The sequence below is a fragment of the Streptomyces sp. ISL-94 genome (assembly GCF_018614075.1).
In the GTDB taxonomy this organism is placed as follows: domain Bacteria; phylum Actinomycetota; class Actinomycetes; order Streptomycetales; family Streptomycetaceae; genus Streptomyces.
Map to the genome: position 1 here is coordinate 1 of NZ_JAGGOZ010000099.1, position 56659 is coordinate 56659.

Below are 56659 nucleotides of genomic sequence, written 5' to 3' on the forward strand. Positions count from 1 at the left end.
CCACGAAAAAGGTAACGGGGCAGGGCAGCGGCCGGAGGCAGGTCGAGCCACTTGTCCATGTGTGGGTGGAAGGTGCCATACAGGTCGACGTTGGACCAGAACAGCGCGGTCAGGCCGCGCCGGCCCTCGCCTGAAGGCCTCAATGCCCGTGCCGGTTCGGCCAGCACCTGCAGCCCGACAAACCGCACATCGGCCGGGTCCCCGCACACCGGCCCCGTCGACCACCGGCGGATCCGCGCCTCGTGCCTCAGGAAGCTGATACACAGCTCGAAAGCCCTGCCAGAGGCATTCGGCAGGGCTTCCGAGCTGCTCGGTCAGGTGCGGGGCAGGTTAATCGGGCTGTGCGATGTCATTGAACACGTCGATCAGGTCTTCGATTTCCTGTCCACGCGCGGTCACTTCCCAGTCGCCGGTAAACCCGACGTTCATGAGTTCGTCGGACAGGAACTCCAGCATCATGTCCGCCTCCGATTCACTCGGAATCGTAGGGGATACAGCGAGCTCGGTCATGTCCGGCCGCTCTTCCGTAATCTCCAGCAGAGTCCGGTACAGCTTTACGCCTCCCCGAAACCAGGCGGGCGTCGTGTGACTCGTTTCGCTCATTCTTCCTGCCGCTGTCTACCGAAATGAAAAGTTGGCCCCTGTGAGACTACTACAGGGGCCAACGCGGTCTAGTGCATATCCTTCGGCCTCATCGACCGCTTCCCCAGGTTCACACCACGGGACTTGCCGAACACCGTGATGACCTGTGATGCGGCGTTGAGTACCACCGTAGCCTTCTTGTTTCCTTTTCCTTCAAAGCGCCACTGGAGACCTCGCGAGTCAACCCTGTGCGTCACCTTCTTCGGGTCCGCCACTGCGTCCTTCATCTTGGCGATGTCGACTCCTCGCCCATCGTTTCGGCCAATGGCCTGATGGAGTCCATGCTTCACATACCCCTCAATCTTGGTCGGCTGGTCCGGATGGACGGTGCAACCGGCGGCACCGGTGCATCCAGATTCCGGCACCTTTTCCCGAGAGGGAGCTTCAACATTCTTTCTCTCCGTCGATCCCTTCTTCGGTCCGGCGGACTGCTTCTGAACCGGATCTTTCTTCGCCGCGGCATTCTGTTTCGGTGCAGCCTTCTCCGGGGGCTTCTTGGCGGCTTGCTTCTTCGCCGCCTGCTGCGCCGCCTGCTTGGCCGCCTGCTTCTTGGCCGCTTCCTGAGCCACCTTCTTTGCGGCTTCGGCAGCAGCCTTCTTCGCAGCCTCTTCCGCAGCCTTCTTGGCCGCTTCCTGAGCCGCCTTCTTGGCTGCCTCCTGAGCTGCCTTCTTGGCGGCTTCTATCGCCAGGCGCTTGGCCAATTCGGCAGCCGCCCTCCTGGCCGCCTCGATCGCGGCACGGCGGGCGATCTCCTTGGCGATTTGCTGCGCTGCTATACGGAGGGCGATTGCGGCGAGGATGGGGATGATCTTGCCGTCGGGGTCCGAGATGGACACCGGGTTGTTGTTGGCGTACGCGTAACCGTTCATCTGCTGCGGGTCGTTGACGTCGATCAGGGGGTCGACCGACAGGAACCGGCCGGTGGCCGGCTCGTAGGAGCGCACGCCCAGCTGGGTCAGGCCCGTGGAGGCGTCCATGGTGCCCCCGACGAAGCCCTTCTGGTTGGGCCAGGACTGGGGCGCCGCGCCCCGGGTCTCGCCGTAGGGGGTCATGTCCCGCCGGGTGGCGGTCATGGTTCCTGCGGCGTCCACCGAGAGGGTCGCGGTGTTGTGGTGGTCCGCGGACTGGTAGGAGAGGTCGCCGTCCGACGAGCGGACGGCAACCGTCTTGTCGCCGAAGGTGTAGCCGCGGGTGGCCTTGGTCTTGCCGTCCGTGCCCAGGGACACCTCGGTGCCGCCCAAGTAGAGCGTGGTGCCCGAAGGGTCCTTGCGTAGCAGGCGGTTGCCCTCGGCGTCGTAGACGTACTCGGTGACCTTGGTGCCTTCAGTGACCTTGGTGAGCTGTCCTTCGGTGTCCCATTCGAGCTTCTGCTCGGAGTTTCCGATCTTGCGGACGGTGGTGTTGCCGGTGGCGTCGTACGTGTAGGAGTCCTTGCGGGTCCCGGTCGGTTCGACGCTGTCGACGCCGCTCAGTGTGTGCGGCTGGCTGCCCTTGGCGGCCGGGTAGGTGTAGGTGCGTCGGGTTGCACCGCTTCCGACGTCGTGCTTGGTCTCGCTGGTGCGGTTGCCCGTGGGGTCGAAGGTGTAGGAGTGCCAGTAGGGAGTGACTCCGCCGACGGTGGCCGCGGAAGGGCCGCTCGTGCAGCTGTCCTTGGCCGTCCAGCCTTCGGTCATACGGCGCAGGTGGTCGTAGCGGAAGCACTGGGTGTCGCGGGTCGTCTTCTCCCGCAGTTCGCTGAGGGAGGTGATGTTGCCTGCGGGGTCGTAGGTGTAGTCGACCTCGGACAGCGAGTACGGTGCGACCTCACGGTCCGCGAAGGACTTGGTGACCCGGCGGGTCGAGTCGTCCATGTAGTTGGTGTGGATCATGCGCTTGCCCTTGGCGCCCTGCATGTACTGCATGAGCTCGCCGAAGGGCGTGTACCGGGTGCTGCTGACGTACTCGGCCGAGCCCTTGAGGGTGCTGGGCATGCCCGTCGCGTTGTAGGTGAGGTCCAGCTTCTCCGCGGGGAGACCGCCGGCGGCGGGAAGGTGCACCGCGCTCGGGTCACCGGTGCTGTTGTAGTCGATCTTCGACTCGTAGCTTCCGGAGAGCGCGCCCTGACCCTCGGGGATGGTGATCTTGGATCCTGTCGCGGCCCCTGAACTGTCGTAGCCGAGAACGGACGTGGTGTACGGCGTTCCGCCCGCGTAGCTGGTCGAGGAGGTCAGTTGACCCTTGGACAGGGTGTCGTAGGTCCACTCGGCACGCTTGGGTCCGGTCGGCCCCGCTTCGCGCTGCTCGGTCGGCCGGCCGAGCTTGTCGTAGGAGACGTGGATGCTCCTGCCCCGGGCGTCGGTGGTGGAGACGGGCTGGTCGCCGTTGTCGAAGGTGTAGGTGGTGACACCGCGGTCGGGATCGTGCTCCTTGGTCTTGCGGCCGCGCAGGTCGTACTCGTACTGCCAGGTGTTGCCGACCGGGTCGACGACCTGGGTCAGTTCACCACCGGGACCGTAGCCGTAGCGGGTGCTGTCGAATTCGGCGCCGACCTGCCGTCCCTTGTACTGCCGCAGTTCCACCGGGTTGCCCCGGACATCAGTGATGGTCGTGGTGACCGTGGCGCCTTCGGGCGGGACCACGTGCTGCCGGTCACCCTCGTAGGTGGTGGTGGTGCGCCATTTCTCGGTGCCGAGGCTGTAGAACAGATCGGCGGTCTTGCGCCCGGCACCGTCGTAGAGGTAGCCGTTCTGGCGGATGATCTGGTTGTCCGGGACGGAGACCAGGGCGGTGCCGGGGTTGCTCTTCTCCAGGTAGGGACCGGATTCCTTGACTTCCAGACCACGGGAGTCGTACACCGTGTCGGTGACGACCCTGCCCGCGCGCGACTCGTCGTTCTGGTTGAGGTCGGAGCGGGTGGCCTGGGTCTGGCGCGGTCGCAGCAGACCGTCGTACAGCTCGTGGCTGACGGTGTACGTGTCGTCCGCGAGGCGGGTGCGCGTGGTGACGGCGGAAGGGCCGTCCTTGCGGATCAGGTAGGAGACCTCGATGTCGGGCTTCTGCTCTCGGGTCCGCCCGGCCGACCAGCCCTTGGTCAGGCGGCCGAGGGCGTCGTACTCGGACTCGTCCCGCCGCCCGTCGCCGTCGATCGCGGTCAGGGTCAGACCGCGGGTCGGGTCGAGGATCTCCGTCTCGGTGTGACCGAGCGGGTTGGTGGTTACCACCTGGTGCGGCATTTCACCGGTGGCCGGCGTGTACGCGGTCCTGGAGGTGTTGCCCTGGGCGTCGGTGGTCTCGACGGAGCGGCCGTACTGGTCGAACTTTTCCGTACCGGCGGTCACGTAGCGCGGCTGGCCGTTGACGTATTCGGCCAGCTCTTCGGCGCTGGTGGCATCGCCCTTGGTCGGGGTCTCACCGAAACCCTTGCCGTCGTACAGGGTGCGGTCGTCGGAGACGACGTGTGCGGGCCGCTGGACCGTGGCACCGCACGCGACGGACACCGTCTCCTGGCGGGAGACGAGGTCCAGCAGGTGCAGCTGGGTGTTGCGGGCGTATTCGGTGCTGGTGCAGCGGTCGTCGTCGCTCCTGGACGTGTCGCCCAGATCGTTGACCGTGGTGATCAGCCCGTGACCGTCGTACGTCTTCTCCACCGCGGTGCGCCGGAAGCCGCTCGCGACGGCGGTACGGGTGTGCTCTGCGCCGTTGTTGAACCTCTGCGCGGTGAGCGGCGTCGTCCCCGTACGGTTGCGGGTCGCGGTCGGGCCGCTGATCCACGGCTCGTACGCGGTCGCGGCGATGAGCGCGCCGTCGTCGCCGTTGTAGGTGAGGGTCTCGCGGGTGACACCGGCCTGGGAGAGGTGGTCGGTGATCTGGTTGCCCTCGGAGTCGGCGACCTTGACGCTGCGCGTGCCGCCGGAGGCGGTGCGGTCGCCGTCCATGCCCCGGAAGTAGACGTTCTCCGAGCGGGTGCGCTGGTCGGCGCCGTCGCCAGTACGGGTGATGACCTTGCCGTAGCCGCGCCACTGGTTCCAGGTGCGCTCGGTGTCCCGGAGGAACTCGGAGGTGTCGTACGCCCAGGCGGGGGCTCCGGAGTACTCGTACCGGGTGACGGTCGAGGTGGATCCGCCGACGAGGTCGTTCTCGACGATCTGGGTGGCGACGTACTTGTGGAAGTAGTCCTTGTAGGGCTTGGGGCGCCCGTCGGGGCCGATGGGCTGGCCGGGTGCGGACCAGTTGACCGGGTAGCAGCGCAGGGTGTTGTCGGCGTCCGACGCGGGCAGGGTGCCGTCGCGGTTGCACTCGGGAGCGGAGTAGGTGACGCCGATCAGGCCGCCGGATTCGGTGTGGATGGCGTTGATCCGGTAGCGGATGAAGGGCGGCAGGCCCTCCAGGCCGTCGACGCGGTTGGCCAGCTGCTGGCCGGAGAAGGTGATCTCCGGGGTGCTGAAGTCACCGTTGGTCTTGCCGGTGTGCTTCAGCGACGCCAGCCACAGGCCGTTGCTCGTGCCGTCGCCGGTCTGGGGGAAGGAGTGGGTCAGGTCCCAGCGGTCGACGTCCTTGTAGGCGCCCCGGGTCAGTACCTGGGTGGTGATGGCGGAGAACCGCTTGCGTGTCCAGAAGGTCGGGGAGTGCTGGTTCTTGCACTCCGTGCCTGGGGCGCAGAACTGGTCGACGGGAACGTCGGGCCAGTTCTTGGCGTTGTCCTTGTTGAAATTGGCGTCCGAGCAGTCCACACCGGGCAGGCAGCGTTCAGCGGTGTCGATCAGGACCTTGGCCGGGGCCTTGGTTCCGTATTCGGCGCCGGTCCGCAGGCCGTACTCGACGCGGCTGAGGTGCCCGCCGCGGGTGTACTCGACGCCCTGGAGTTTCTTGTCCGCTCCGTAGCGGTTGGTCTCCTTGGCGTAGTAGTAGACCATGGCGTTCCCGCTCACGTCGGAGACGTGGTCGAGGTTGTACCGCCAGGCGCGCTGCTTGCCGCCGTCCTTGCCGTACAGCGGGACGGTGAAGGCGGAGTTGGTCTCCTGGTCGCCGGTCTTCCAGTTGCCCGGCCGGTTGAGACCGAAGGTGAAGACCGTGCCGGAGACGGTGGTCAGGCGGAAGTAGCCGCCCTCGGCGTCGCCGTTGCTGGCACCGGTGAGGTACTCGATCTTGGAGCCGTCGTCCTTGACCCCCTTCCAGGTGCCGGTGGAGTCATCCTTGACCAGCTCGGTGCCCGAACCGTTGAGGGAGAGCATGGCGTTCTCGGAGGCGAAGCACAGGTCGCCCTTGCCGTCCTTGAAGCTCACTCCCGAGCCGGGGACGTCCGAGCAGGGCTGGAAGCGGCGCTCGATGAAACCGCCGGACGTGAGCTCGAACCCGTCGCCCGCTTGCGAGGGCTGGGTGTTGCTGGCGGCCATGCGGCCGTCCACGCTCTGGGCGGAGTAGTTCAGCCCGAGTTCCGGAGAGAGGTCACCGGGGGCCTCGGGGGTGGACATGGGATAGGTCCAGTTGAAGTCACCGGAGGCCCCACCGGCCTGCCAACTCGACGTAGGGGCGAGAGGCGTCGCCTTGAAGTCTCCGCCGGTGCCCGAGTCGCCGCCCTCGGCGGCCAGGACCATCGGAGCCGCGGCGGCGGCGCTCCTCGCGGAAAGCTGCTGCTGCGACCCGGTGCCGGTGCCGGCCAGGGCGATACGGGCGGTCAACGTCTTGTTCTTGACGTCATTTCCGCTGTCGACTGGAGTCCCGGTCTGACACTCGGCCTTCTCCGGCGCGGTTAGCACACATGCCGGATACTGCACCACGCGCATGCGGCCCGCGAAATTCGCGCCGAACGCTCCGGCGAACGCGGAATAATCGACGGCGAATTCGACCGTGCCGGGCGAAGGTGCACCCGTGCCCGGTTCCACGGCCATCAGCACACCGTTGATGCCGGCTTTCTCGGCGTGGGCCTGGTCCTTGACGGAGACCTTCACATTGGCCGGGGCCGCGGGTGCGGCCGCCGCTCCCGCCCGAGTGAACGGGACTGCCGTGGAACGTATTCCGACGGGAAGGCCGCCGACGTCGCTGCGGCCGGGAGTAGAGGCCTGCGCGCGCGCAGCCACGGTGGCACCGGGCTCCAGGAGCGCTTCGCCGCCCTTGGGCCAGGTGACCTTGGGCGCCTTCTTCTGGGCGTTCTGCGCCGCCTCGTTCTTCGGCGGGGACTTCACCGGGACCCCGGCGCCGGCGAGTACCGGCTCCGTCTGGGTGCCGCGCACCTTGAACTTCTCAGTGGCGGCCGCCGCGGTGCTCACGCCGGCCGAGAGCAGCAGGGCGGAACTGACCGTGATGGCAATGGCCTGTACGGAACGGCGAATGGATTTAGGCCAGTTCCACATGTTGTCGGAGCTCCAATGGGGCTTGGATCTCCGGGGTATCTGTGACGGACTCACGCAATTCCTCTATGCAGAATGAGGTGCGCTGACGATCAGCGCACCTATCACGCACACAGTAAACGATCAGTCTCACCGTGGTTATGGATTCAGCCACGGTGGAAGTCCCGTGGGTCACTCGAGGGGATGGGTGCTCGCACCCAGAAGTGGACGAACTAATTCCAACCGATTCGAGCGTGAGGGCAAGTCAAGGTCGAGCATAAGTATGATCTAGTTCAGTAAGGTTCCGGGTGTGTGTGATCTTCGGCTCGCCTCCGGTCGCCCACCCGCTCGGACGCGGAGCCACCGAACTTCCCCCGTGTACCGCCCGCCCATGAGGCGGTCGCCAATCCGATCGCCGTCACCCTTGGATGGTTTTGCCATGCACTCAGCCCCTCCGTCGAGGAGCCCACGACGACCACAGCTCTGGCCCAACGCCCTGGCCGTGCTCGCGCTCACCGGTCTGTGCGTCAGCCTGACGCCCGCCCAAGCGTCCCCCTCCCCCACAGCAATGCCGCCCGTGAACGCGAAGGGTGTGACGCCGGAGCAGAAGGCGCAGGACAGCGCACGTTCAAGCAGGCAGCCGGTGGAGGTCTTGGAGAAGCGGACGGAGGACACCCGCACCCTCGCGAACCCCTCGGGCACCTTCACCCTGGAACGCCACACCAGCCCCAAGTGGGTCAAAAAGGGAGGGAAGTGGGCCGACCTCGACGCCTCCCTCCAGGTCTCGGCCGAGGGAATTCTGACGCCGAAGGCCTCGCTCCTTCCCCTCTCGCTGTCCGGCGGCGGCACGGGACCACTGGTCAGCCTGGCCGACGGGGACAAAGAGATATCCCTGACCTGGCCCCAGGCTCTGCCGAAGCCGCACATCAGCGGAGACACCGCGACCTACCCCGAAGTGCTCCCGGGAGTGGACCTGAAGGTCCGCGCCGGCATCGAGGGCTTCTCCCAGGTCCTTGAGGTCAAGTCAGCCGAGGCGGCAGCGAATCCGAAGCTCGCCGAGATCGGCTTCGGCCTGGGGACCAAGAACCTGGTCGTGGCCGCCGACGAACACGGGAATCTGACCGCCAAGGACGCGGCCGGGCAGATCGTTTTCGGTGGGCCGACCCCGACCATGTGGGAATCGACGCCGACGGCCGGGCAGCAGAAGGTCGCCTCACTAGCTCGGAGCGCCCCCGCGGCGCTGGACGGCAGCGCCCTTGTGGCACAGGACGGCAGCGCCTCCACGGCGTGGGAGCCGGGCCTGAATGCGAAGCAGGCTGCGATGGCCACCAAGGTGGACGGCTCCACATTGAAGGTGGTCCCGGACCAGAAGATCCTCAGGGGCAAGGACACCGTCTTCCCGGTCTTCATCGACCCGTGGATGAGCGGTGGCCGGGTCGCCTGGACCCGGGTGTACAAGAAGTACCAGGACACCGTGTACTGGAACAAGAACGAACTGGCCAGTGTCGGCTACGAGAACGAGACCAACGGGCTCTCCCGGTCCCTCTACCGGATGGATACGGCCGGGTTCGCCGGCAAGAACGTCATCCGGGGCACCTTCTCCACCCAGCTCCAATGGTCCTGGTCCTGTCAGGCCCGGCCGGTACAGCTCTGGTTCACCGGAGCGATCAACTCGGACACCACGTGGCGGAACCAGCCGGCCTGGACCCAGCACCTGGCCACCGTCAACACGGCCAAGGGGTGGGGCCCCAACTGCCCGGCGGGCGGCGTGGAGTTCGACGTCACAAACAAGATGAAGGAAGTTGCCGCGGCCGGCTGGTCCGACGTCACGCTGGGCCTGAAGGCGGAGAACGAGTCCGACACCTACGCCTGGAAGAAGTTCCTCAACAGCGCCACCCTCTCCATCGAGTACAACCAGACGCCGAACACCCCCGGCGAGCTGCAGATGACTCCGCAGCCCACCGCCCACGGCTACATCGGCAAGACCAATGCGGCCGACGGTGTGCACCTGCGCGCGCGGATCTCGGACCCCGACAGTGGCAACGTGACCGCTCGGTTCCGCGTCCACTACGTCGATCGGGGCGGCTGGTTCAACGAAGCCGCCGTCATCGTTCCTAGCGGTGGTCTCGCCGACTTCCGCGTCCCCGACGCCTGGCTGCCCTGGGACGAGTCGTACGCCTGGGAAGTCCAGGCCGACGACGGCACGAGCGCGTCCCGCTGGGAAGGCGGCGGCCGGTTCACCATGAAGCGCACCGCACCGCCCGCCCCGAAGATCGACATCGATCCCGAGAAGGGCATCGCCACCTTCACCGCGGAAGGCGCCGAGGGCGGGGAGCACGTCCAGACCTACCGGTTCGGCATCAACACGGATCAGCCCACGCGACGAGTCGAGGCCTGGCACGGGAAGGCCTCAGTGCTGCTGCCCAAGATGGGTGACGGCCGCTACGAGATCAAGGCATACGCCACGGACAAGGCGGGCAACGACTCCGAGGCCACGCTCAACAGCGGCATCCAGTGGGACAACAACAACACGGCTACCTCGCTGGCCGATGCCACCACCATCCAGGGCGGCCACATGGTCGCCGTCGCCGGCGGGCGCGTCTGGCACGGCTTCACCGGGGGCAGCGTCCAGGACACCACCCCTGAGACCGGCGATCTCCCGAACGTCGAACAGGTGGCCACCATCGGCGCCGACAGCCAGCTCCACGTGCTGGCACTGGCTGACGGCAAGATCCAGCACGCCGTGCGACTCCCCGCCAGCTGGCAGTCCTGGGGTGACGCCACCGCCGCCGCCGGCGGCCTGCCCAAGGTGACGCAGATGGCCGCCGCCCAGGACGGCTGGAACATGGCCGTCGCCGCGGTCGCGGACGGCAAGGTCTACCTGACGACCCGCTACCCAGATCGCTGGGACGCCTGGCGGCTCGTCCCGGGTACCCCCGCGCAGATCGACCAGATCACTCTCGCCTCGGTGAACGGCCAGCCGCACATGGCGATCCTCTCGGAGGGCCGGGCCTACCACTCCGCCCAGATCGCTCCCGGGAACTGGCACGCCTTCGCCCAGCTGCCCATCGCCAGCCCGCTCGCCTCGATCGAGGCCTCGGCCAGCGCCGGTACCGGCGCGGAGTTCCAGCTCGCCGCGGCCTCCGAGGGGCGGGTGTACCACACCACCCGCCGGGCCGACGGCAACTGGACCGCATGGGGAGACGTGACCGCGATCGTGGGCGACCCCGGCTACACCCGCAAGCTCCTCGCCACCACGGCCGGGGACGGCTTCCGGCTGACCGCCATCGCCAACGGCACCATCAGCCAGACCACCCGCACGGCCAACGGCTCCTGGAACGGGTGGAAGGACATCTACCAGCCGTAACGACAACGCCCGGTCGGGCTTCGAGTGGAGCGGGGCCGTCTCTCCCACAGCGTGGGTTGAGACGGCCCGCTTCCACGTTCGGCCGGTGGTCACGTCCTCGCCAACAGATGTCGCCGCCGGACATCCGGGCTGCAGCGTCGCCGATGTCCCCGGCGTGATAGCGGGGCAGGCAGGGAGGGATCAAACACCGCAACCACCGGAAGCACTTGCTACGGGGCTGCGGTGATACCGAGGCAAAGACGCCCAACTCCAGGCAAGATCTGGCCTGAAGGGATCCTATTGCTTGACCAACCTCCATCATCGGCACCGTCGGCACGCCCGCAGGTCCCGCCGGTCGTACGCGTGGCGTGGGACGGCTTCGAGCGCTGGCCCCGCATCGCTCCGTCCGGATTCACCACGGCGCGGACTTCGGCACGCGCCACCACCAGACGTGGGCTTGCGTCGCTCGGCCCCGCCCGGTGCGCAGCCACGGGTCGAGCGCTCCCGTCACGTCCTGGTCGGTGGCGGCCGCGAACCGGGCGTCCAGTGCGTCCAGAACACCCGCCAACTCCGCCCGCACCGCCTCCGGGAGGGAGGCCATCACCCCCGCCAGCGAGTCCCTGCCGTCGAGGTCGTTCTCATAGGCGCTGAACGGGTAGAACTCGTCCGGGCGGGGTCCCGATTCCAGGATCCGGCCCAGTCGCTCCCACGCCTCGAACCGCCGACGTACGGAATACACCGGCTCGGTGACCGCCTCCCGCCGCTCCGGGGACAGCCGGGCCCGTTCCACCTCCAGCCGCTCCGCGTCGACGGCGGCCACCGCCGCCCCCGCGGCAGGCGACAGTCGCGCCCACAAGGCGTCCGTCTCGGGGGTCCCGCTCATCCGTGCCTCACTCATTGATCTGTTCCAAGTAGTACTGGTAGCCGCGGTCCGGTTGCATGAAGGTGCCGTTCTCCCCTTCCCGAATGAGCATCGTGCCGGTCGACTCGTCCCACCAGGCCCAGCGAGGCGTGCCCGAAGGGGTACTGCGCATCTTCACCCCCGGGCTGTTGGTCATCATGTCTTCCAGGTGTTCCGGCACGTCCAGGTCGTCCACCCCGGGAATTCCGCGCTTCTTGATGTCGCCGTGTGCGGCGATCTTGTCCGCCAGCATGGGGAGGTTCCCCCCCTGGCTCGCCGGGTCCGGCTCCCCGATCTTGCATTCCGGGGCCAGCCCGAGGTAGTCGGTCCAGGTCAGCGGGTCGAGGACGTACGTGGCGGGGTTCGGCGCCGGGCCCAGGCCCAGCGGGTCCGGGCTGAGGTAGCGGGCGGTCTCGGGGTCGTAGGTGCGGAAGTAGTTGTGGTGCAGTCCGGTTTCGGGATCGTAGTACTGGCCCGGGAAGCGGAGCGGTGTGTACGCGGTCGCGTCACGGTTCCACGCGGTGGCGCCCCAGAGCGTGGCCCGAACACGCCAGGCGATTTCCCCGTTCTCGCCGACCAGTTCCTTCGGGGTGCCGATCAGATCCGTGACGATCGCGAAGAACCGCTCGTCCACCGTCTCCTGGGTGGCGTCGGCGACGATCCGCTCCGTCTGAGCCAGCGGATGCAGCCCGTTGTGGTCCCAGGAGACGACGACCGAACGGCCGTCCCGCTCGGGTTCCCCCGAGGCCGAGGCCGCCACGGCCGTGGTCTGCTCGCACAGGGTGCTCTCGTCCCACGTGAAGAGCGTTTCCTCCGCCACCCGGCCGTCGTCGGCCAGGCGCTGCTTCGACGTCCGCCGGCCCAGCGCGTCATGGCGGTAGCGCCAGCGCGTCCCGTCCGGGGTGACCACCCCGGTGAGCCTCCCGTCCGCGTCCCACGTGTAGCGCCAGATGTCCGGCTTGCGGGAGAGTCGCACCTTCCGGCGCAGGACCACGCGACCCCGGGCGTCGTGCTCGTAGCGCACCGCGCCCGCGCGGACGATGCGCGTGCCCTGGTACGCGCGCTCGCCGCGAGCCTCGGCGCCCGGGTGGCCGTCGGGCCAGGAGGCGGCGCACTGGTTGCCCGCCTCGTCGTAGGCGTACCGCTCCGTCCAGCCCTCCGCCCGGACGGCCGTGATCCGGCCCACCGCGTCCCGCTCGAAGGTCCTGGCGCCCCCCAGGGCGTCCTCGCTCCCCGCCAACCGGCCGTCGGCGCGGTACGTGTACCCCCGCCGCTGGAGAAGGGCGCCGTCACGCCCCACCACCTGCTGGCCCGTGATCCGGCCCAGCTCGTCGAGCTGGTCGAAGACGGTGGCCGCGGAGCCGACCGTGCGGGAGACCTCGCGGCCCGCCGCATCCCGGTCGAAGGCGACGGTGCGGCCCGACGTGGTGAGCGTGCTGCGCCGGCCGGCCGCGTCGAAGGCCCAGCGGCTCTCCGCTCCGCCCGGGGTGGTGCGTACCGCGCGCCGGTCCAGCTCGTCGTAGCCGTAGGTGAGGGTGCGGTCGTCGACGGTCTCGGACAGGAGACGGCCGTGGCGGTCCCTCAGCCGGGTCAGCCGGGTTCCGTCCGGTGACGTCGCGGCGGCCAGTTCGTCGAAGACGTCGTACTCGTACTCCGTGACACCGTCCGCGCTCTGCTTGCGGACGGTCTGGCCCAGCGGGTTGTACGCGAACGTGACCGGCTCGGCCCCGTCGTCGGCCCGCGACACCAGGCGTCCCGCCGCGTCGTATCCGTACGCGACCGTCCGTCCGTCGAAGTCCGATTCCGAGCGGAGCCGGCCAGCCGGATCGTAGGCGTAGTCCCACGACAGCCCCTGCGGGCCGGTCACCCGGGTCAGCCGCAGTTCGCCGTCGTAGTCGAACGCGTACCGCAGGCCGTCCGGCCCGGTCCTCGCCGAGAGCAGGTCGAAGTCGGTGTACTCGAAGAGGGTCCTGCCGCCCAGCGCGTCCGTACGGCTGAGGCAGTTGCCCTCACCGTCGTACGTCCACGACTGCTCGCTGCCGTCGGGGGCGATCCGGCGGGCCGGCCTGCCTTCCACCGTCCAGTCCATGCGCGTGACGGCGCCCAGCGGGTCGGTGAACCGCACGACCCGGCCGAAGGCGTCCCTCTCGAAGCGACTGACGGCGCCCAGCGGGTCCGTCACCCGGGAAGCCAGGCCGGAGCCGTCGCACTCGATGCGGGTGACTGCGCCAAGGGCGTCGGTCAGCGAGAGCAGCTGCCCGCGCTCGCCGTACTCGGCCGTCTTGGTGACTCCGCTGGGCGAGGTCAACGAAGTGCGGTTGCCCCGCTCGTCATAGGTCTGACGGAAGACCCGGCCGTCGTCGCCGACCACCTTCACCGGCAGGCCGAGATCGTCGTACTCCATCCTGCCCCGGCGCCCGTCCGGCCGGACGAGTTCCGTGAGCAGGCCCCGTGCGTCGTAGGTGCGCCGGGTGGTCAGGCCGAGCGCGTCCGTCTCCGCAAGCAGCCGGCCCTGCCGGTCGTACTCGTAGCGCACGGTGGCGCCCAGTTCGTCGATCCGGGCGACCACGCGGTAGGCGTCGTCGACCAGGTAACGGCGGGTGTGGCCCGAGCCCGTGGTGGCGGCCGTCACGCGCAGCCCGGTCCCAGGGTCCGCCTCGGAGTACGCGAGAGTGAGGGCCATGTGGCCGACGGCACCCCCTTCCGCGATGCAGCGGTCCCGCTCGTCGTAGGCGTAGTGGTACCTACGGTTGTTGGTGTCGGTCCAGGAGGTGATGCGGGAGCGCTCGTCGTAGGTGAAGCGCAGTGGCCGTCCGGAGGAGTTGACGACCTCGGTCAGGTTCCCGTCGGTGTACCCGTACGCCAGCACGCGTGGGCCGCCGGTGAGGTGCAGGGCGGTGATGCGGCCCTCGGCGGTCTCAAAGCGCAGGTGGTAGCCACCGGAATGGGCCATCCCCAGCGGCGTGCCCGCGTGGTCATACTCAAAGGTGATGAGGTTGCCGTTGCGGTCTTCCAGCTGGGCGATGGGCGCGATGCCGTCGGCGTCCGGGTCGCCGTCGGGCGGGGTGAAGCGGCGTATGTGGCCGGTGGTGGGGTCGCTGAGCGTCCAGTCGCCGTCCGGGGTGCGCTCCAGCGGATGGCGGGGCGCGGAAGAGGACACCGGCAGGACGGCTATGCCGGGGGCGGGGTGCGGGTACGGGACGGAGAGGCCGTCCTCGGTGACGAGCACGACGCCTTCGGCATCGACCTCCAGGTGCTGGTCGACCGTCGATGCCCAGGTCGGACCGAACCAGCGGCCGCTCGCGTACCCCGATTCCGCGCGCCGGGTGAAGGCCAGCGGCAGGACGCCGGGCAGCACGATGTCGGTCTGCGGGAGGAACATCCGGCCCGAGGCCAGGTCGACGGGGTCGGTCCCGTCGCACCGCTTCTCGCAGTCGGGCCGTTCGCCCTTGTTCGGACCGTCCGCGTCGTTGCCGGTCCGGGCCGGGCCCTTGCGCTCCGCGGCCTTAAGGTCGTCGAGGTGTTTGGCGGCCGCGCCGGCCCTCTTCGCTGTGCCGAGGCCCTTGGAGCCGAGGAGGTCCGGGATGAATTTGCCGATGCCCTCGTTGGAGTCCTTCATGAACTCGTCGAGCATCTGCTTGCCCGCGCCCCACGGGTCGTTGGCCATGGTGAGCAGGCCCATGACCGTCGAGTTGAGGTTCGTCCGGTACTCGGCGGGATGCGAGATGTTGTAGAAGTCCAACGGGTTCAGCGCGCGGGCAAAGTTGAGGGTGCCGGCCGTGCCCTTGATCACGCCGCCCAGGAAGTGGTTGCCGGCCAGTACGAAGTACTCCTGACCATCACCGAGCTGCTCGGCGTACGAGGGCTTCTTCGGGGCCTTGTCACGGGCCGCGCAGACTGCCGTACGGGTCGTCTCCGCGACCTCGTTGCGCTGCTTGCGGGCGCTGACGAGCTTTTCCTGGGCAGCGGAGGCGAGGGGCTTCCCGGGGTCGTCGAAGTCATCGGACGGCCTCGGCGGCAGGTGGTCCTGCTTCGCCTTCACCGCGTCCTTATAGGCCTCAGCCTGCTTGTTGTGCGCGTTGCGGGCGTCGGTGGAGACCTTCTTCGCGTGCTCGTAGTCCGCCAGGGCCTCCTTCGCCTGGCCCTGCGCCCACTCCACGGTCTCGGCGAAACGGCCCATCGCGTCGGCGGCCTTGCCGAAGGCCTCGGTGGCCTCGAACCAGCGGGGCGGCTCCTTGGCCACCGCCTCCCGGAAGGCGTCCGCGGACTTGCCCTTGAGACCCTCGGGCTCCCCGATGCCCTTCAGGCCGTTGCCAACCTGCTCGAAAGAGGCCTTGAAGTCGTTCAGGTGCGAGACCTGCTCGCGGATCTTGGAGACGCTGCCGTAGACCAGCTTCTTCGGGTCGTCGCTCTGGCCGAGCTCGAGTTCCTCCACGTCCGCGCCGAGCCGGTTGGCGGCGGAGCGGCTCTTGTCGCGGATCCAATCGCCGGCATCCTCCAGGCCGACCTTGTCCACTGCGCCGGCCGTCTTATTGCCGGCCCACTCGATGGCATCGCCGACCCCCTCGACCGCGTCCTCGGCCACGTCCTCGACCGAGTCGGGTATGTAGTCGCGCCATCCCATCAGTTACCGCCCCCGTCGCCGTTCGCCTGATCCAGCAGGTCCTTCAGCGAACCGATCCTGCCGCTGGAGGTCAGCGTGTCCTTGGTCTCCGACCAGTTCTTCTTGATGTCCTCGCCGCTCTTCTCGAACGACTCCGCGCTGTAGTCCGGCTTGTAGACATCAGCCCGCCAGATGTCGTCCCAGTCCTTCTTCTCGATATCGTCCTCACTGGCATGCGGATTGCCGTACGCGGCATTGGCGACCACCTTGAACGCCCCCTGCACGTACTGGTCCTCCTCCCACACCGTGCCAGCGGCAATGCCGAGGGACTGGGCGAGGGTGCTGGCATCCTGCACGAGGCTCCGCACGCCCCACTCCCATCGCTCGCAGAAGTCCTCGAAGTCGGTGGCCAGCCCTGCATGCCCGGCCTCCATCCCCGTCATCGACAAGTCACTGAGACCAGAACCCATGGACGCGCCTGCGGCATCCCCCGACTCACGCAGCTCCGAGATCGCCGCGCGCAGCCCGTCCTGAATGTTCTTGACCGCGGCAGGCGAGACCTCCAGGTCCCCATCGCCCGCCATCAGGCCACGCCCACAGCGTCGACGGCATACGCGTCGGGGACGATCCCCGCCACCGGCGGGAAGAGCATCGAACCGTCCTCGTCGGCCACGTTCACGGCTACCCCCGCCGGACCGTCGGCCATCGGGACCACCGCATCCACAAGCCGCGCACCCAGAATCGAAAGGTAAGGCCACTCCCGGTCCGCCTCCGCACGCGCCTCCGCAAAGCGGGCCAGCGCCTCTTCATCCGTGAACGCATACAGCCAACGAATCCCGCCCCTGACTGCGGACATCAGGCCGCCATGGGAACCGTCAGAGTCACTGAGACCGTTGGCGTCGGCGGCGAACGGAACGAGCAGCACAGCCCGTCGGAACTCACCCACCAACCGAGCCGGATCACCCCCGCCATCCCGGATGGCTGCTATCTCCCCGGTCAATTCCATGATCTTCATCCCCCAAGTGCTGGTCAGCGACCCAGAGGGAACCGTACCTTGGGTGATTGCGCCGCTTTCAGGGGGATCTCTGCCGTGCGACGTGGCGCCTACGGTCCGGCGCCAGGGGTTTGAGTTCATCGGCGAGTGGAAACGCACCTCCTGTTCGCAGGCGCCGTCCTGAACATCCGACACAACCGTGTGATCAGCAGGCTGTCCCCGAAGCGTGCGAAGTCCTCTTCCCAGATCGAGGGCTGCGGCGAAGACCACGTCATGCAGCGCTGATTTCCGCAAGATCAGTTGTGAGGCGCTTGGTTCCTCCCGATGCTCTGGTGTCATGGGCTGGCTGTGGGGCCCGCGCTCCCGCAGCTCGGATTGCCACACCGTGAGCGACCGCCTCCCCACAGTCCGCTCGGCCCAGAGTGGCGAGCTGGGGGACGGAACGCCGACGCAGAGCCTCTGCTCTTTGGTCAGGCATGCACGAGGGGAGGGGGATCGTCCGGACGTCGTCGAAGACGGTGCCCAGGATGGCGGGGGCGTCTTCCAGGGTGAAGCGGGCAGTGGGGTTTGCCGGGCGAAGCCCACCCGGCGCCTACCCCACCGGCATCACCGTGCCCGACGAAGTGATGGCCGCCCTGCCCCTGACCGAGCACGAGTGGCACGGAACATGGAACTACACCCTGCACCCCCAACCGCCGACCCCGCCGCCCACTCCCCGTCACGAGGACCGCAGCCAGCCAGCCGACCGGGCCCCCGGCTGGCTGCACCATCCCGTGATCACCGGGATGCAGGCCCACGAGTTCGCCAGGCTCCTGACCGAGGCCGAGCAGTACATCCTCGACCATCCACCGATCAGCCTGCACCACAAGCGGGCCCGGCGCCGCACCCTGCGCCGAGGCCCGCCCTCACTGTCCGACCGGCTCCTGGTCACCGTGATCCGACACCGCTGGAAGATCCAGGTCAGAGCACTGACCACCCTGCTGAGCTCACCGGCAAACGCAGTCGGCGACGCGACCCACGAGATCACCCCGGTCCTGGAAGGACTTGGCCACCCCGTCAAGTCCGCCCCGTCAAGTCCGCCCCGATTACGGCAGCCACCGCCCAGGACCTCGCGAACCTCATCGGGCTGACCAGACCCAAAAACGATCAGTAATTTATCGGCAGGTCCCTGGAGGCGGATGCCGAGAGGCTTTGCAGACCACCGCACAGTGAACCGGCCTATTCGGCCGACAACCCTCAGTCAGAGCCCACAGGCAGGACGTCCGGCGAGAGCGCGCCAGCGCGGACAGAACCGCTCGTCATACGGCGACGATGGTGACGCCGGCACAACACCTCGTAGCCGACCTCCGCAGCGGGGCTACTCACATCACCGACAACGACCTGCTCACCTTCCACCACCATCTCGCCGCCCACCGTGCGGGCATTGTGCGTAGCACGCGCCCCGCACCAGCACATCGCCTCCACCTGCAGCGTCTCAAGGCGGTCCGCCAGCTCGATCAGCCGCCGCGAGCCAGGGAAGAGCTTCGTGCGGAAGTCGGTGGTGATACCGAAGGAAAAGACATCCAGGCCCAAGTCATCCACGACCCGCGCCAATTGATCGATCTGCACCGGCTCCAGGAACTGCGCCTCGTCCACGATCAAGTAGTCGACCTTGCCGCCCTGCGACAGCCGGTCGACGACATAGGCATACAGATCCATGCCCTGCACCGCCTCGACCGCGTCGGTCACCAGCCCGAGCCTTGAAGAGAGCTTCCCCTCCCCCGCACGGTCATCCCGAGTGAAGTTCAGACCCTGCAGCCCCCTCGCCGACCGGTTGTGCGCAATCTGTAGAGCCAGAGTGCTCTTTCCGCAGTCCATCGTTCCGGAGAAGAACACCAGCTCGGGCATGGGAAGTACGGACCTTTCGGGTCGTGGGCAGAAGGGGGAAGGAGCAGGGGTCGGTCAGGTGCGGATTTCGAGCAGCGGGACGAGCTGTTCGGCCGCGGTCATGGAGCCGTGCATGCCCACGAGGGCGGACTCGTTGGGCTCGTTGCGCGATGCGGTGATGGCCACATCGGCGTGGGCGGCCGCGACGACGTCGCCGATCCGGCCCAGGACGCGCTCGTCGCACTCCCCCGGCGCGCCGAACCAGCCCAGTGCCAGCGCCTCTTCGCGGCTCGCGATCCAGAACCGGTCGCCGAGGACCTCGCGCCACACCGTCAGGACGTCGGCCTCGGCGCCCGGGACGGCGTACACGTGCCGGGCCCGGCCCTCGCCGCCCAGCAGGGCCACGCCCGCGCCCAGCTCCCAGTCCTCGTCGTAGTCGATGCGGGAGTCCTCGTCGAAGGGGACGTCGACCATGCCGTGGTCCGCGGTCACGTACAGCGCGGTGCGCGGCGGGAGCTGCTCGGCGAGCCGCTGGACGAGCCGGTCCACGTACATGAGCTGGCCGCGCCAGGCGTCGGAGTCCACACCGTGGCGGTGGCCGGCCCCGTCGAGCTCGCTGTAGTACGTGTACACGAGCGAGCGGTCTCCGGCCGCGAGGCGGTCGGCCGCGAGGTCCATCCGCTCCTCGCCGGTCATCCGGCCGAGGAAGGTTCCGCCGCTCAGTGCGATCTTGGTGAGCGGGGTGGTCTGGAAGGCGGGCGAGGACACCTGCGCGGTCGCCACGCCGGCCTTGTCGGCCAGCTGGAAGACGGTCGGGTACGGCTGCCAGGGCTTCAGCGGGGTCCACGGCTGCCAGCGGAGCTGGTTCATCAGCTCGCCGGAGGCCGGGTTGCGCACGGAGTAGCCGGGCAGGCCGTGCCGGGCGGGCGGCAGGCCGGTGCCGACGGAGGCCAGCGAGGTGGCGGTGGTCGCCGGGAAGCCCGCGGTGATCGGGCGGCCGGTGCCGCCGCGCGAGCTGCCGAGGAGGGAGGTGAGGTACGGGGCCTCGTCCGGGTGGGCCTTGATCTGCTCCCAGCCCATGCCGTCGACCAGGAAGACGCAGTTCCGGTCGGCCGGGGCCAGCTCCGCGATCGAGGCCTCGAAGCCGGGTACGCCCTGGCCCGCCACGAGCGTGGGCAGCAGGTCGGCGAGCGAGCCGGCACCGTACTCGGGGACGGGCGCGGCGGCGGGATCCAGCAGCTCCGGCTCGTCCTGCCAGTCCTGCCAGTTCTGCGCCGCGGGGTACGCCATCAGCGGGCGGAGGGGGAGGACGTCGCCGCGGTGGCCTCCGAGAGTGCCTGCGCGAAGACCAGGGTCTGGCGCACCGCCTCGGGGCCGTCGCCCGCCTCGCTGACCCGCAGGCTGAGGTCGTCGGCGGTGGAATTGCCGGTGTAGCCGTGGTCGGAGTCGCAGTTCGGGTCGCCACAGGCGGCCGGCTCCAGGTCGATCCGGGAGACCGCACCCCAGCCGATGGTCAGGACGACCTCGCGGGGCAGGGTGCCGGGGGTGTAGGACTCCGGGTTGGCCACGACGCGGCTCAGCACCACGGAGGAGATGCTGGAGAGCTTGACCGACTCGGTGGAGGTGGTCGCGTACGGGGACGGGGACCCGGCGTCGGCGGCCTGCTCGTCGGTGTGGCTGACGATGAACCGGTTCCCGGTCAGGACCAGCACGGTGACGTGGCGGCGCACCTCGTTGGAGTCGAAGGTCGTCTCCTGGTGGACCAGGTACGACGAGATCGGCTCGCCGCCCACCGCGGCCTCCACGGCCTCGGCCACGAGGGCCGGGTAGTAGCCGCTGCGCTCGATCGCCGTGCGCAGCCCCTGGGTCGTCGTACCGGATTTCGCCATGAGGTCCATCCTAAGGCCCGTACGGGGCACCCCGGCCTTCGCCGTACCCGCTCAGTAATTGGGGAGGGTCCGCGGGCCGAGGTCGCCGCGGGCGGGCGGGTGCGCGACCCGGACGGTGGCGCTGAGTACGGAAAGGCCCTCGGCGGCGACCACCACCGGTTCCAGCGAGACGCCGACCACCTCGGGGTGGTCGTCCACGAGGCGGGAGACGCGCAGGAGCAGCTCCTCCAGGGCGGGGGTGTCCACGGGGTCGCTGCCGCGCCAGCCGAAGAGGAGGGGTGCGGCCCGGATGGACCGGATCAGCCCGGAGGCGTCCCGGTCGGTGGCCGGGACCAGCCGGTGGGCGGTGTCCCCGAGCAGCTCGGAGGGCACGCCCGCGAGCCCGAAGGAGAGGACGGCGCCGGCGGCCGGGTCGATCACGGAGCGGACGACCGTGTCGACCCCGCGGGGCACCATGGGCTGGATCACCGGCTGGAGCTCCGCCGGCTTCCCGAGCGCGTCGGTGAGTTCCTCGTACGAGAGCCTCAGCTCGGCCTCGTCGCGCAGGTCGAGCCGTACGCCGCCCAGGTCCGCGCGGTGGCGCAGGTGGGGGGCGGTGGTCTTGAGGGCCACGGGGTAGCCCAGGATCCCGGCGGCCCTGACCGCCGCATCGGGGCTGGGCGCGGGCAGGGTGGGCTGGACGCGGATCCCGTACCTCCCGAGCAGCTCGCGGGCGTCCCAGTCGGTCAGGGTCAGCACGGCCTCGGTGTCGATGCCGGCGAGCAGCCCGGCCAGCTGGTCGGCGGTGCCGGCCTCGTCGATGTCCTCGTACTCGGGGACCTGGCCGGCCTCGGCGTTGGCCCTCCGCCACTGCCCGTAGCGCACGGCTTCGGCGAGCGCGCGCACCGCCCGCTCCCCCGCCGGGTAGCTCGGGATCCTGGTGACGGGGCGCGGCTCCGCCCGGAGGAGCGCCTCGCTCGGCTGCGGGGCCGAAAACCCGGACAGGGCCTCCACCAGTTCACCGAGTTCCACGTGCACGACGGCCACCGGCTTGCCCGGCACCTCGGCCACGGCCTCCCGCAGGGCGTCGGCGAGGTCGTCCGCCGGAGCCTGCTCGTTCACCCACGGGATCGCGGTGACGACGACCGCGTCGTTGGCGTCGGAGGACAGCGCCGCGGCCAGCGCCGCGCGGAAGTCCGCCGGTGAGGCCGCCGTGGTCAGGTCGATCGGCGGCAGCGGCCGCAGGCCCTGGGTGAGGCAGGCGTCGTAGGTGAGGACCCCGAGCGACTCGGAGTTCCCGAGGATCGCGATCCGGGGCCCGGCGGGCAACGGCTGCGAGGCCAGCAGCAGGCCGACGTCCACCAGCTCCGTGACGGTGTCGACCCGGATCACGCCGGCCTGGCGCAGCAGGGCGGAGACGGTGGCGTCCGGCAGCCGGGTGTCCGGGACGACGTGCCCGGCCGGGGTGTGGCGGCCGCCCTTGGCGACGACCACGGGCTTGACGGCGGCCGTCCGCCGGGCGAGGCGGGTGAACTTCCGCGGGTTGCCCAGGGTTTCCAGGTACATGAGGGCGACATCCGTCGCCTCGTCGTCGTACCAGTACTGGAGGATGTCGTTTCCGGACACGTCGGCCCGGTTCCCCGCCGAGACGAAGGAGGACAGCCCCTCCCCGCGCCGCACCAGGGCGGAGAGCAGGGCGATGCCGATCGCCCCGGACTGCGTGAACAGGCCGGTCCGGCCGCGCACCGGCATCGGCGCGGGCGTCAGCGAGGCGTTGAGCTCCACCTCCGGCGCGGTGTTGATCACCCCGTAGGCGTTCGGCCCGATCAGCCGCATCCCGTACGAGCGCACCTGGCGCACCAGTTCGCGCTGGCGGGCGAGTCCCTCCGGTCCGCTCTCCCCGTATCCGGCGGACAGCACGACGAGCCCCTGCACCCCGTGCTCTCCGCAGGCGGCGACCGCCTCCGGGACGCGGTCGGCCGGGACCGCGATCACGGCGAGGTCGACGGGGGCGCCGATGGCGCCGATCGCGGGGTAGGCCCGTACGCCGTCGAGCAGATCGCGGGTGACCGCCTCGTTGACGGCGTAGAGGTGGCCGTGGAAGCCGCTGTCGCGCAGGTTGCGCAGCGCAGCCGCGCCCACGCCCGCGAGGGAGCGGCTGACGCCGATCACCGCCACCGAGCCGGGGGCCAGCAGCCGCTGCACCGAGCGGGCCTCGGCGCGCTGTTCGCGGGCGCGCTGGACGGCGAGGGACTCGGCGGTGGGTTCGAGGTCGAGGGTGAGGTGGACGGAGCCGTCCTCGAAGCTGCGCTTCTGCTCGTAGCCCGCGTCCGTGAACACCTTGATCATCTTGTTGTTGGCGGGCAGCACCTCGGCGGCGAACCGGCGGATGCCCCGCTCCCGGGCCACCGCGCCGATGTGTTCGAGGAGCGCGGAGGCCACTCCGCGGCCTTGGTGGGCGTCCTGGACGAGGAAGGCGACCTCGGCCTCGTCGGAGGGCCCGGTGGCGGGCCGGCCGTCGGCGCCGATGCGGTCGTAGCGGACGGTCCCGATGAACTCCCCGCCGATGGTCGCGGCGAGGCCGACGCGGTCCACGTAGTCGTGGTGCGTGAAGCGGTGCACGTCGCGATCGGAGAGGCGGGGGTACGGGGCGAAGAACCGGTAGTACTTCGACTCGTCCGAGACCTGCTCGTAGAAGCTGACCAGCCGGCCCGCGTCCGCGGGGGTGATGGGCCTGATCCGGGCGGTGCCGCCGTCGCGCAGGACGACGTCCGCTTCCCAGTGGGCCGGGTACGAGGGGTCCGACTCGGTGGTCATGCGGTGATCTTACGGCCATGACCGGCTGCACAGCTCCTGCGCGGCGCATGAGGCAAGCTGGGGCAAATCAGTGCAAGCTGGGGAAGGTCAAACGGCGGAGGATTGGAGCCGGAGGTCGGTCGGAGCATTCCGGGCGTCGTGAGAGACTGGTCTAGACAACCCGTAAGAACCTGAAGGGCATCACCATGGCAGAGCGCCGCGTCAACGTCGGCTGGGCCGAGGGCCTGCACGCTCGTCCCGCCTCGATCTTCGTCCGCGCGACGACCGCTTCCGGCGTCCCGGTGACCATCTCGAAGGCCGACGGCAACCCCGTCAACGCCGGGTCCATGCTCGCGGTGCTGGGCCTGGGCGCCCAGGGCGGCGAGGAGATCATCCTCGCGTCCGACGCCGAGGGCGCCGAGGTGGCGCTGGACCGCCTCGCGAAGCTGGTCACCGAGGGGCTCGAGGAGCTCCCCGAGACCGTCTGACCCTTCGGGCCGGGTTCGGCCTCACGCAGTACACGCGGCGAAGCCGTGGTCCGGAGCTCCGGACCACGGCTTCACTGTTTCCGCGACGAAATCAGGCTCGGGATCCGACTCCGACTTCGGCCGAAATAGGGCTCGCCGCACATCCGGCCTCAGCGGAAATAAGCCAGCGCCGGAATTCCGCTCCGCGAGGCCGCTCCTATTGGACGACCTGCCCCGAAGGAATACGGCACGGCCGAGCAGCGAATTCACGCCGATACCGGTCCTTTGTATACGGCCTCTGTTAATGCCGGCCGCTCGACATGTTTACGGCAGGTTGCGAAATGCTCACCGCGGGCCGCCGCGGCCGGTGCGCCCCCGCCGTCCGGTCCGCGTGGATCACGGTCAGCGCCCGGGCCCGCTCCGCGTCCCCGCGCGCCACCGCGTCCACGATCGCGCCGTGCTCCGCCCAGGACTCCACCGGCCGGACGGGCGCCTCCACCACGTACATCCACGCGACCTTGTACCGCATCTGGGTGAGCAGCGCGATCAGGCCGGGGCTGCCGGAGGCCTGGGCGAGGGTCTCGTGGAACCAGCCGCCCAGGGACCGCAGGTCCTCCCCCTGGCCCCGCCTGGCCCGCTCCTGGCCCAGCCTGACCAGTCCGCGCAGCACTTTGAGGTGGGCCTCGGTGCGCCGCCGGGCGGCCCGGGCCGCGGCGAGGGGCTCCAGCAGCATCCGCAGCTCCAGCAGGTCGGCGGCCTCCTGCTCGGTCGGCTCGGCCACACAGGCACCCGCGTGGCGCCGCGTGGTCACGAACCCCTCGGACTCCAGGGTGCGCAGCGCCTCGCGGACGGGGACGCGCGAGACTCCGTACCGGCGGGCGAGCGCCTCCTCGGTGAGTCTGCCGCCCGGTTCGAAGACCCCGGAGACGATGTCGTCGCGAATTGCCGTGCATACCGCGTGCGCAGGAATACGCAAGACCGAACCTCCGCCTATTTCCGACTCGCACCCTCATTGGACACGCGTGCGCGTGCTGCGACTCTATTGCAACACACGATAATTTCCGAGAGCGGTCGAAAATACGAAACATTTGCACGCGGACAACGCGAAGGCCCCGGCTCGGTGAGCCGGGGCCTTCGGTGAAGCGCTGGTGCGGTGCGCGGGGCGCGGGCGCCTTCGGGTCAGAGGCTGACGCCGTGCGAGCGCAGGTACGCGACCGGGTCGATGTCCGAGCCGTACTGGGCGCCGGTGCGGGCCTCGAAGTGCAGGTGCGGGCCGCTGGAGTTGCCGGTGGAGCCCGACAGCCCGATCTCCTGGCCCGGGGTCACCTGCTGGCCGACGGAGACGCTCAGCGAGGACATGTGCCCGTACTGGGTGTAGGTGCCGTCGTTGTGCTTGATGACGACGTTGTTGCCGTACGCGCCACCCCAGCCGGCCTCGACGACGGTCCCGCTGCCGACCGCGTGGACGGAGGTGCCGGAGGCGGCGTGGAAGTCGATGCCGGTGTGGCTGCCGGAGGACCACATGCCGCCGCCCGCGTGGTACTGCGTGCTGACGTACGAGCCCTCGACCGGGGCGACGAAGGTGTTGAGGCGCTTGCGCTCCTCCTCGCGGGCGGCGCGCTCGGCGGCCTCGCGCTCGGCCTTCACCTTGGCCTCGGCGAGGCGCTTGGCCTCGGAGGCCCGCTGCTTGGCGTCGGCCTCGGCCTGCGCCTGGGCGGCGGCGTGCTCGGCGGCGCGCTGCTGGGACTCGGCCTGGTCCTCGATGTCGCCCGCGAGGTCCTCGGCGACGACGACGGCACCGAGCGCGTTGTCCTGGGCGGAGTTGCTGTGGCCGGCGTCCGCGGCGAAAGCCGGGGCGGCGAGGGAGCCGACGACACCAGTGGTGGCGAGGGCGGCGATGCCGGCGTAGCCGGCGGTCTTGCGGCTCAGACGACTGGAACCACGGTGCTTACCGGCGACACGACTGCCAAACGCCATGAAGGGGCTGATCCTTTCCTTCCCTCTCGCCTACCGGGTTAGCTGACGGGTTCGGAGCAGGAAGGTCTCCTACGGGCCTCCTCTTGCGAGGCGGTCCGATTCACCCCAGGGACTGATGTGGGTCCCCGGCTCCCCAGGCTCGCGCCTGACGGGGACTCGGCGATCGCTGTCCGGTGCCGCGGATGCGGCTGGCACAACTGACGGACAGCACGGCCGACGCTAGGCGGATCATCAGTCAATCGCCAAACAGACACGCCTTTTTGTTGCGTACGCCACAGCACATACAAGCAACCACACCACTAAATGGACAAAAGGGGCTCCGGCGGGCAAGCCGCCGAAACCCCTCTCGCCGAGAGCCAATTGGCCTTCGGCCGGACGTCAGTTGGACGCCCGTGCAAACGTCAGTTGGTGACGACGCTCACGTCGCCGATCCCGAGCGCCCGAACCGGTGCCTCGATCTGCGAGGCGTCGCCCACGAGGATCGTGACCAGCCGGTCCGCCGGGAAGGCGGCCACGACCGCCGAAGTGGCCTCCACCGTCCCGGTGGCGGCGAGCTGCGCGTACAACCGCGCCTGGTAGTCGTCCGGCAGCTCCTGCTCGACCTGGTCGGCCAGCGTGCCGGCCACCGAGGCCGCCGTCTCGAACTTCAGCGGGGCCACCCCCACCAAGTTCTGCACCGCCACGTCCCGTTCGGCATCGGTCAGACCGCCCTCCGCGAGGGTGCGCAGCACCTTCCAGAGGTCGTCCAGCGCCGGGCCGGTGTTCGGCGTGTCCACCGAGCCGCTGATGGCGAGCATCGAGGCACCCTTGCCGTCGGCGGTCGAGCGCAGGACCTGGCCGAAGGCGCGCACGCCGTAGGTGTAGCCCTTCTCCTCGCGCAGCACCTTGTCCAGGCGGGAGGTGAGGGTGCCGCCCAGGCAGTAGGTGCCGAGCACCTGGGCCGCCCAGACGCGGTCGTGCCGGTCGGGCCCGATCCGGCCGATCAGCAGCTGGGTCTGGACCGCCCCGGGGCGGTCCACGATGACCACGCGGCCGGTGTCGTCGGCGGTCACCGGCGGCACCGGCAGGGCCTCGGCGGAGTTGCCCGTCCAGGTGCCCAGGGTGTCCGCCAGTACGGCGTCCAGGTCGATTCCGGTGAGGTCGCCGACCACCACCGCGGTGGCGGTGGCGGGGCGTACGTGGGCCTCGTAGAAGGCGCGTACGGCGGCGGAGCCGATCCGGGCGACCGTCTCCTCGGTGCCCTGGCGCGGGCGGGACATCCGCAGGGAGGCCGGGAAGAGCTCCTTGGAGAGCTGCTTGGCGGCGCGGCGCTGCGGGTTGGCCAGCTCGTGCGGGATCTCGTCGAGCCGGTTGCGCACCAGCCGGTCGACCTCGGAGTCGGCGAAGGCGGGGGCGCGCAGCGCCTCGGCGAGCAGGCCCAGCGCCTTGTGCAGGCGGGAGGCCGGCACCTCCAGGGAGACCCGGATGCCCGGGTGGTCGGCGTGCGCGTCGAGGGTGGCGCCGCAGCGCTCCAGCTCGGCCGCGAACTCCTCGGCGGAGTGCTTGTCGGTGCCCTCGGACAGCGCGCGGGCCATGATGGTCGCCACGCCGTCCAGGCCCTCGGGCTCCGCGTCGAGCGGGGCGGCGAGGTTGACCTCGACGGCGACGACCTGCTGGCCGGGGCGGTGGCAGCGCAGCAGGGTCAGGCCGTTGGGCAGGGCGCCGCGGTCGGGGGCGGGGAAGGCCCACGGCTGCGGCTCGCCGGCCTGCGGCCGCGGGTGGAAGGTCATCGTGACGGCTGCGGTGTCGCTCACTGCTCCGCCCCCTCGTTCTCGTCGGACTCGGCGTTCTCGGCGCTCTCGGCATTCTCGTCGGACGCTCCGGATGCCGGCAGCGGCTCGTAGACCAGCACCGCGCGGTTGTCCGGGCGCAGCCGGGCCGCGGCCACGGTCTGCACCTCCTCGGCGGTGATGTCCAGGACGCGCTGGACGGCGGTCAGCGCCAGCTGCGGGTCGCCGAACAGCACGGCGAAGCGGCACAGTTCGTCGGCGCGGCCGGCCACCGTGCTCAGCCGGTCCAGCCACTCCCGCTCCAGCTGCGCCTGGGCGCGCTCCATCTCCTCCGCGGTGGGGCCCTCGGCGGCGAACCGCGCGAGCTCCTCGTCCACGGCCGCCTCGATGTCGGGCACCTCGACCCCGCCGGAGGTCTTCACGTCCAGCCAGCCCAGCGAGGGCGCGCCGGCCAGGCGCAGCATCCCGAAGCCGGCCGCGACGGCCGTCTGGTCGCGGCGTACCAGGCGGTTGTGGAGCCGCGAGGACTCCCCGCCGCCCAGGATGGTCAGCGCCACGTCCGCCGCGTCGCACTCGCGGGTACCGTCGTGCGGGAGCCGGTAGGCGGCCATCAGCGCACGCGCCGGGACCTCCTCGACGATCTCCTGGCGCAGCTGCTCCCCGATGATCTCGGGCAGCGCACCGTCGCGGGGCGGCTGCTTGCCGTCGTGCGCGGGGATGGTGCCGAAGTACTTCTCGACCCAGGCGAGCGTCTTCTCCGGGTCGATGTCGCCGACCACGGACAGCACCGCGTTGTTCGGCGCGTAGTACGTACGGAAGAAGGCGCGCGCGTCCTCCAGCGAGGCCGCGTCCAGATCGGCCATGGAGCCGATCGGGGTGTGGTGGTACGGGTGCCCCTCGGGGTACGCCAGCGCGGTCAGCTTCTCGAAGGCCGTGCCGTACGGGACGTTGTCGTACCGCTGGCGGCGCTCGTTCTTGACGACGTCGCGCTGGTTCTCCATGGACTCCTCGTCCAGGGCGGCCAGGAGCGAGCCCATGCGGTCCGCCTCCAGCCAGAGCGCGAGCTCCAGCTGGTGGGTCGGCATCGTCTCGAAGTAATTGGTGCGCTCGAAACTGGTCGTGCCGTTGAGGGAGCCGCCTGCGCCCTGGACCAGTTCGAAGTGCCCGTTGCCCGGGACGCTCGCCGAGCCCTGGAACATGAGGTGCTCGAAAAGGTGAGCCAGGCCGGTACGGCCCTTGACTTCGTGACGCGAGCCGACGTCGTACCAGAGGCAGACCGCGGCGACCGGGGTCAGGTGGTCCTCGGAAAGCACCACGCGCAGGCCGTTGGCCAGCCGGTGCTCGGTCGCTGTCAGGCCGCCGGAGCCGGCCTGGGCGGTGGCCGTGTGACCCATGGGCATGTGGTCCCTTCGATCGCGATGCAGAGATTTCTGTCAGACCTGCCACTGTATGCAAGCGCGTCGGTTGCCGGATAAGTTCCCGGGTCACTCCCCCAGACTCCGTCTGGGGGGACCCCCGGGGTCGGAGTCGGCGTTGTCGGTGCCTCGGGCCACAATGGTCCGCGTCAGACCCCCCAGCACACCCATTTTGGTTAAGGAGCCGCGCAGCGATGGCCCGCCGCAGCACGAAGACCCCGCCGCCGGAGGATTTCGAGGAGAAGATCCTCGACATCGACGTCGTCGACGAAATGCAGGGCTCCTTCCTCGAGTACGCGTACTCGGTGATCTACTCCCGCGCCCTGCCCGACGCCCGCGACGGCATGAAGCCGGTGCACCGGCGCATCGTGTACCAGATGAACGAGATGGGTCTGCGCCCCGACCGCGGCTATGTGAAGTGCGCCCGCGTCGTCGGCGAGGTCATGGGCAAGCTCCACCCGCACGGCGACGCGTCCATCTACGACGCCCTCGTGCGCATGGCCCAGCCCTTCTCGATGCGGCTGCCGCTGGTCGACGGCCACGGCAACTTCGGTTCGCTCGGCAACGACGACCCGCCGGCCGCGATGCGTTACACCGAGTGCAAGATGGCCGACGCCACCTCGCTGATGACGGAGTCGATCGACGAGGACACCGTCGACTTCACCGCCAACTACGACGGCCAGGAGCGGGAGCCGGTCGCGCTGCCCGCCGCGTACCCGAACCTGCTGGTCAACGGCGCTTCCGGGATCGCGGTCGGCATGGCCACGAACATGCCCCCGCACAACCTCGGCGAGGTCATCGCGGCCGCCCGCCACCTGATCCGCTACCCGCAGGCGGACCTGGAGGCGCTGATGCGCTTCGTGCCGGGTCCCGACCTGCCGACGGGCGGCCGGATCGTCGGCCTCTCGGGGATCAAGGACGCCTACGAGAACGGCCGCGGCACCTTCAAGATCCGCGCGACGGTCACCGTGGACAACGTGACGGCGCGCCGCAAGGGCCTGATCGTCACCGAACTGCCCTTCACAGTCGGCCCCGAGAAAGTCATCGCGAAGATCAAGGACCTGGTCGGCTCGAAGAAGCTCCAGGGCATCGCCGACGTCAAGGACCTCACCGACCGCTCGCACGGTCTGCGCCTGGTCATCGAGATCAAGAACGGCTTCCACCCGGAGGCCGTCCTGGAGCAGCTGTACAAGCTGACGCCGATGGAGGAGTCCTTCGGCATCAACAACGTGGCGCTGGTGGACGGGCAGCCGCTGACGCTGGGCCTCAAGGAGCTGCTGGAGGTCTACCTCGACCACCGCTTCGAGGTCGTCCGGCGGCGCAGCGAGTTCCGCCGCGGCAAGCGCCGCGACCGCCTGCACCTGGTCGAGGGCCTGCTGGTGGCGCTCATCGACATCGACGAGGTCATCCGGCTCATCCGGGACAGCGACAACTCCGCTCAGGCCAAGTCCCGGCTGATGGAGCGGTTCTCGCTGAGCGAGATCCAGACCCAGTACATCCTGGACACCCCGCTGCGCCGCCTCACCAGGTTCGACCGGATCGAGCTGGAGTCCGAGCGCGACCGGCTGACCGGCGAGATCGACGAGCTGACCGGGATCCTGGAGTCCGACACCGAGCTGCGCAAGCTGGTCTCGACGGAACTGGCGGCGGTCGCGAAGAAGTTCGGCACCGAGCGCCGTACGGTCCTGCTGGAGTCGGCGGGCACCGCGGTGGCGGCGGTTCCGCTGGAGGTCGCCGACGATCCGTGCCGCGTGCTGCTGTCCTCGACGGGCCTGCTGGCGCGGACCGTGACCGGTGAGCCGCTGGCGGAGGCCGACGGCAAGCGGGCCAAGCACGACCTGATCGTCTCGCAGGTCCTGGCGACGGCGCGGGCGGAGGTGGGCGTGGTGACGTCGGCCGGGCGCCTGCTGCGCCTGTCGGTGATCGACCTGCCGCAGCTCCCGGACACGGCGGCCGCGCCGACCCTGGCGGGCGGCGCGCCGGTATCGGAGTTCCTCTCCACCCTGGATCCGGACGAGAAGGTCATCTGCCTGACCTCGCTGGACGAGTCCTCGCAGGGCCTGGCGCTGGGCACCGAGCAGGGGGTGGTCAAGCGCGTCGTGCCGGACTACCCGGCCAACAAGGACGAGCTGGAGGTCATCACCCTCAAGGACGGCGACCGGATCGTCGGCGCGGTCGAGCTGCGCACGGGTGAGGAGGACCTGGTCTTCGTCACCGACGACGCCCAGCTGCTGCGCTACCCGGCGGGCCAGGTGCGCCCGCAGGGCCGCCCTGCGGGCGGCATGGCGGGCATCAAGCTCGCCGGGAACGCCAAGGCGGTCCACTTCTCGGCCGTGGACCCGGCGCGGGACGCGATGGTGTTCACGGTGGCGGGCTCGCACGGGACGCTGGACGACTCGGTGCTGTCCGGGAAGCTGACCCCCTTCGACCAGTACCCGCGCAAGGGCCGGGCCACCGGCGGGGTGCGCTGCCAGCGGTTCCTGAAGGGCGAGGACGTGCTGGTGCTGGCCTGGGCGGGCAATTCACCGGTCAGGGCGGCGTCCGAGAACGGCACTCCGGCCGAGCTGCCGGCCGTGGACCCGCGAAGGGACGGCTCGGGGACCGCGCTGCCCGCGGCGGTGGCGGCGCTGGCGGGGGCTCTGCTGTAGGACGGAAGTCGCCCTTCGGGTGGTACGCCCCACCCGGGACGTACCACCCGAAGGGCGACTAGTGTTTTCCCTCTTGGCACTGGCGGTGGGGGAGAACAGAGCTGATGAGTCGTCGCTCGGGCGGAGTGATCGGGGACTGGGCGGAGACCCAGCGCCGGATGCAGCAGACGCAGCTGATCCAGCAGCGCCAGGCGGAGCGTCGGCGGCGGGAACAGCAGGCCGCCGACCGGCAGCACCGCGAGGCCGAGGCCCGGCGTCGTACGGAGCACATCGAGGCGGAAGTCGCCGCCCTCCAGAACCTGCTGGCCGCGGGGTGCCGGGCACCGGCGTTCCGGATGTCCGGGCTGGTCCGGTCCGAGCAGCTCGACCCCTTCAACCCGGGCACGCTGGCGCACCCGGTGCCGATGCCGCAGCTTCACCAGTTCCAGCAGCAGAGCACGGGCTGGACCCTCGGCTCGAACCGGCGGGCGCAGGCCGAGCGCGAGGCACACGCCCGGTACACGCAGGCCTGGCAGGCGGCGCATGCCGCGGAGGCACAGCGACAGCAGCAGCTGGCGTCGTACCGGCAGCAGTACGACCGGTGGGCGGCGGAGCAGCTCGCCGGGATACGGGCGCACAACAGCGGGCTCGCCGAGCTGGCCGGGGCCCTGCGCGCGGGCAGTGCCGAGGCGGTGGTGGAGTACTTCTCGGCCGCCCTGTACGCCTCGACGGCCTGGCCGGAGGCGCTGCCGAGGCAGGTGGCGGCCGCATACGACCCGGGGGCGCGCCAGCTGGTGCTGGACTGGGAGCTCCCGGGTTACGAGGTGGTGCCGGCGGCCAAGTCGGTGCGGTTCGTGCCGAGTACGGGCCAGGACAAGGAGACGGCCCGCCCGGCGACGCAGCGGCGGACGCTGTACCGGGACCTGCTGGCGCAGTGCGTGCTGCTGGTGGTGCGCGAGCTGTACGCGGCGGACGAGTTCGGCGTGCTGGACTCGGTGGTCGTCAACGGGTTCGTGGACGCCCACGATCCGGTGACGGGCCTGGAAGCGCAGCTCGTGGTCGCCACGGTGTCGGCGGCGCGGTCCGCCTTCGAGGTGCTGCGGCTTGAGCAGGTCAGCGCGGTGGATTGTCTGGTTGCGGGGTTGGGCGGGCAGCTGTCGGCGCGCCCCGACCAGCTGGCGGCCGTGCGCCCCGGGCGCCGGCCCGACGAGGTCGGCGGAGGTGTCGTCAGCCACGGCGGGCACACCGGCGAAGCGGACGAGGACGAGCCGGACCTCTTCGCGATGGACCCGATCGCCTTCGAGAACCTGGTCGCCGAGCTGTTCCGGGCGATGGGCATGGAGGCGGTGACCACGCAGCGGTCGGGCGACGGCGGGGTGGACGTGGAGGCGCTGGACCCGGCGCCGATCCGTGGTGGGCGGATCGTGGTGCAGGTCAAGCGCTACCGGAACACGGTGCCGCCGACGGCCGTGCGTGATCTGTACGGCACGGTCCAGGACAAGGGGGCGAACAAGGGGGTGCTGGTCACCACGGCGTCCTTCGGGCCCGGTTCGTACACCTTTGCCAACGGCAAGCCGCTGGAGTTGGTTCCCGGGGCGGATCTGGTCGAGCTGCTGCACCAGTACGGGCTGCGCGGCCGCCTCGGCGGTGGCCCGGCGGCCTCGGCGGTCCCCGCCCAGCGGAGGCCCGAGCCCGCTCCCGCGGCGGACCACAACGTGCTCGGCATGTCCTGGGCGGGGTCCGTCGCACTGGACGTGTGCGCGCTCGTCTGTACGGGCAACCGGGTGCTGAGCGAGGAGCACTTCGTCTTCTTCAACAACCCGCGGACCCCGGACGGTGCAGTACGGGCCCGCGCGCACTCGGCACCCGACAAGGCGGCGCTGGAGGTCTCCTTCGAGGCCCTGCCGGAGTCCGCCGACCGCCTGGTCCTCGTGGCCGCGGTCGACCCGGAGGTCGATCCGCACGCCGACCTCGCCGGGTTCACCGACGCCCACATCCGCCTGCTGTCCGCCGGTGGCGAGGAACTCGGGCGGCTGGACGTCTCCGACGGCCGGGCCGGCGAGACCGCCCTGGTACTCGGCTCCTTCCGGCGCCGCTCCAACGGCGACTGGGATTTCGTGATCGGCGGCAAGGGCTACCGGGGCGGCCTGGAGGGCCTGCTGAGGGAGTACGGGGTCGAGGTGGCCTAAGGCCTGTTCATCTCCAGGACAGGCATCGGCTCGACGTGTGAGGAGGAGCCTGTGGCAACGCTTTCAGAGATCACAGCCCTGATGGGCGAACCCCGTTTCAACTGGTCGGATCCGGCTCCGTGGACCGAACTGGAGCGGGAACTCGGTACCGCATTTCCTGCGGACTTCCGCGAGATCGTGGACGCCTACGGTTCGATCGCGGTCAACGGGCAGTTGTATCTGACACATCCCGCCGGTCATCTTCTGCGCAGTCTGGGAGAGGGCATCAGGGGGGATCTCGCGCTCTGGCGCGAGGAGGACATGGCCGAGTTCCTGCCCAGTCCGGTTGGGGCGAACCCCGGTGAGTTGATACCGGTGGCATCGGCCACGACGGGGGAAGCGGTGTTCCTCCGTGTTCCCGACGCCCCCTCGTCGCCCTGGCGAGTCGTGGTTCAGGAGTTCGACAGTCCGGCCTGGACCCTCTACGAGATGACGTTCAGCGATTGGTTGCTGGCTTATCTCAGGGGTAGGGACGTGACGGTGTGTTCCCGCAACTTCGCGCCTGACCGCCCGTTCTACGCCTTCCTGCCCTGAAGATCAGCGAGCTGATCGTTTGACCTGCGCGGTCGGCCCTCAAGGAGACAGGCTCCGGCCGGCTAGGCGTCGGTGTCGTCCTCGGAACCGGCGGGCCGGGCCACGTACCGCAGGATGCCCCACATGCTCTCGGGACGCCCCTCGTGCGGGGCCGGTTCGCGGCAGGCCTCCAGCTCACGCAGCAGCCCCGGTCCGTCGGTGCCGGAGCCGATCAGGACGAGCCGCGTCAGGCGTGCCTCGCCCCGCCCCCAGGGCTCCGGCGCGAAGCGGAGGAAGCGGCCGACCGCGTGGATCTCGTACCGCTCTTCGTGGCCGGGGACGCCGAAGTAGACGAAGCCCTTGACGCGGTAGAGCCCGGCCGGCCGGCGGTCGAGGAAGTCGAGGAACCGGCGCGGGGAGAGGGCCTGCTCCGAGACGAACTGCGTGCTCTCGTATTCCGTGTGCGGGTGCGAGCAGTGCTCGTGGTCCTCGGCCTCCGCGATCAGGTCCTCGAAGGAGAGCTGCCCGCGGGTCTCGGTCCAGGTGCGGCGGTCGAAGAGCAGTTCCGGGTCGATCCGTCCGTGGTCGGCCCCGATCACGGGGATGCCCGGCGCACAGAGCGCGGCGAGTTCCCCCTCGACGCGGGCCCGTTCCGCGGCGTCGACGCGGTCGGTCTTGTTGAGCACCACCAGGTCGGCGACGGCGAGGTGGCGGTCGGTCCCGGGGTGCTTGGCCCGGGTCGCGTCGAACTCGGCCGCGTCCACGACCTCGACCATGCCGCCGTAGCGGATGTCCGGGTTCTCGCTGGCCATGAGCATCCGGATCATCTCCTGGGGCTCGGCCAGCCCGCTCGCCTCGATGACGATCACGTCGATCCGGTGGACGGGCGCGGAGAGCTTCTCCAGGTACGCGTCCAGCTCGCTGCCGTCGACGGCGCAGCACAGGCAGCCGCCGCCGAGGGAGACCATGGAGTCCCCGACCTGGCCGGCCACCGACATGGCGTCGATCTCGATCGACCCGAAGTCGTTGACGACGACTCCGATTCGGGTGCCTCCTCGGTTGCCGAGGAGGTGGTTCAGCACGGTGGTCTTGCCGGATCCGAGGAATCCGGCGAGGACGACGACGGGGATGGGCTGCCTGCTGTTCACCCGGTCGATCGTAGCCAAGCGCGGTCAGCCGAGGGGCGGCACCGGCTGGGGCGGGGTCGGGCCGGTGTAGCGGGCGGCGGGTCGGATGATCTTCGAGTCGGCGGCCTGTTCGAGGATGTTGGCGCTCCAGCCGACCACGCGGGCCGCGCAGAAGGTCGGGGTGAACATCGTGCGCGGGAGCCCGCACAGCTCCATGACCACGCCCGCGTAGAACTCCACGTTCGTGTGCAGTTCGCGGCCCGGCTTGAGCTCGGCGAGGATCTCCTCGACCTGGCGCTCGACCTCGACGGCGAAGTCCACGAGGGGGCCGCCGAAGCCGCGGGCCGTGTCGCGCAGCATGCGGGAGCGGGGGTCCTCGGTGCGGTAGACGGGGTGGCCGAAACCCATGATCCGGTCCCCCGCGAGGACCCGCTCCCGGATCCACGGCCCGATCCGGTCGGCGGTGCCGATGGCGTCCAGGGTGTCCAGGGCCCGGCTCGGGGCGCCACCGTGCAGGGGGCCGGAGAGGGCGCCGATCGCCCCGGTCAGGCAGGCCGCGACATCGGCGCCGGTGGAGGCGATCACGCGGGCGGTGAAGGTCGAGGCGTTGAACCCGTGGTCGATGGTGGAGATCAGGTACTGCTCGACCGCGCGGGTCTTGACCGGGTCGGGCTCGTGGCCGGTCAGCATGTAGAGGTAGTTGGCGGCGTAGGGCAGGTCGTCGCGCGGTTCGACCAGCTCCAGGCCCTGGCCCAGCCGGTGCAGCGCGGTCAGCAGGGTCGGTACGGCGGCGCAGGCGGCCAGGGCGTCTGCGGCGCGGCGGCCGGGGGCGATGTCGTACAGGGGGCGGAAGCCGGCGGAGGCGCCGAGCAGCGAGAGCGCGGTGCGCAGTCCGGCGAGGGGTCCGGAGAGGACGGTGGCGCGCGCGAGGGCGGGGAGCGCGTCCCGCACCTCCTCGGGAAGCCGGCGCAGCGGGACGATCTCGGCGGCGAAGGCGGCGCGCTGGGCCGCGTCCGCCGGGAGCGTGCCGCGGAACATCAGGTGCCACACGTCCTCGAAGCTGCGGCTTCCGGCGAGCTCGACGGCCGAGTACTGGCGGTAGTGGTAAAAGCCCTCACGGCCCCGGACATCACCGAGCTCGGTCTCGGTGACCACGACTCCCGCGAGACCGCGGGGTACTTCGACAGTGGTGTTCATGGATCGACCATCGATGATTGATGGAATCCTTGTCAATATTGATCGAATCAATATATGTAGGCTGTCGTGCATGAACGAAGAGCGACGGCTCACCACCCGCCAGGCCGCCGAGCTGCTCGGGGTGAAGCCCGCCACGGTGTACGCCTACGTCAGCCGCGGCCAGCTCACGAGCCGGCGCGATCCGGTGGGCCGCGGCAGCAGTTTCGACGCGCGCGAGGTGGAGGCGCTGGCCCGGCGCAACCGGCGCGAGGCGGCGACCCCCACCGGTGAGCTCTCCGTACGCACGTCCCTCACGCTCATCGAGCGGGACCGGTACTACTTCCGCGGCGTGGACGCGGTGGCCCTGGCCTCGCGGTACGCCTACGAGGAGGTCGCGGAGTGGCTCTGGACGGGCGCGCTCCCGCACGGGGCCCGGTTCGCCGCTCCCGCGGAGCCCCTCGCCGCGGCCCGGCGGGCGGTGGCCGCCCTCCCGGAGCACAGCGGTCCGGTCGACCGGCTGCGGGTGGCGGTGGCCGCCGCGGCGGTGGCGGACCCGCTGCGCTTCGACCTGTCCGAGGAGGCCGTACTGGGCTCCGCGCGCTGCCTGATCCCCACGCTGGTCGGCGCCCTGCCCGAGGCCGGGCCCGCCGCGTGGGCGGGCGACGGCCGGATGGCCCGGCAGCTGTGGGCGCGGCTGACGGCGTGCGAGCCGGACCCGGACGCGCTGGCCGTGCTGGATCTGGCGCTGGGGCTGCTGGTCGACCACGATCTGGCTGCCTCCACCCTGGCGGTACGGGTGGCAGCGTCGGCCCGGGCCCACCCGTACGCGGCGGTGTCGGCCGGACTCGGCGCGCTCGAAGGGCCGCTGCACGGCGCGGCCGGCCGGCTCGCGCACCGGATGCTGGCGGAGGTCCTGGAGCGGGGCGGGGCCGCTCCGGTGGTGGCGGAGTACCTGCGGGCGGGGCGGCGGGTGCCGGGGCTGGGGCACCGGCTGTACAAGGGCGGGGACCCGCGCGCGCAGGCGCTCTTCGCCCGCCTGGACGATCTGCCGCAGGCCGGGCCGGCGTTGGGCGCCGCGCGGGAGGTGGCCGAGGTGATGGCCAGGCAGGGCGGCGGACTGCACGCCAATGTGGATCTGGCGCTGGCCGTGCTGACGGTGGCGTGCGGGATGCCGGCGGAGGCCGGGGAGACGGTCTTCGCGGTGGCGCGCACGGCCGGCTGGATCGCGCACGCGCTGGAGGAGTACCAGGAGCGGCCGCTGCGGATGCGCCCGAGCGGGGAGTACCACGGGCCCCGCCCGCCACAGCCGATGCCGTGACGCCGGCAGCGGCCGCGACGGTGTGGCGGATGTGGGTTCTCATCGGTGGTCCCCTTCGAGCATCGAACGGGAGGCGTGGGGGCGAGCGCGGCACACTCAACCACCACCCACAGATGAACGCAATATCTCGCGCATACTCCGTAAGAGATTGACAGAGATGCGCAGTACAGAGAACGCAAAAAGGGCTCCGGGACGTCGGCGGATGACGTTCCGGAGCCCTGGGCTCGCCGGTCGAAGGCGGTACGGGCGCTACCCGCGGGGGGCCTGCGCGGTGGAGCCCCGAACCACCAGCTCCGGCTCGAAGAGCAGTTCGCCGGGCTGGACGGCGGCCCCCTGGATCTGCGCGGTGAGCAGCTCGACCGCGGCCCGGCCCATCGCCTCGATGGGCTGGCGGACGGTGGTCAGCGGGGGCTCGGTGCAGTTCATGAACGCGGAGTCGTCGTACCCCACCACGGAGACCTCGCGGGGCACGTCCAGTCCCCGGCGGCGTGCGGCCCGTATCGCCCCGAGGGCCAGGGGGTCGCTCGCGCAGATGATGCCGGTGACCCCGCGGTCCAGCAGCCGGGAGGCGGCCGCGTGCCCGCCTTCCAGCGAGAACAGGGCCCGCTCCACGTGGGCTTCGGGCAGCTCGGTGCCGGCCGCGGCGGCCACCGACTGGGCGGCCACCAGCTTGCGCAGCGAGGGCATGTGGTCCGGCGGGCCGAGCACCAGGCCGATCCTCTCGTGCCCGAGGGAGGCCAGATGGCGCCAGGCCTGTTCGACGGCGACGGCGTCGTCGCAGGCCACGCAAGGGAAGCCGAGGTCCTCGATGGAGGCGTTGATGAGCACCACCGGAACCTTGCGCTCCGACAGCAGCCGGTAGTGCTCGTGCGGGGCGTCGGCCTGCGCGAAGAGGCCTCCCGCGAAGACCACTCCGGACACCTGCTGCTGGAGCAGCAGTGCCACGTAGTCGGCCTCGGAGACCCCGCCAGTGGTCTGGGTGCAGAGCACCGGGATCATTCCTTGCTGGGCCAGCGCGCCCCCGATGACCTCGGCGAAGGCCGGGAAGATGGGGTTCTGGAGCTCGGGCAGGACCAGCCCGACCAGCCGGGCGCGCTCGCCGCGCAGCTGGGTGGGGCGCTCGTAGCCGAGGACATCGAGGGCGGTGAGCACGGACTGGCGGGTGGCCTCCGAAACGCCCGGCTTGCCGTTGAGCACCCGGCTGACCGTTGCCTCGCTGACTCCCACCTTCTTCGCCACTTGAGCAAGTCGTCGCGTCATGAGCGCAAGACTAGCGCAAGAAATGCAAGTTTCTTGCAGTTCGATTACGGCCAGTTTGACGCATGGAAGAGCGGCATGAAAGAGGTCACGCACTCCACCCGCAGCGAGCCCTGGAACCCAGCACGGCGATATCGGACGTGACGGTCGTGACGGGGCGGGGCACCCTCGGGATGCCCCGCCTGTCACCTACGGGAGCTGGTTGATCTTGAACGTCGAGGTCGTGTCCCGCACGTCCACGGCGTTGTCGCTCGTCTTCAGGTTGTGGACGGTGACCTCACCGGCCGCCGGCCCCTGCCCCGCCTCCGGCATCTCGTTCGCCCAGAGGCCGAAGCCGGACTTCGCGTCGAAGGCGTCGCCGCTTGGGGCTGGCTGCGGCTCTCCCAGGCGGCGGGCAGCTTGAGCACCACCTGGTCGACCCGGGTGACGGCCCCGAGATCGGTCTGCACCCCTTGGGGGAAGGTGCTGCCCGCGCTCTCCCAGTACGTCGACTGGTTGCCGTCGGTGATGTTGGCGGCCGGGGCCCGCCCTCTTCATTTGAGCCTTCTCATATGTCCTCGTCCCTCGGCATGAGTTTTTTGAACCAGCTGAGACAGGAATTTGCATCGTCCAGTGGGAGAGTTGCCGAGTGCTGCTCAGTCGTCTACTGCTACGACCGCACTTTCACGCCCTCATCTCTTGCGCAAGCTGGGCACAATTGACGCAAGGGATTTGCGTGAATGAGGGAATTCCGCTTAGGCGGGAGCCGACCTACCGTTGCTACTCATGCGGTTCCTCCTCATGAGCGCTCGGCGCCTCGGGCTGCCCAGACGGGCCGTCTCCCAGATCCTGCTGACCCAGCTGGCCATCGCCGGCGGGGTGGTCGTGCTGGCCACCGGGCTCTTCCTGGCCCCGCTGAGCGCGCAGCTCGACGACCAGGCCATGCGGCGGGCCCTCGCCATCGCGCAGAGCGCCGCGGCCGACCCGTCGCTGGCCGCCGACCTGCTGGACTCCGGGGCCTCGCCGGACAGCCCGGTGCAGTCCTCGGCCGAGCGGATCCGCCGGGCCACCGGAGCCGAGTACGTCGTCGTGATCGACCTGGACGGCATCCGCCGCTCGCACCCCAGCCCCGGACGGATCGGGCTGCCCGTCTCCACCGACCCGGGCGATGCCCTGGCGGGCCGCGAGGTCATGGAGATCGACGAGGGCACCCTCGGCCGCTCCGCCCGCGGCAAGGTCCCGCTCCTGGCGGCCGACGGCGAGATCGTCGGCGCCGTCTCGGTCGGCATCGCCTACGACAGCGTCCACGACCGGCTGCTGGGCGCCATCCCCGGCCTGCTGGCCTACGCGGGCGGCGCCCTCGCCGCCGGCGCCCTGGCCGCCTACCTGGTGTCCCGCAGGATCCAGCGGCAGACCCGGGACCTGGCCTTCTCCGACATCGCGGGCCTGCTCACCGAGCGCGAGGCGATGCTGCACTCCGTCCGCGAAGGCGTGATCGCGCTCGACCGGGCGGGCCGGGTCCGGCTCGTCAACGACGAGGCCGCCCGCCTGCTGGGCCTCACGCCGGACGCGGCGGGCCCCTCGGGCGGCCTCGCCGGACGTCCGCTGGACGACGTCCTCGGCGCCGGACGCACCGCGGACGTCCTCGCAGGCCGTGTGACCGGCCGCGACCTGGTCACCGTCCAGGGCCCCCGGGTCCTGGTCGCCAACCGGATGCCGACCGAGGACGGCGGCGCCGTGGCCACCCTGCGCGACCGCACCGAGCTGGAGCACCTGGGCCGCGAGCTCGACTCCACCCGTGGCCTCATCGACGCCCTGCGCGCCCAGGACCACGAGCACGCCAACCGCCTCCACACCCTCCTCGGCCTGCTGGAGCTCGGCCTGCACGAGGAGGCGGTGGAGTTCGTGACGGAGGTCGTCGGGGTGCACCGCACCACCGCCGAACAGGTCACGGAGAAGGTCCACGACCCGCTGCTGGCAGCCCTCCTGGTGGGCAAGGCGACCGTCGCGGCGGAGCGCGGCGTCCCCCTGCGGCTGGCCGAGACCACCCTCCTCCCCGACCGCCTGGTGGACCCGGGCGACCTCGTCACGATCGTCGGCAACCTGGTGGACAACGCCCTGGACGCCGCCGTCGGCTCGACGGCACCCCTGGTGGAGGTGGAGCTGCGCGCCGAAGGCCGGACGGCGGTGCTCCGCGTGCGCGACAGCGGCCCCGGCGTCCCCGTCGCACGCCGCGAGGAGATCTTCACGGAGGGCTGGTCGACCAAACAGGCCAAGGCCCACCGTGAGCGCGGGCTGGGCCTCGCCCTCGTACGCCGCCTCGCGGAGCGGCAGGGCGGCAGCGCCCGGGCCGGCGAGACAGCGGACGGAGGGGCGGAGTTCTCCGTCGTGCTCCCGGAGGCCCTGCGATGAACGAGACCCCGATGCGCGTATTGGTCGTCGACGACGACATGCGCGTTGCCCGGATCAACGCGGCGTACGTGGCGAAGGTTCCCGGTTTCCTGGTGGTCGCCCAGACCCACTCCGCGGCCGAAGCCCTCGCGTTCCTGACCACCCACCCCGTGGACCTGATCCTCCTCGACCACTACCTCCCGGACGAGAACGGCCTCGACCTGGTGCGCCGCCTGCGCCAACTCGGCCGCAGCACCGACGTGATCATGGTCACCGCCGCCCGCGACCTGGCCACCGTCCAGGCCGCCATGCGCCTCGGCGCCCTCCAGTACCTGGTCAAGCCCTTCACCTTCGCCGGCCTGCGATCGAAGCTGGAGGCCTACGGGACACTGCGCCGCGCCCTCGACACCGGGGGCGAGGCCGAACAGGTCGATGTGGACCGGATCTTCGGCGCCCTCGCCGCCGCCGGATCCCCGAACGAGCTCCCCAAGGGCCACTCCCCCACCACCGCCGAACTGGTCCGCCAGGTCCTCCGCTCCGCGGGAGGCCCCCTGTCCACCCAGCAGATCGCCGACCGGGCGGGCATCAGCCGCCAGACCGCCCAGCGCTACCTGAAGCTCCTCGAACGCTCGGGCCGCGTCACCCTGGCCCTCCGCTACGGCGAGACGGGCCGCCCGGAGCACCGCTACACCTGGCTCCCCTCAGAGGGATCCGGCTGAGGGGGGCGGGCGGGGAGGACGGGCCGAGGGGGACCGGCCGGCGGCGCTCAGACGGCCCCGGCCCCCGTCAGCGAACGGACCTCCGTCTCGGCGTGCTTGCGCTCGTCCGCCTCCTCGCCCGAGGTGACGGTGCCCAGCCAGCCCGCCAGGAAGCCCAGCGGGATGGAGACGATCCCCGGGTTCTGGAGCGGGAAGTACTGGAAATCCACCCCGGGGAAGAGGGATTCGGGGCTCCCGGAGACCACGGGCGAGAGCACGACCAGCAGCACCGCCGGGATCAGGCCGCCGTACACCGCCCAGACGGCACCCCGCGTGGTGAACCCGCGCCAGAAGAGCGAGTACAGCAGGACCGGCAGATTCGCCGAGGCCGCCACCGCGAAGGCCAGTCCCACCAGGAAGGCCACGTTGAGGTTCTGGGCGAGCAGCCCGAGGGCGATCGCGACCGCCCCGATGCCGACGGCCGCGACCCGGGCCACGGAGACCTCGCTGCGCTGCCTGGCGTGCCTGCGCTTGAGGGAGGCGTACAGGTCGTGCGCGACGGAGGCCGAGGAGGCCAGGGTGATCCCGGCGACCACGGCGAGGATGGTGGCGAAGGCGATGGCGGCCACGAAGGCGAAGAGCACCGCGCCCCCGGTGGACTCGGCGCCCCCGCCGAGGAAGGCGGCGAGCAGCGGAACCGCCGTGTTCCCGGAGGCGTTGGAGGCCCGCACCGCGTCGGGGCCCACCAGCGCGGCCGCCCCGAAGCCGAGCACGATGGTCATCAGGTAGAAGCCGCCGATCAGCGCGATCGCCCACACCACCGACCGGCGCGCGGCCCGCGCGGTGGGCACCGTGTAGAAGCGCGACAGGATGTGCGGCAGCCCGGCGGTTCCGAGGACCAGCGCGAGGCCGAGGCTCATGAAGTCGGCCCGGGCGGTCCAGTCGCCGCCGTACTTGAGGCCGGGGCCCAGGAAGCGGAGCCCGTGCCCGCTGCGCTCGGCGGCGCTGGTGAGCAGCTGGTCGAAGTTCCCGTGGAAGCGCAGCAGCACGAGCACGGTCAGGGTGATCGTCCCGCCCATCAGCAGCACTGCCTTCACGATCTGGATCCAGGTGGTGGCCCGCATCCCGCCGAAGGACACATAGACCACCATCAGCGCTCCCACACCGATCACCGTGAGCGTCCGTGCCGCGGTGCCGGAGCTACCGAGGAGCAGGCCGACCAGACTCCCCGCACCGACCATCTGCGCGACGAGGTAGAGCACGGAGACGACGACCGAGGAGGTGCCGGCCGCGATCCGCACCGGCCGCTCGCTCATCCGCGCGGCCACCACGTCGGCGAGGGTGAAGCGCCCGCAGTTGCGGACCAGCTCGGCGACCAGGAACAGCACCACCAGCCAGGCGACCAGGAACCCCACCGAGTACAGCATGCCGTCGTAGCCGAAGAGGGCGATCAGCCCGGAGATGCCGAGGAAGGAGGCGGCGGACATGTAGTCGCCCGCGATGGCGAAACCGTTCTCCAGAGGGGAGAACAGCCGCCCGCCGGCGTAGAACTCCTCCGCCGACCCGTGCCGGTTGCGGCTGACCCAGGTGGTGATACCCAGGGTCACCGCGATGAAGACGCTGAACAGGATCAGCGCGAGGGTCTGGTGCTCGGTGGTCACCGGCCGGTCCCCCTCGCCCGGTTCCGCTCCTGGCCGCGCTCCTGCTCGAAGACGGTCCAGCGCAGGTCGAGCGCGGCGCGGTCCCGGCGCAGTCGCGCGTGCCGGGCGTACGCCCAGGTCAGCAGGAAGGTGCTGAGGAACTGGCCGAGCCCCGCCAGCATGGCCACGTTGACGGCGCCGGTCACGGGCCGGGCCATGACGCCGGGTGCGGCGGTGGCGGCGACCACGTAGGCGACGTACCAGAGGAAGAAGCCGGCGGTCGCGGGGACGACGAACCTTCGGTAGCGGCTGCGGACCTCCTGGAAGGCAGCGCTGCGCTGCACCTCGAGGTAGATCTCGGATGCGCCGGGCCCGGGGCGGCCGTCGGGGGCCGGGGTCGGCGGGGACGCTTCCCCGCCCTCGCCCCAGCCGACGGCCAGCGCGTCGTACCAGGGGTCGTCCAGCCGGATCGTTCCGGCATCACGACCTTCGTGCTTGTCCACCGAACTCTCCTTGTCCGCTGCCGCATTGGCCGCGTGCCCACAAGGATGTGCGGAATGGACCCTTTCCGGACTGGTGTCCCGGCACTGTTCACCCCTTCAGGTGATGGAGTGAACAGCCCGGGTGTGCCGGTCGCGGGGTCAGGCGTCGATGCGCGAGCGGTCCAGGGTGGCCGCGGAGCTCGTGATGAACTCCTTGCGCGGGGCGACCTCGTTACCCATGAGGAGGTCGAAGACCTGCTCGGCCGAGTCCAGGTCGCCGATGTTGATCCTGCGCAGGGTGCGGAAGCGGGGGTCCATGGTGGTCTCCGCCAGCTGGTCCGCGTCCATCTCGCCGAGGCCCTTGTAGCGCTGGATCGAATCCTTGTACCGGATGTTCTTGCGCTGGTACTCCAGGAGGGTCTGGCGCAGCTCGTTGTCCGAGTACGTGTAGACGTACTTGTCCTGGCCCTTCTTCGGCTGGACCAGCTCGATCCGGTGCAGCGGGGGCACGGCCGCGAAGACCCGGCCCGCCTCGACCATCGGCCGCATGTACCGCTGGAAGAGCGTGAGCAGCAGGCAGCGGATGTGCGCGCCGTCGACGTCGGCGTCGACGAGCAGGACGATCTTCCCGTAGCGGGCGGCGTCGAGGTCGAAGGTCCGGCCCGAGCCGGCTCCTATGACCTGGATGATCGCCCCGCACTCGGTGTTCTTGAGCATGTCCGAGACGGACGACTTCTGGACGTTGAGGATCTTGCCGCGGATCGGCAGCAGCGCCTGGAATTCGGAGTTCCGGGCGAGCTTCGCCGTGCCGAGGGCCGAGTCTCCCTCGACGATGAAGAGCTCGCTGCGCTCCACGTCGTCGCTGCGGCAGTCGGCCAGCTTCGCGGGCAGCGAGGAGGTCTCCAGCGCGGTCTTGCGGCGCTGCGCCTCCTTGTGCTGGCGGGCCGCGATACGGGTCCGGGCGGCCGCGACGATCTTCTCCATCACGGCGCGGGCCTGCTGCTTGTCGTCGCGCTTGGTGGAGGTCAGGAAGGCCTTGAGCTCCTTGGCCACCACGGCGGCGACGATCCGGGTGGCGGCCGAGGTGCCGAGCACCTCCTTGGTCTGGCCCTCGAACTGCGGCTCGGCGAGGCGGACGGTGACGACGGCCGTCATGCCCTCCATCGCGTCGTCCTTGACCACGTCGTCCTCGGCGACGCGCAGCAGCTTCGCGGAGCGCAGGACCTCGTTGACGGTCTTGGCGACCGAGCGCTCGAAGCCGGAGACGTGGGTGCCGCCCTTGGGGGTGGCGATGATGTTCACGAAGGACTTGACGTTGGTCTCGTACCCCGTGCCCCAGCGCAGGGCGATGTCCACGCCGAGCTCGCGGGTGACCTCGGTGGGGGTCATGTGGCCGCGGTCGTCGAGGACCGGGACGGTCTCCTTGAAGGTGCCCGTGCCGGTCAGGCGCAGCACGTCGCAGACGGCCTTGTCCTGGGCTAGGTAGTCGCAGAACTCGCTGATGCCCCCGTCGAAGCGGAAGGTCTCCTCGGTCTTGCCGGCCCCGTCGATGCCCCGCTCGTCGCGGACGACGAGGGTCAGGCCCGGGACGAGGAAGGCGGTCTGGCGGGCTCGCTGGTAGAGCGTCTCCAGGTTGAGCCGCGCGTCCTTGAGGAAGATCTGGCGGTCCGCCCAGTAGCGGACGCGGGTGCCGGTGCGGCCCTTGGGGACCCGCTTGACCTTGCGCAGGCCGTTGGCGGGGTCGAAGGGGCTGTCGGGGCCCTGCTCGGTGAACATCCCGGGCACGCCGCGGCGGAAGCTGATCGCGTGGGTGGAGCTGCCCCGGTCGACCTCGACGTCCAGGCGGGCGGAGAGGGCGTTGACCACGGAGGCGCCGACACCGTGCAGGCCGCCGGAGGCCGCGTACGAGCCGCCGCCGAACTTTCCGCCGGCGTGCAGCTTGGTCATGACGACCTCGACGCCGGACAGGCCGGTCTTGGGCTCGACGTCCACGGGAATGCCGCGGCCGTTGTCGCGGACCTCGACGGAGGCGTCCTCGTGGAGGATCACCTCGATGTGGTCGCAGTAGCCGCCCAGGGCCTCGTCGACGGAATTGTCGATGATCTCCCAGAGGCAGTGCAGGAGGCCTCGGCTGTCGGTCGAGCCGATATACATGCCGGGGCGCTTGCGGACGGCCTCCAGCCCTTCGAGGACGAGCAGGTGCCGCGCGGTGTAGTTGGAACCGTCCCGGTCTGCTCCGGACAGCAGCGCGCTGGAAGGCACGGACGTGTCGGCGGTCACGCAGTTCGCTCCTCGCTGAATTTCTTTTCTGGCCCTGTCGGGCGCAGGGGTGGCTCGGTTGCCGGTCGAAGGGTACCGAGGCCAGGTAGAGCCGATGCAACGCCACCCTCGCGCGTTCCTCAGCCTAGTCCAGATCCGTACGGTTGTTCGATCCCCCGTGGGGGTGACAGAAACATCACGTTCCCTTCCAGGCATGAACCATTTAGGGTTCGGGCACGTCCTCATGAACAACCTGGCGCTCAGCCGGGGGAGGATGGAACTGCAACAAGCGAACGACTGACAACGCGAAACCGTAAAGCAACGCAATACGGCTCCTTCGCCGCCAACCGGCAGCAGCCGGCCAGCTTCGGAAGGAAGTTTCGAGGAAAAGCCGCGAGCGGGAACGTTTTCGGCCTGGTTGGATGTTGACCCTGGTACGACAGCTCGTCGAGCTAGAGAAGAGGCGACGTGACTACTGTTCTGACACCCGCGACCCCGCTGACGGCCGCTGACCGATGCGACCGTTGCGGCGCCCAGGCATATCTGCGCGTCGTCCTGCTGAGCGGCGGTGAACTGCTCTTCTGCGCCCACCACGGTCGCAAGTTCGAGCCGGAACTCAAGAAGATCGCCGCGGAAATACAGGATGAGACCGAGCGGCTTACGTCCGCTCCGGCTGCCAATGCCGCCGAACCCGAGGACCGCTGACACAGGCCTGTCCCTCGCATCCGACGAGCCAGGACCGGCCAGGCCGGTCGATGGGCGGCGCCCCTGCGACCCAGGGATGCCGCCCGTCCTCACTTCCGGGACCGCCCGCCCCCTCGGGGACGGGCGGTTTCCCGTTTTCCGCGTCGCCGCGCCGCCGGCTCCCTCCGCTGCCGCCTGGCTCGGGCACTAGCCCGTACGGTGCCCCCATACGGGCCCTGCAGCCGGTCCGGAGCCCCTGCGGGCACCCGGCTCGGCGTCCAGGGCCCCCGCGGGCCGCTCGCCCTTCTCCGGGGCTGTCACGAAGCCGGCCAGCGCGGCGACCCGCGTGTACACCCCCGGGCTGTCGGCCCGCCCGCAGCCGCGCCCCCATGACACCAGCCCGATAAGCCGCCCCTGGGCCACCAGCGGGCCCCCGCTGTCACCCTGGCAGGCGTCCTTGCCTCCGCCGCCGTCCCCCGCGCACACCATCGACTGCGCCTGGTACTGCCCGTCCGCGTCACCGGGGTAGGCGCGCGCGCACGCCTCGTCCGCCAGCACGGTCACCGGCGCGGCCCGGAGCGCGTACGCGTAGTCACCGAAGCCGCTCGTGTCGCCCCACCCGTATACGGCCGCCTCGGTCCCGGGTGCGTAGGCGGGATGCCCCGTCTCGGCCAAGGGGAGGACGTGCTGGGCGGGCACGGCTTCGGCGAGTTCCAGCACGGCCAGGTCCCCGGCGTTGGTCTTCGGGTCGTAGTCCGGGTTCACCCGGGCCCCGCGCACCGCGATCTCGCGTCCCTCGCCCGCCCGCAGCTCCGTACGGCCGGCAATCACCCGGAAGTCGGCGACCGTCTCCACCGGGCCGCCCAGCACCTCCCGGCCCAGGCAGTGGGCCGCGGTCAGCACCCTCGTGGGGGACACGATGACGCCCCCGCAGAACTGGCCGCCCCGCGTACCCCCGAACCGGTCACGGCTGGCCAGGGCCACGACCCACGGGCTGTCGGCGACCTTCACCGGCTTCCCGCCGATCACCACACTGTCAGCGGCCGCCTGCGGCATCTGGGCCAGCGGCGCGGCGGCCGCTCCCGCCGCCAGGGTCAGCGCTCCCGCCAGAGCACGGGCAAAGGGACGACGCATGAGGCCTCCTGACTCCGAGTGTGCATGACTCCACCCAGAGTGGGATGCCCGGTGGCCGTGCGCACCCGCGCGGCCACCCGCCGTCGACCCGTACCGGTCAGTCCAGGTAGTCGCGCAGCACCTGGGAACGGGACGGGTGGCGCAGCTTCGACATCGTCTTCGACTCGATCTGGCGGATCCGCTCACGCGTGACGCCGTAGACCTTGCCGATCTCGTCGAGGGTCTTGGGCTGGCCGTCCGTGAGGCCGAAGCGCATGGAGACCACGCCGGCCTCGCGCTCGCTCAGGGTGTCGAGCACCGAGTGCAACTGCTCCTGGAGGAGCGTGAAGCTCACGGCATCGGCCGGGACGACCGCCTCGGAGTCCTCGATCAGGTCGCCGAACTCGCTGTCGCCGTCCTCGCCGAGCGGCGTGTGCAGGGAGATCGGCTCGCGGCCGTACTTCTGGACCTCGATGACCTTCTCGGGGGTCATGTCCAGTTCCTTGGCGAGCTCCTCCGGAGTGGGCTCGCGGCCCAGGTCCTGGAGCATCTGGCGCTGCACGCGGGCGAGCTTGTTGATGACCTCGACCATGTGCACCGGGATGCGGATGGTGCGGGCCTGGTCGGCCATGGCGCGGGTGATCGCCTGCCGGATCCACCACGTCGCGTAGGTGGAGAACTTGTAGCCCTTGGTGTAGTCGAACTTCTCGACCGCGCGGATCAGACCCAGGTTGCCCTCCTGGATCAGGTCGAGGAAGAGCATGCCGCGGCCCGTGTAGCGCTTGGCCAGGGAGACCACGAGGCGGAGGTTGGCCTCCAGCAGGTGGTTCTTGGCGCGGCGGCCGTCCTCGGCGATGATCTCCAGCTCGCGCTTGAGCTTGGGCGCCAGCTTGTCCGAGTTCGCCAGCTTGTCCTCGGCGAACAGGCCCGCCTCGATGCGCTTGGCGAGCTCGACCTCCTGCTCGGCGTTGAGGAGGGGAACCTTGCCGATCTGCTTGAGGTAGTCCTTGACGGGGTCGGCGGTGGCGCCGGCCACGACGACCTGCTGGGCGGGGGCGTCGTCCTCGTCGTCGGAAATGACGAAGCCCTTGCTCTCTCCGCCCTCCTCCTCCTCGTCGGCCTCGGCCTTGGCGGCGTCGGGACCCTCCTCCGGGGTCACCTCGTCACCGGCCTCGTCGGCGTCCTTCTTGGAGGCGGTCTTCTTCGCCGCTGTCTTCTTGGCGGCGGTCTTCTTCGCGGGTGCGGCCTTCTTGGCCGCCGTCTTCTTCGCCGCCGTCTTCTTCGCGGGGGGCTCGGCGCCGAGCTCCTCCACCGGAGCGTCCACGGTGTCCGGGTCCGCCGTCTCGGCCGCCGGGGCCGCGGCGGCGACGGGCTGCGCAGCCGTCGTCTTCGCCGCCACGGTCTTGGTGGCCGTCCGCTTGGCCGGGCTCTTCGCTGCGACGCTCTTGCGGGTGGCGCGCTTGGGCGACTCCGCGGCACTGACCATCAGCGTCACACCCTCTTCCTCGAGGATCTGGTTGAGGCTGCGCAGAACATTCTTCCACTGGGTCGCAGGAATCTGGTCAGCCTCGAAGGCCCGACGCACGTCATCGCCGGCGATCTGCCCCTCGGCCTTGCCCCGCTCGATGAGCGCCATCACAGACTCGGAATCGGCGATCTCCGGCGGGAGCGTACGGGATGTGCTGGCCGACACGAACAACCTCTCGGAACGATGGAAACGGCTTCCGACCCCGGGCCTCGTGTGCTGGACCGGAGCCGACGACCACCGACTGGGGATGGGCCGGGGGCGCGGGCAGGGGCCGGGGAGCTGCACAGCGCCCGCAAGGGCTGCTGTATTCCCTCCGTCGGCCATCACCTCTTAGGTCATCGCGTGACCTCGCTGAGCGTTACGCCCAATCTTCGTGGCCCGAGTCACACTCCATATGCACCAATGCCGGTCATAGGGCCATACGCGTGGGTACGACAGCACCGACACGCCGCGAATCGGCCCTCGCACACGGCTGTCGCCGGGCCCGACCGGGCCCGGCGACATGTCGTGCACCCCCGCGCCCCCGCGCGTCCGCCCGTCAGTGCTCGCGCGGGGCGGGAACCACGCGCTCGACCTCCGGATGCACCGTCAGAAGTTGGCGCATGGCGTTCTCGGAGCCGAGCGCGTCACCGGCGGCGACGGCCTCGACCATGCGCGCGTGGTGCGCGACGCCCGCCTCGCTCGGGCGCTCACAGGCGGTGACCGGGCTGCCGGAGACCTGGAGGGCGGCGGAGACGATGCCGGAGAGGTGCTCCAGCATGCGGTTGCCGGCGGCCTGGATGAGGAGCGCGTGGAACTCGTTGTCGGCACGGGCGAAGGTGATCGAGTCACCCTGGCCGAGGGCGTGCCCCATGATCTCGACCATGTCGGCGAGGCGCTGCTGGATGTCCGGGCGGCCGTGGCCGGCGGCGAGGCGGGCGGCGAGCGGTTCGATGGTCCAGCGGAGCTCGCCCAGCTCGCGGCGCTGGTCGTCGCGCTGGGGGCCGAAGGCCCGCCACTCGATGATGTCGGGGTCGAGCAGGTTCCAGTCGGCGACGGGGCGGACCCGGGTGCCGACGTTCGGGCGGGCGCTGACGAGGCCCTTGGCCTCCAGGACCCGCAGGGATTCGCGGACGACGGTACGGGAGACCTCGAACCGCTGGCCGATCTCCTCGGGGACCAGAGGACGGTCCGCTCCGAGGTCGCCCGAAACGATCATCTGACCGAGCTGCTGGACGAGTTGGCCGTGCAGTCCGCGGCCCCGGCTGCCGGCGGCGCGGCGGCCGACCCGGCTCAACTCGACGTCGGCGCCGTCCCAGTGGGGCGCTCCGACGCGGTCGGACCCGGGGGCCTCCGCGTAGGGGTAGCGGTCGAGTTCGCCCGGGCCGGCGAGGCCGGAGTCGGCATGGCGGGCGGCGGTCATCATGGTGTGCGCAAGGGTACTCACGAATCCTTTGTCGGCCGTGTCTCCACGACCCTTGAGGTCTTTGGTGAAAAGCACACGAAAGGGTGATCGGTGCCACCTGCGCAATTGACGACTTATCGTAAAGAACCGGGCCTATTGCGCGGAGTTGCGGTCCGCTTCACGCGAGGTGAACCGCAACGGTCGTCTCCGGCACTTCTCCGACACCGGAACGATCACCAACGGACCCTGCTGCGCAGTCCGGTGAACCCATAGGCGCACAACAGGACCATCAGCGACAACACCAGCGCCGTGCCGACGGGTTGGGCCATCACACGCAAGGCCCCCAGGACAAGGCGGTCCGCCTCCGGGGGCCACTGCACCCAGGTCAGGCCGCGCAGCCGGGCGGCGAGTCCGGTCACCGGGTAGGCGGACGGCCCCTCCAGCACCTTGCGCACCAGCGGAACCACCATCACCGGCACGGCGAGCACGGCGGCCAGGCCCGCCGTGGCGGAGCGGAAGACGCCGGAGGCCAGGACACCGGCCCAGGCGCAGCCGATGAGCAGCCCGGCCCAACTCGCGCCCGGGGAGAGCCACTCCGCCGGGGTGCGCAGCGGGCCGCTGCCGAAGACGAGCGCCAGGGTCGCGGCGTCGGCCGCCACCACCAAGGCGCCGACCAGCAGGGCGAGCACGGCGCAGACTCCGAGCTTGGCGGTGAGCAGTCCCATCCGGCGGGGCACGGTGCCGCGATCGGCGGCGAGCGCGGGGTAGCGGTACTCCTCACCGAAGGCAAGGGCGCCGAGCAGGCCCGCGCCGAGGGCGGCGGGCGGCAGCGGCAGGAGTTCCGGCCAGGCGGCGAGCAACCGGTTCTGCGGGGTGTGCCCGGCCTTGGCCAGCACCAGCGCGGTGAGGACGGAGACGGCCACGACGAGTGCGGCGGTCAGGAGCGGTGTGGCGGTGCCGAAGACCCGCAGCAGTTCGTAGCGCAGCGGACGCAGCGGGCCGCCGACGCGGCGCACCGCCGAGGCGGGCCGACGGGAGCGGCCGCGCCGGGACTGTCCGCCGGCGGCCTCTTCGGAAGCGGCGGCGGTGGGGGCGTCGGCGGTGGCTCCGGAGGCCGCCGCGGTCGCGGCGCGGGCGTGCGGGACCGGTGACGCCGGGGCGCCGCCGACACCCGTCTCGTCGGCGAGCTGGTGGACGAGCACCCCGTGTCGGAACGCCGCCTCGCCGACCTCGGCGCAGCTGCTGCCGTACACCGACAGGCGGCTGCCGCTCTCCTCGACGATCTCCACCGCGCGCTGGGCGGCCCGGGCCTCCCGGCCCAGTACGTCGGCCAGCCGGGCCGCGTGCGGGGTGCGCACGGCGACCCGCGGGCGCAGCCGGGTCCGGGCGAATTCGGCCGCGTCCTGGTCGGCGACGAGCCGGCCCGCCTCGATGCTGACGACGCGGTCGGCGCTGCGGGCGGCGTCCTTGGCGTCGTCGGTGGTGAAGAGCACCGCTCCGCCGAGGGAGGCGTGTCCGCGCAGCAGCCCGTGCAGCCAGCTCCGCTCCCGGGCGGAGAGTCCGGCGCCGGGCTCGTCCAGGAGCAGGGTGCAGGGGTCGGCGAGCAGCGCCGCCGCCAGCGCGACCCTGCGCTCCATGCCCAGCGAGAGCGAGCCGAGCCGGTGGTCCCGCAGGCCCGCGATACCGACGACCTCCAGCATGGTGTCGGCTCGCGAGGCGGGCACCCCGGCGGCGGCACAGAGCATCCGCAGCTGGTTGCGGACGGTCCGCGACGGGTTGCCGGGGGCGTCGCCGAGCACCACGCCCACCTCACGGGCGGGGTGTGGGATCCGGTGCAGGGGGCGACCGCGGAAGTAGGTGACGCCGCGGCCCGGCTCGAGTTCGAGCATGAGCCGCAGTGCGGTGGTCTTGCCCGATCCCGGCTCGCCGAGCAGGGCGGTCACGCTCCCCGGGCGGGCCTCGAAGGTGAGGTCGTCCACGAGGGGCGGGGCGTTGTGGCGGGGGGTGCTGGTGAGTCCGATGGCCTGGAGCATCGCTTCTCTCGCGGGGGGTGAGACCGCTCTGCGGCAGGGTGAGTACCGCAAGCAAGATAGCGCGATATGTCCGATTTACTGCGCAACCGGTCCGATGGGATGCCGATATTGCCGCCGCCCTCGCCACGGGTGGCGGCGGGGCCGGTGCCGGGGTGTCAGACCTCCGGGCGCAGCATCGGCGGGTTGAGCAGGGTGGCGCCGCCGGCCCGGAACAGCTGGGCGGGGCGGCCGCCCTGACGGGTCGTGGTCCCCCCGGCGGGCACCAGGAATCCGGGGGTCCCGGTGACCTTGCGGTGGAAGTTCCGCGGGTCGAGGGCCACGCCCCAGACGGCCTCGTAGACCCGGCGAAGCTCCCCGACGGTGAACTCGGGCGGGCAGAAGGCGGTGGCCAGCGAGGAGTACTCGATCTTCGAACGGGCCCGCTCGACGCCGTCGGCGAGGATCCGGGCGTGGTCGAAGGCCAGCCCTGCGGACGCCTGATCGGTGACTGCCAGCAGCTCGTCGACGGGGGCCCAGCGCGCGCTGTTGGCGTCCCCGCCCGCCCGGGGCGCAGGCAGGTCCGGAGCCAGCACCAGGTGCGCCACACTGACCACGCGCATCCGCGGATCCCGCTTGGGGTCGCCGTAGGTCGCCAGCTGCTCGAGATGCGCCCCGTTGCCCACGCCGGGAACGGCCGGGTCGTGCGCACAGAGCCCGGTCTCCTCGGAGAGCTCGCGGGCCGCGGCCCCCGCCAGATCCTCGTCGGCGCGCACGAATCCGCCGGGCAGCGCCCAGCGCCCCTGGAACGGCTGCTCACCCCGCCGGACGACCAGCGCACAGAGCGCGTGGCGCCGTACGGTGAGCACGACCAGGTCGACGGTGACGGCAAAGGGCGGAAAAGCCGACGGGTCGTAGGGCGACATGACGCGATCATAGTCGTCTCCCTGACGATAAACAGCGCTTTGGCGACCTTGAAGGCGCCGATCCGGCAGCCGGGAGCTGTCGCCGGCCCGAGCGCGGTCCGACCCGATAGGCCGAACGCCCCCTAACCGCCCAGTTGGAGCGCATCGGCGGCCTCCTCCACCATGCCGAGGCCGAGCCGGCTGACCCGCACGGCGAAGGGCTCCCCCGACACCCTCAGGCCCGAGAGCCGGAGTGCGCCCAGGGGTGCGCCGGCGAGGGGGGTGAGTGCGACCGTGCCGGCGGGGGCGTCGGGGCGGATCCCGGCGAGAGCCGTCAGGACGTGGACCGCGGCCGCCGCGGCCACCGCGGCCGGGCGGCAGGCCGCGGGGTGCGGGAGCGGGGCACTGCCGGAGGTCCGCTGCTCGGCCGCGTACATCTCCGGCAGCCGGTAGCCGAAGCTCTCCGCCGCGTCCAGCAGGCCCCGCAGCAGGCCGGCGGCCTCCTTCTCGAAGCCCGCCTGGGCCAGGCCGACCACGGCGACGGCCGTCTCGTACGCCCGCACCGCGCCCGAGCGGTGGCCGAACGGGTTGTGCCCCGGCTCCCTCGCGGCCATGCTCCGCAACCCCCAGCCCGAGTCCATGGCGGGGGCTCCGAGCAGCCGGGCCAGCTGCTCGGTGCGGACCGGGTCCAGGAGCCCCTGCGCGAGTCGGCCGCCGCCGAGCAGCCCGGTGTCGAGCAGGTGCGCGGCGGCCCCGGTCAGGCGGGGCAGCGGCCGGCCGTCGGGGTGCAGGGCGGCTGCGGGACGGCCGCCGTCGGGGCCGTCGATCCAGAATCCGGTCCGGAACCGCTCGCGCAGTGCGGCCGCCCGGTCCCGCCACTCCTCGGCGCCGGGCCGCCCGCACCCGGCCAGGAGGTCGGCGCCGAGCAGGGCGGCCCGGTGGGCGTGGGCCTGGGTCTCACAGCGCCGCGGCCCCGGATCCGGATCGGCGACGAAGCCGTCCTCCCCGAATGCGCCGCGCAGCCAGTCCAGGCACCGCTCGGCGGCGGGGAGCAGCAGGGCCACCTCCTCCTCCGGCATCCCCCACAGCCGGGCTTCGGCGAGCACCGCCGGGAAGGCCAGGGTCGCCTCCGTGCCGGTGCAGCCCGGCGGGAGCTGCGGGCCCGCCCCGCGCAGCGGACCCGGGATCTTCCCCGCGCCCGGGTCCCGTCCGCCGGTCTGGCTGCGGGCCAGGATCCGCAGCGTGGCCGCGGCGAGCCCGGTCCCGAGCGGCAGCGCCATCCTGGCGGCCCAGAGCGACTCCGCCGGGGCCAGTCCCAGCCGCCACGGCACCCCCGCGGCCGCGAAGGCGTCTCCCGGCTCCCCGGAATCCCTCAGCAGCAGCGCGCCCAAGTCCTCGATGCCGGTCCGGAACCAGGTCTCGACGCGCGGGTCGTCCCCTTCGGCCCGGGCTTCGGCCAACGGGTTCGCCACCTGTCCGGCGGGAGCCCGCGCGACGCGGTCCTGCGTGGTCCGCAGTTCGATGGTGCGGGACTCGCCGGGACCCAGTTCGAGCTGCCAGCGCAGCAGTCCGGAGGAGGCCAGGGCATCGTCCGGCGGCGGCTCGGCGACGGTCACGGCCTGGGTCTCGCCGGTGCTCCAGCGCAGCCCGGCGGCGTGCACCCCGGCGGGCAGCTCGGGGCCGGCCCGGCCGGCGGCGACCGCGGCCAGCTCCGCCAGGTCGGTACCGAGCAGGACCTCCACGGGGAGGCGGACCGTCCGGGCCGTGAAGCTGCGCAGGGTGATCCGCTCGGTGCCGTCGGCGTGCCGGATCCGTTCCACCCCGATGTCCGGGTCTGGGCCGGGGTCCGCGCCGGTACGCACCGTGGCGGTGAAGGCGGCCCGGTCCGCCCCGAGGCTGCGTCCCTGGACGGCCACCGGGTCCCGGCCGCCGACACGCAGCACGCAGCGGGAGAGCAGTCGGCGCCCGGAGCGGTAGATACCGTCGATCCCCCGCCCGGTGAGCTGGCCGTGCTCCGGTGAGATGGCCAGGCAGGGCGCCGCCACGCAGATCACGGCCCCGTGCACGGGCGGCAGTTCGGGCCTGCGGGCAGCAGGCAAGCCGGGTGGTCGGGGAGATGCGGGGTGAGACATGTGTCGCCTTGTCTGCGCTCCGGTCGGTTCAGCTGGGCGGCGGCGCGGCCGGGCCCCCACCACCCCCCAGCTGAACGCCCCGCCCCCGCCTGGGTCACGGGCCCGGGCCCCGGCCGCGCCCGCCCGGGGCGAAGACGGCGGCGAAGCGCCGCGCCCACGGCGCCCCACAGCCGTCGCATCGGAGCACCACAGCGGGGCGGGCGCGACCTCGGCCGCGGACACTGGCTCGTACTCGTACTCGTACTCGTACTCGCACTCGG

The 56659-nt window shown here is 70.8% G+C and carries 39 protein-coding genes, 1 pseudogene and 1 riboswitch; of the genes and pseudogenes, 11 read left to right on the forward strand and 29 right to left on the reverse strand.

Annotated features, from left to right (window positions below):
- From J7E94_RS27630 to J7E94_RS27640, 3 genes are all read right to left on the reverse strand, one after another.
- A partial coding sequence (locus tag J7E94_RS27630; RefSeq protein ID WP_215019531.1) for a hypothetical protein occupies window positions 1-188 on the reverse strand: 188 nt, incomplete at its 3' end.
- A 142-nt stretch (window positions 189-330) separates the two neighbouring features.
- Complete coding sequence (locus J7E94_RS27635) at window positions 331-603, reverse strand: hypothetical protein (RefSeq protein WP_215019532.1); 273 nt, start codon at window positions 601-603, stop codon at window positions 331-333.
- Window positions 604-671: 68 nt separating this feature from the next.
- Window positions 672-6971, reverse strand: a complete 6300-nt coding sequence (locus J7E94_RS27640) for an RHS repeat domain-containing protein (protein ID WP_215019533.1) — start codon at window positions 6969-6971, stop codon at window positions 672-674.
- 553 nt (window positions 6972-7524) lie between these two features.
- Here J7E94_RS27640 and J7E94_RS27645 point away from each other — a divergent pair.
- Window positions 7525-10314 carry a DNRLRE domain-containing protein gene (locus J7E94_RS27645; RefSeq protein ID WP_215019534.1) on the forward strand — a complete coding sequence of 930 codons (2790 nt, stop codon included), beginning with the start codon at window positions 7525-7527 and terminating at the stop codon, window positions 10312-10314.
- Between the two features lie 391 nt (window positions 10315-10705).
- On the opposite strand, the gene J7E94_RS27650 is transcribed toward J7E94_RS27645, so the two are convergent.
- The 4 genes from J7E94_RS27650 to J7E94_RS27665 are packed head-to-tail and all read right to left on the reverse strand — an operon-like array spanning window position 10706 to window position 16803.
- On the reverse strand, window positions 10706-11176 hold the full coding sequence (locus J7E94_RS27650; protein ID WP_214943762.1) for a hypothetical protein: 471 nt from the start codon (window positions 11174-11176) through the stop codon (window positions 10706-10708).
- A gap of 7 nt (window positions 11177-11183) precedes the next feature.
- Window positions 11184-15818 carry a putative T7SS-secreted protein gene (locus tag J7E94_RS27655; RefSeq protein WP_251057312.1) on the reverse strand — a complete coding sequence of 1545 codons (4635 nt, stop codon included), beginning with the start codon at window positions 15816-15818 and terminating at the stop codon, window positions 11184-11186.
- The gene (locus tag J7E94_RS27660; protein ID WP_214943765.1) at window positions 15818-16381 is read right to left on the reverse strand and encodes a hypothetical protein; all 564 of its coding nucleotides are present in this window, start codon (window positions 16379-16381) and stop codon (window positions 15818-15820) included. The genes J7E94_RS27655 and J7E94_RS27660 overlap by 1 nt, the downstream gene beginning before the upstream one ends.
- On the reverse strand, window positions 16381-16803 hold the full coding sequence (locus tag J7E94_RS27665) for an SseB family protein (protein ID WP_214943798.1): 423 nt from the start codon (window positions 16801-16803) through the stop codon (window positions 16381-16383). The genes J7E94_RS27660 and J7E94_RS27665 overlap by 1 nt, the downstream gene beginning before the upstream one ends.
- A gap of 135 nt (window positions 16804-16938) precedes the next feature.
- Between J7E94_RS27665 and J7E94_RS27670 the strand changes: the two genes are divergently transcribed.
- Both J7E94_RS27670 and J7E94_RS27675 read left to right on the forward strand, forming a co-directional pair.
- Window positions 16939-17076, forward strand: coding sequence for a hypothetical protein (locus J7E94_RS27670; protein ID WP_215019535.1), 138 nt, complete (start codon window positions 16939-16941; stop codon window positions 17074-17076).
- 242 nt (window positions 17077-17318) lie between these two features.
- The gene (locus J7E94_RS27675) at window positions 17319-17921 is read left to right on the forward strand and encodes a hypothetical protein (RefSeq protein ID WP_374224511.1); all 603 of its coding nucleotides are present in this window, start codon (window positions 17319-17321) and stop codon (window positions 17919-17921) included.
- 106 nt (window positions 17922-18027) lie between these two features.
- Here J7E94_RS27675 and J7E94_RS27680 read toward each other — a convergent pair whose 3' ends face one another.
- The 4 genes from J7E94_RS27680 to J7E94_RS27695 are packed head-to-tail and all read right to left on the reverse strand — an operon-like array spanning window position 18028 to window position 23342.
- Complete coding sequence (locus J7E94_RS27680; protein ID WP_214943768.1) at window positions 18028-18678, reverse strand: thymidine kinase; 651 nt, start codon at window positions 18676-18678, stop codon at window positions 18028-18030.
- Between the two features lie 54 nt (window positions 18679-18732).
- A complete protein-coding gene (locus tag J7E94_RS27685; RefSeq protein ID WP_215019536.1) occupies window positions 18733-19947 on the reverse strand; it encodes an alkaline phosphatase family protein in 1215 nt (404 codons plus the stop codon).
- On the reverse strand, window positions 19947-20546 hold the full coding sequence (locus tag J7E94_RS27690; RefSeq protein WP_069924106.1) for a DUF5998 family protein: 600 nt from the start codon (window positions 20544-20546) through the stop codon (window positions 19947-19949). The genes J7E94_RS27685 and J7E94_RS27690 overlap by 1 nt, the downstream gene beginning before the upstream one ends.
- 51 nt (window positions 20547-20597) lie before the next feature.
- Complete coding sequence (locus tag J7E94_RS27695; RefSeq protein ID WP_215019537.1) at window positions 20598-23342, reverse strand: bifunctional GNAT family N-acetyltransferase/acetate--CoA ligase family protein; 2745 nt, start codon at window positions 23340-23342, stop codon at window positions 20598-20600.
- A gap of 185 nt (window positions 23343-23527) precedes the next feature.
- Here J7E94_RS27695 and J7E94_RS27700 point away from each other — a divergent pair, with 185 nt between their 5' ends.
- A complete protein-coding gene (locus tag J7E94_RS27700) occupies window positions 23528-23809 on the forward strand; it encodes an HPr family phosphocarrier protein (RefSeq protein ID WP_215019538.1) in 282 nt (93 codons plus the stop codon).
- Window positions 23810-24089: 280 nt separating this feature from the next.
- On the opposite strand, the gene J7E94_RS27705 is transcribed toward J7E94_RS27700, so the two are convergent.
- The 4 genes from J7E94_RS27705 to J7E94_RS27720 form a co-directional block, all read right to left on the reverse strand.
- Window positions 24090-24764 (reverse strand): GntR family transcriptional regulator, encoded by a 675-nt coding sequence (locus tag J7E94_RS27705; RefSeq protein WP_215019539.1) that lies wholly within the window; start codon window positions 24762-24764, stop codon window positions 24090-24092.
- Window positions 24765-24967: 203 nt separating this feature from the next.
- Window positions 24968-25765, reverse strand: a complete 798-nt coding sequence (locus J7E94_RS27710) for a M23 family metallopeptidase (protein ID WP_215019540.1) — start codon at window positions 25763-25765, stop codon at window positions 24968-24970.
- Window positions 25766-25777: 12 nt separating this feature from the next.
- Window positions 25778-25937, reverse strand: a riboswitch (cyclic di-AMP (ydaO/yuaA leader).
- A 229-nt stretch (window positions 25938-26166) separates the two neighbouring features.
- Window positions 26167-27534, reverse strand: a complete 1368-nt coding sequence (locus J7E94_RS27715) for a pitrilysin family protein (protein ID WP_215019560.1) — start codon at window positions 27532-27534, stop codon at window positions 26167-26169.
- Between the two features lie 20 nt (window positions 27535-27554).
- Window positions 27555-28928, reverse strand: coding sequence for a pitrilysin family protein (locus J7E94_RS27720; RefSeq protein ID WP_215019541.1), 1374 nt, complete (start codon window positions 28926-28928; stop codon window positions 27555-27557).
- A gap of 215 nt (window positions 28929-29143) precedes the next feature.
- On the opposite strand from J7E94_RS27720, the gene J7E94_RS27725 reads away from it, so the two are divergent.
- The 3 genes from J7E94_RS27725 to J7E94_RS27735 all read left to right on the forward strand — a co-directional run bounded on the left by J7E94_RS27725 (window position 29144) and on the right by J7E94_RS27735 (window position 34338).
- Entirely contained in the window at window positions 29144-31597 is a 2454-nt protein-coding gene (locus J7E94_RS27725) for a DNA topoisomerase (ATP-hydrolyzing) subunit A (RefSeq protein WP_215019542.1), read from the forward strand.
- 104 nt (window positions 31598-31701) lie between these two features.
- The gene (locus tag J7E94_RS27730) at window positions 31702-33765 is read left to right on the forward strand and encodes a restriction endonuclease (RefSeq protein ID WP_215019543.1); all 2064 of its coding nucleotides are present in this window, start codon (window positions 31702-31704) and stop codon (window positions 33763-33765) included.
- A gap of 51 nt (window positions 33766-33816) precedes the next feature.
- A complete protein-coding gene (locus tag J7E94_RS27735) occupies window positions 33817-34338 on the forward strand; it encodes an SMI1/KNR4 family protein (protein ID WP_308345479.1) in 522 nt (173 codons plus the stop codon).
- A gap of 62 nt (window positions 34339-34400) precedes the next feature.
- Here the strand turns inward: J7E94_RS27735 and J7E94_RS27740 are convergent, their stop codons facing one another.
- Entirely contained in the window at window positions 34401-35465 is a 1065-nt protein-coding gene (locus tag J7E94_RS27740) for a GTP-binding protein (RefSeq protein ID WP_215019544.1), read from the reverse strand.
- A gap of 24 nt (window positions 35466-35489) precedes the next feature.
- Window positions 35490-36641, reverse strand: a complete 1152-nt coding sequence (locus tag J7E94_RS27745) for a citrate synthase (protein ID WP_215019545.1) — start codon at window positions 36639-36641, stop codon at window positions 35490-35492.
- A gap of 70 nt (window positions 36642-36711) precedes the next feature.
- On the opposite strand from J7E94_RS27745, the gene J7E94_RS27750 reads away from it, so the two are divergent.
- Window positions 36712-37938, forward strand: coding sequence for a citrate synthase family protein (locus J7E94_RS27750; protein WP_215019546.1), 1227 nt, complete (start codon window positions 36712-36714; stop codon window positions 37936-37938).
- A 249-nt stretch (window positions 37939-38187) separates the two neighbouring features.
- On the opposite strand, the gene J7E94_RS27755 is transcribed toward J7E94_RS27750, so the two are convergent.
- From J7E94_RS27755 to J7E94_RS36060, 3 genes and pseudogenes are all read right to left on the reverse strand, one after another.
- Entirely contained in the window at window positions 38188-39198 is a 1011-nt protein-coding gene (locus tag J7E94_RS27755; protein WP_215019547.1) for a LacI family DNA-binding transcriptional regulator, read from the reverse strand.
- 186 nt (window positions 39199-39384) lie between these two features.
- Window positions 39385-39507, reverse strand: coding sequence for a hypothetical protein (locus J7E94_RS35500; RefSeq protein ID WP_285440835.1), 123 nt, complete (start codon window positions 39505-39507; stop codon window positions 39385-39387).
- 74 nt (window positions 39508-39581) lie between these two features.
- Window positions 39582-39710: pseudogene (locus J7E94_RS36060) on the reverse strand (discoidin domain-containing protein); the annotation flags it as partial.
- 250 nt (window positions 39711-39960) lie between these two features.
- On the opposite strand from J7E94_RS36060, the gene J7E94_RS27765 reads away from it, so the two are divergent.
- Both J7E94_RS27765 and J7E94_RS27770 read left to right on the forward strand, forming a co-directional pair.
- Window positions 39961-41586: a sensor histidine kinase gene (locus tag J7E94_RS27765; RefSeq protein ID WP_251057313.1), complete on the forward strand. Its 1626-nt coding sequence runs from the start codon at window positions 39961-39963 to the stop codon at window positions 41584-41586.
- Window positions 41583-42284 (forward strand): response regulator, encoded by a 702-nt coding sequence (locus J7E94_RS27770; RefSeq protein ID WP_215019548.1) that lies wholly within the window; start codon window positions 41583-41585, stop codon window positions 42282-42284. The genes J7E94_RS27765 and J7E94_RS27770 overlap by 4 nt, the downstream gene beginning before the upstream one ends.
- A gap of 47 nt (window positions 42285-42331) precedes the next feature.
- Here J7E94_RS27770 and J7E94_RS27775 read toward each other — a convergent pair whose 3' ends face one another.
- The 3 genes from J7E94_RS27775 to J7E94_RS27785 all read right to left on the reverse strand — a co-directional run bounded on the left by J7E94_RS27775 (window position 42332) and on the right by J7E94_RS27785 (window position 46665).
- Entirely contained in the window at window positions 42332-43924 is a 1593-nt protein-coding gene (locus J7E94_RS27775) for a cation acetate symporter (RefSeq protein WP_215019549.1), read from the reverse strand.
- A complete protein-coding gene (locus tag J7E94_RS27780) occupies window positions 43921-44406 on the reverse strand; it encodes a DUF485 domain-containing protein (protein ID WP_215019550.1) in 486 nt (161 codons plus the stop codon). The genes J7E94_RS27775 and J7E94_RS27780 overlap by 4 nt, the downstream gene beginning before the upstream one ends.
- A 138-nt stretch (window positions 44407-44544) precedes the next feature.
- Entirely contained in the window at window positions 44545-46665 is a 2121-nt protein-coding gene (locus tag J7E94_RS27785; RefSeq protein WP_215019551.1) for a type IIA DNA topoisomerase subunit B, read from the reverse strand.
- 447 nt (window positions 46666-47112) lie between these two features.
- On the opposite strand from J7E94_RS27785, the gene J7E94_RS27790 reads away from it, so the two are divergent.
- The gene (locus tag J7E94_RS27790) at window positions 47113-47349 is read left to right on the forward strand and encodes a hypothetical protein (RefSeq protein WP_215019552.1); all 237 of its coding nucleotides are present in this window, start codon (window positions 47113-47115) and stop codon (window positions 47347-47349) included.
- Between the two features lie 186 nt (window positions 47350-47535).
- On the opposite strand, the gene J7E94_RS27795 is transcribed toward J7E94_RS27790, so the two are convergent.
- The 6 genes from J7E94_RS27795 to J7E94_RS27820 all read right to left on the reverse strand — a co-directional run bounded on the left by J7E94_RS27795 (window position 47536) and on the right by J7E94_RS27820 (window position 56399).
- Window positions 47536-48462, reverse strand: coding sequence for a serine protease (locus J7E94_RS27795; protein WP_215019553.1), 927 nt, complete (start codon window positions 48460-48462; stop codon window positions 47536-47538).
- A gap of 97 nt (window positions 48463-48559) precedes the next feature.
- Window positions 48560-50140 carry an RNA polymerase sigma factor gene (locus tag J7E94_RS27800; protein WP_215019554.1) on the reverse strand — a complete coding sequence of 527 codons (1581 nt, stop codon included), beginning with the start codon at window positions 50138-50140 and terminating at the stop codon, window positions 48560-48562.
- Between the two features lie 367 nt (window positions 50141-50507).
- Window positions 50508-51449: a FadR/GntR family transcriptional regulator gene (locus J7E94_RS27805; RefSeq protein WP_308345483.1), complete on the reverse strand. Its 942-nt coding sequence runs from the start codon at window positions 51447-51449 to the stop codon at window positions 50508-50510.
- Between the two features lie 137 nt (window positions 51450-51586).
- On the reverse strand, window positions 51587-53386 hold the full coding sequence (locus J7E94_RS27810) for an ATP-binding cassette domain-containing protein (RefSeq protein ID WP_215019556.1): 1800 nt from the start codon (window positions 53384-53386) through the stop codon (window positions 51587-51589).
- Window positions 53387-53541: 155 nt separating this feature from the next.
- The gene (locus tag J7E94_RS27815) at window positions 53542-54288 is read right to left on the reverse strand and encodes an NUDIX domain-containing protein (protein WP_215019557.1); all 747 of its coding nucleotides are present in this window, start codon (window positions 54286-54288) and stop codon (window positions 53542-53544) included.
- Between the two features lie 122 nt (window positions 54289-54410).
- Entirely contained in the window at window positions 54411-56399 is a 1989-nt protein-coding gene (locus tag J7E94_RS27820) for a glycogen debranching N-terminal domain-containing protein (RefSeq protein WP_215019558.1), read from the reverse strand.
- Window positions 56400-56659 lie beyond the last annotated feature (260 nt).

Excerpts from the sequence above, each read along its gene's own strand:
- J7E94_RS27755 (WP_215019547.1), bottom strand. The coding sequence starts at position 39,198 with ATGACGCGACGACTTGCTCAAGTGGCGAAGAAGGTGGGAGTCAGCGAG.
- J7E94_RS27810 (WP_215019556.1), bottom strand. The coding sequence starts at position 53,386 with ATGCTCCAGGCCATCGGACTCACCAGCACCCCCCGCCACAACGCCCCG.
- J7E94_RS27695 (WP_215019537.1), bottom strand. The coding sequence starts at position 23,342 with ATGACCACCGAGTCGGACCCCTCGTACCCGGCCCACTGGGAAGCGGAC.
- J7E94_RS27820 (WP_215019558.1), bottom strand. The coding sequence starts at position 56,399 with ATGTCTCACCCCGCATCTCCCCGACCACCCGGCTTGCCTGCTGCCCGC.
- J7E94_RS27710 (WP_215019540.1), bottom strand. The coding sequence starts at position 25,765 with ATGGCGTTTGGCAGTCGTGTCGCCGGTAAGCACCGTGGTTCCAGTCGT.
- J7E94_RS27685 (WP_215019536.1), bottom strand. The coding sequence starts at position 19,947 with ATGGCGTACCCCGCGGCGCAGAACTGGCAGGACTGGCAGGACGAGCCG.
- J7E94_RS27660 (WP_214943765.1), bottom strand. The coding sequence starts at position 16,381 with ATGGCGGGCGATGGGGACCTGGAGGTCTCGCCTGCCGCGGTCAAGAAC.
- J7E94_RS27700 (WP_215019538.1), top strand. The coding sequence starts at position 23,528 with ATGGCAGAGCGCCGCGTCAACGTCGGCTGGGCCGAGGGCCTGCACGCT.
- J7E94_RS27680 (WP_214943768.1), bottom strand. The coding sequence starts at position 18,678 with ATGCCCGAGCTGGTGTTCTTCTCCGGAACGATGGACTGCGGAAAGAGC.
- J7E94_RS27795 (WP_215019553.1), bottom strand. The coding sequence starts at position 48,462 with ATGCGTCGTCCCTTTGCCCGTGCTCTGGCGGGAGCGCTGACCCTGGCG.
- J7E94_RS27690 (WP_069924106.1), bottom strand. The coding sequence starts at position 20,546 with ATGGCGAAATCCGGTACGACGACCCAGGGGCTGCGCACGGCGATCGAG.
- J7E94_RS27665 (WP_214943798.1), bottom strand. The coding sequence starts at position 16,803 with ATGGAATTGACCGGGGAGATAGCAGCCATCCGGGATGGCGGGGGTGAT.
- J7E94_RS35500 (WP_285440835.1), bottom strand. The coding sequence starts at position 39,507 with ATGCCGGAGGCGGGGCAGGGGCCGGCGGCCGGTGAGGTCACCGTCCAC.
- J7E94_RS27765 (WP_251057313.1), top strand. The coding sequence starts at position 39,961 with ATGCGGTTCCTCCTCATGAGCGCTCGGCGCCTCGGGCTGCCCAGACGG.
- J7E94_RS27750 (WP_215019546.1), top strand. The coding sequence starts at position 36,712 with ATGAACGAAGAGCGACGGCTCACCACCCGCCAGGCCGCCGAGCTGCTC.
- J7E94_RS27675 (WP_374224511.1), top strand. The coding sequence starts at position 17,319 with ATGGCGGGGGCGTCTTCCAGGGTGAAGCGGGCAGTGGGGTTTGCCGGG.
- J7E94_RS27655 (WP_251057312.1), bottom strand. The coding sequence starts at position 15,818 with ATGGGATGGCGCGACTACATACCCGACTCGGTCGAGGACGTGGCCGAG.
- J7E94_RS27715 (WP_215019560.1), bottom strand. The coding sequence starts at position 27,534 with ATGACCTTCCACCCGCGGCCGCAGGCCGGCGAGCCGCAGCCGTGGGCC.
- J7E94_RS27745 (WP_215019545.1), bottom strand. The coding sequence starts at position 36,641 with ATGAACACCACTGTCGAAGTACCCCGCGGTCTCGCGGGAGTCGTGGTC.
- J7E94_RS27635 (WP_215019532.1), bottom strand. The coding sequence starts at position 603 with ATGAGCGAAACGAGTCACACGACGCCCGCCTGGTTTCGGGGAGGCGTA.
- J7E94_RS27725 (WP_215019542.1), top strand. The coding sequence starts at position 29,144 with ATGGCCCGCCGCAGCACGAAGACCCCGCCGCCGGAGGATTTCGAGGAG.
- J7E94_RS27720 (WP_215019541.1), bottom strand. The coding sequence starts at position 28,928 with ATGGGTCACACGGCCACCGCCCAGGCCGGCTCCGGCGGCCTGACAGCG.
- J7E94_RS27730 (WP_215019543.1), top strand. The coding sequence starts at position 31,702 with ATGAGTCGTCGCTCGGGCGGAGTGATCGGGGACTGGGCGGAGACCCAG.
- J7E94_RS27640 (WP_215019533.1), bottom strand. The coding sequence starts at position 6,971 with ATGTGGAACTGGCCTAAATCCATTCGCCGTTCCGTACAGGCCATTGCC.
- J7E94_RS27650 (WP_214943762.1), bottom strand. The coding sequence starts at position 11,176 with ATGAGCGGGACCCCCGAGACGGACGCCTTGTGGGCGCGACTGTCGCCT.
- J7E94_RS27815 (WP_215019557.1), bottom strand. The coding sequence starts at position 54,288 with ATGTCGCCCTACGACCCGTCGGCTTTTCCGCCCTTTGCCGTCACCGTC.
- J7E94_RS27770 (WP_215019548.1), top strand. The coding sequence starts at position 41,583 with ATGAACGAGACCCCGATGCGCGTATTGGTCGTCGACGACGACATGCGC.